A 57,671-nucleotide genomic window follows, 5' to 3' on the forward strand; every position below is an offset into this window, starting at 1 on the left:
AGAAGAAAGCCGAGCGCGCCCATATGGTCAAGAATCAGACCCAAACCACATCCGCCTCCGAGTAGAGAGTCTCCTCGTCATTAGCCGAGTTTTCACAGGCTACCGCCGTCAGAAGCACATAAAAGACGACCTTCCCACCGGCAAGAGGTGGAAGGTCGCCTTTTATCCAAACGTGTCTTTACTTCAGAATAATCACGTCAAGGGTACGGGGGCCGTGGACGCCCTCTACACGAATGAGCTCAATATCTGAGGTAGCTGACGGGCCAGAAATCATGGTGACAGGCTGGTCAAAGTTAGTGCGTTTGATAGCCTCAGGAATCAGCTCCACCACGGTATCAATGGGCACCACGCAAATGTGGTGATCGGGTACCAGGGTGATTGCGCGGCGACCCTCATCAGGGTTAGAGGTCAAGAAGATGGTGCCGGTTTCAGCGCAGGAAACCGTCGATGAGGTGACCACAGCGTCCACCGCGTCCAACTCACGAACGCCCAAAGCACCCGATTTCTTCGCGTTTCCTGAATCGACCAAGCGCGTGCGCGCAGCGGTATCTTTAGGCAACCATTCGCTTTTTAGACCGGTAGGCACCACGTAACGCGATGACTTGCCCAGCAGCTCGCTAACACGCTCAGCGATGGTCTCTTCGGTCTCCTGATAAACGTTCGCTTTGTAATCAACCAAACGGTCAATCAGCATCTCAAGAACTTCTTCTTCACTCTTATCGCTCACCTTGCGGTAGTTACGCACCGGCTCAGCAGGCTGAGGGTGATCTCCCAAAGAAGTGCGAATACGCTTGAGAATCTCAGCTTTTGCATCAGACATTACATAGCCTCCTGGGTCACTGCTGCGGGAACATCAACGCCAGCAGCCTCCGCTGCTGCGTGTGCTTCTGCTGCTTTGTCCTTGTTCTTTTCAAGCAGCGCTGCAATATCAACGCGTTCACCCGAGACTCGCTTAGACTCTGACGGGCGTTCCTTCTTGTACCAGTTACGGAAAGACTGCTTAGGCGGCTCAGGAATATCACGATAGTCAGTCCAACCACCCACCAGGCCGGGCAACCACGAAATCTTGTGGTCTTTGCCGGTTACAATCTTTGACAGGGGCAGCCCCTTCTCAGCCAAAGCCATGACCTTGCCTGAAGAGAAGATGGTCTTAGCGCCCAACATGACGGCGTCCATCTGGGTGGGTGCGCCCTTCTTTGCTTTCTTGGCATCAATATCCTTGCCGCGCAGGTGAACCAGTACCTCGGGAATATTGATTTTCACGGGGCAAGCGTCGTAGCAAGCACCGCACAGTGAGGATGCGTAGGGTAGGGTGCCGTTGTACTCGTTCTCGATACCGCCGAGCTGGGGTGAGAGAATCGCACCGATGGGGCCGGGGTAGGTTGAGCCGTATGCGTGACCGCCAGCGCGTTCGTATACGGGGCAGACGTTCATGCATGCCGAGCAGCGGATGCAGTGCAGAGCCTGGCGTCCGACCTCATCAGCCAGGGCAGCGGTACGACCGTTATCCATGAGGATAACGTGCAGGTTCTGCGGGCCGTCACCGGGGGTTACGCCCGTCCAGGTTGAGGTGTAGGGGTTCATGCGCTCACCGGTGGATGAACGCGGCAGCAGCTGCAAGAACACCTCGTAGTCTTCAACGGTGGGCAGAATCTTCTCGATGCCCATGAAGGTAATGAGGGTTTCGGGCAGGGTCAGGCACATACGGCCGTTGCCTTCAGATTCCACGATGGTCATGGTGCCGGTGTCTGCGATACCGAAGTTCACACCGGAGACAGCAACCTTGGTGGAGAGGAACTTCTCGCGCAGGCGGAAACGTGATGCTTCGGCAAGCTCTGCGGGGTTGTCTGACAGGTTGGGGTCAACGCCCTCAATCTTGCGACGGAAGATGTCACGAATTTCGGTGCGGTTGCGGTGGATGGCGGGCACCAGAATATGTGAGGGGCGGTCGTTATCGCCCAACTGCACGATTTCTTCGGCGAGGTCGGTTTCAATCGCGTAGACGCCGTTTTCTTCGAGGTACTCGTTGAGACCGGTTTCAGCGGTTGCCATTGACTTGATCTTGATGATCTCATCAACGCCCTCAGCGCGAATGAGCTTGAGCGCGATTTCGTTGGCTTCGTGGGCGTCGCGTGCCCAGTGAACGTGACCGCCACGAGCGGTGAAGTTTTTTTCGAACTCTTCTAGGTACTCGGGCAGGTTAGCCATGACCTTTTGCTTAATCATAGAACCTGCTGTACGCAGGTCTTCCCAGTCAGGCAATTCGCCGGTGACTGCCGCACGCTTGGTACGAATCTTATGGGTGGCGAAGCCGAGGTTGGCACGCAGCTGTTCGTTCTTCAGTTCACGCTTTGCGTACTGCGGGAAGGGTTCAGTTTCAAAGATGTTGCCCACACCGTGACGAACCTGGGGCATACCGAGCTGAGTAACTGACATTACTTCTTACCTCCGGCGATTGAGACGAGCCCCTCTACTTTGAGGGGGTTTTCTTTGGTGGACGCGAGAATTTCAGCAAAATGAATGGTTTGCACGGCTGAACTCTTGCGGGAGAGCGCACCGCCAATGTTCATGAGGCAGGACGCGTCGCCGCCAGTACACAGTGAGGCGCCGGTGTTTTCGATGTTTTCTATCTTGTCTTCGACCATAGCGCCGGAGGTATCTGCGTTCTTGAATGAGAAGGTACCGCCGAAGCCACAGCACTGATCCAGGCCTTCAAGTTCGGTGTATTTGATGCCTTCAACGGTGCGTACCAAGTCAGACTGACGGGTGCCAAGTTTACCCAGGCGCATACCGTGGCAGGAGCTGTGGTAGGTGACGTGCTCGGGAAAGTAGGAGCCTAGTTCCTCAGTAGCGTTAGTAATGCCCAGAACGTCAATGAGCAGTTCTGAGAGCTCAAAGGTACGAGCGGCAAGAGCGTTAGCTCGGCGGGCAAGGTCGTGATCACCCTTGCGTTCAGCAATCATGCCCTGCTGGTGATCCAGTGCAACGACGCAGGAGCCTGAGGGGGCAACAGCCACGTCGAAATCCCACTCTTCGAAGGATTCAACGTGGTTTTTAACAATGGTGTAGGCATCATCGAAGTAGCCTGAGTTGACGTGCATCTGTGAACAGCAGGTCTGACCCTGCGGGTACACAACCTCGTGTCCCAGGCGCTCCAGAATATCCACGGTTGCCCGAGCAACTTTTGGATACATGCCATCGACGATACACGTTGAGAATAGTGCAATACGCATGTTCGCCTCTTTCGTACGTTTCGGGTGAATACTGCCTCTGTGAATGAGCCTTTGCCAACAGCAGGATTTCGACCTCGTCAGCGAGGTCGGCATCATCAATCCTCAGCAGGCTTAAAATGCGACAGAATTGCTTTCTTATATTTTCAATCTAACACTACGCGCCCAGCATTTTACCTATCGAATTAGCGCATATTTTCTTAGGCAAATAACCCCCTGTGATGATGGCGCTCTATTCCCCCAGCGCTCACCACCTGCACCGCCTGCGCACCACCGCAAGACTGCCACCGCGCGTCCGCTCCCTGCGCTATCACAAGGTGTTAAAGTTTTCACGACCTGAAACTTTGTGTTGTGAGATACATCAGGTAAGGTGACTCTATGTTGTTAATGGTCAGACCACAGAGTTAGACCACTCCACCACTAGTCTCTTGAGACCCACGCAATGGCGCATTAGGTTTGCACCTGACCTTCAGCAAACAGGTCTACGCACAAGAGACACGTCACCCAGGAGTACATTTCTACGATGAACACCTTTACCGCCCAAACCGACGCCGTCGGGGGCTCACTGGCGCTCAGCGCGCTCGTGGCAACATTGCCACTTCTCGCATTCTTTATTATGTTGCTGGGTGTCAAGGCTCGTGCCCACACCTCTGCAATCATTTCACTGGCTGTTGCCATCCTCGTAGCAGTTTTCGGTTTCAAGATGCCCCTCGATCTCAGCCTCATGTCAGCCGTTCGCGGTGGCATCTACGGTCTGTTCCCCATCGTGTGGGTTATTCTCATGGCAATCTGGTTCTACCAGGTCACCGTAGTTTCTGGTCGTTTTGAAGACCTGCGCCGTACCTTTGATCGCATCGGTGGCGGCGACCTGCGCATCCAGGCAATTCTGATCGCCTTCTGCTTCGGTGGCCTGCTTGAAGCACTCGCCGGTTTTGGCGCTCCCGTCGCTATTACCGCAACCATGATCCTGGCACTCGGTGTGAAGCCTTTGAAGGCTGCAACCACCGTGCTGATTGCTAACACCGCCCCCGTTGCTTTCGGCGCTGTGGCTATCCCGATTACCACTGCGGGTGAAATTGGTGGACGCGACGCTGTCGACATCGCCGCTATTGTTGGTCATCAGGCTCCCTTCTTGGCTTTCTTTGTTCCCTTCATTCTGCTGTGGATCCTCGACGGTGTACGCGGCCTTAAGGATGCGTGGGTACCGGCTGCTGTTATCGGCTTCTCCTTCGCGGTAGCTCAGTGGTGGGCATCAGTTTACTTCGCTTACCAGCTGACCGACGTTGTGGCTTGTATTGTTTCTCTCGGTGCCGCTGTTGCCTTCTTGCAGGTCTGGAAGCCCAAGGGTATCGCCGGTGTTCGCGAGCGCTACGGTCTGCCCGCTGAGCTGCCCGCAGCTGATCACGAGCTGACCGGTATGCGTATCTGGATGGCTCTGATGCCCTACGCAGTTGTTGTGATTATCTTCGGTGTGGCTAACCTCTATCAGCCCTTGGTGACTTGGCTCAAGACCACTGCCCCCAAGATTCCTATGCCACTGCTCAAGGATCGTTTGCTCAACGATGCAGGCGAACCCATCAAGAGCGTTTACTCTTTCGCGTGGTTGGGCAACCCCGGTACCTACCTGCTGATTGCTGGTTTGATCGTGACCGTGATTTACCTAATCTTCAACGAAAAGGGTCGTTACGCTTTCACTTTCGGTGATGCTATCAAGGAAATTTTCACCACCGCTTACCGTATGCGCTGGACTGCTCTGACTATCGCCTGCGTTTTGGCTCTTGCCTACGTCATGAACTACTCAGGTCAGACCGTGGCTATTGGTGAGTATGTTGCATCGCTGGGCACCATTTACGCCCTGCTGGCACCTGTTCTGGGTTGGGTTGGTACCGCGGTAACCGGTTCTGACACTTCAGCGAACGCTCTGTTCGGCAAGCTGCAGGTAACTGCTGCTGAGAACCTGCAGGCTAACGGCATCGAGGGTGCCTCCCCCGAGCTTATGCTGGCTGCTAACACCACCGGTGGTGTGGTTGGTAAGATGATCTCACCCCAGTCATTGGCTATTGCTGCTACCTCCGTTCAGATGGAGGGCAAGGAGTCAGAGATCTTCAAGTCAGTTCTGCCCTGGTCTTTCATTCTGCTGGCTGCTGTCTGTGTTCTTGTCTTCTTGCAGAGCAACATTCTGCACTGGATGGTTGCACTGTAAACCTGCAGATTCCTGTTTTTAGTGTTCGTGTTCGGCGCTTGTGCGATAATTTTCGTGCAAGCGCCGAAACTTTGTCTCCACGGGTATTTATTGTTCGTTAGTTGTAAAGATGTGGTTCTGTTGCATAGAGAAAAGTCTTTCACCCAGCTCTTAGAGGTTTTTGAACGTAAGTTGCGCTCGGGTGAGCTGGTGGTGGGTGACCGGCTACCGGGCGAACGAACCCTTGCTGAAACGTACGGGGTGTCTCGCGCGTCCGTTCGTGAGGCTTTGAGGGTGCTCGACGCGGTGGGTCTGATTACCACTGGGGTCGGTTCGGGTCCTAAGGCTGGTTCGGTGGTAGTTTCTGAGCCGTCAGAGGCTTTGGGGTGGGCTTTACGCATGCATCTGGCAACCAGCTCTCTTCCTGTTGCCGATGTGATTAGCACCCGTCTGCATTTGGAAGGGCCTGCGATGGTTGAGGCAGCGGCGGCACCCGACAGTTTAGAGCGCGACGCAGCGTTGCAACGGGCTGGGAGTTACCTCGATGAAATGGACGACCCTCAAATCACCGATGAGCGCTTTCACTTTTGTGACACTCGTTTTCACTATGAGTTGGCTGCGGTCGGTAGCAATCTGGTGATGAAAACTATCATCGATTCTCTGCGTATTGCCACCATCAGCTATGTGCAAGAGGCTGTGCCCCATCTCGAAGACTGGCAGGCTGTTAAACGTACCCTACAAGAGCAGCACCGCGGCATTCTGGCAGCCGTTGTAGACCGTCGACCTCAGGACGCGCGCGCCCGCTTAGAGGAGCACATCCTGTGGTTCTCTCGGCAGTCGCTCAGCTTCGCTAGACCTCAGCCATAAAAGACTGCCCACCCCCCCTTTCATATAAAGATTAGGGGCGGGCAGTTCTACCAGCAAGCAGGTGAAGCGGAGCTAGTTTTAGCCTTTGAACTCGCTACCGGTCAGGCGCTCGAAAGCCTCAATGTAACGGGCGCGGGTTTTTTCGATAATTTCGGTGGGTGCTTCGGGTAGTTCTGATACGCCGTCCCAGCCCGAAGCGTCTGACTTCAACCAGTCGCGAATAAACTGCTTGTCAAAGCTCGCCTGGGGTTTGCCCGGCTCCCAGGTAGAAGCGTCCCAGAAACGGGAGGAATCGGGGGTTAAAACCTCATCGCCCAGGGTGATTTCACCGCGGTAAGAATCCAAACCAAATTCAACTTTGGTATCGGCAAGAATGATACCCTGTTCGCGGGCAATCTTCTCGGCAGTGGAGTACACGTAGATGCTTAGCTCGGTCAGGCGATCACCCATCGACTCACCCACCTGCTGGTACATTTCTTCATAGCTGATGGGTTCATCATGTTCGCCCACCTCTGCCTTGCCGGTGGGGGTGAAAAACGGAGTTTCCAGACGCGAACCGTCCAGCAGACCTTCAGGCAATTGGTGACCGTACAATTCACCGGTCTTTTTATACTCTGCCAAACCCGCCCCTGTGAGATAGCCACGCACAATGCACTCAATGGGGAACATATTCAATGAACGGCAAATCATCGCGCGCCCAGCGACCTCTTCGGGCACATCGGTGGACAGCACGTGGTTAGGTACACCGTCGAGCTGGTCAAACCACCACAGCGACATCTGGGTCAAAATCTTGCCCTTATCAGGAATAACCGTGGGCAGAACCTTATCGAAAGCGCTAATGCGATCAGAGGCAACCACCATGACCGAGCCTGCACGCAGCTCCGCATCATCGTTAACAACAGTGCCTGTTGCTTCGAAACGCTCGTCATTGGGTACGTACAAGTCGCGTACTTTGCCAGAGTAATTATGCTTCCACCCGGGAATGCTGAGGGGGGTAGTTGATGAAACCATGGTTTTTCTCCTGCTGATCTGTGGGGGTAAAAACCGGTGACAGCAGCTTGTATATGTGGGAAGCTACCGTCACCGTAGGGAAACCTATGCGCCTTGCACCGGAATCTTAATGCGATTTTCTGCTGCGACAAGAGCGATATCTGAGCGATACTGAGCACCAGTCCAGCTGATCAGCTCAACACCGTCGTAGGCGCGGGAACGCGCGTCCGCCAAATCATCACCGAGGGCAACAACGGCAAGGACGCGCCCGCCCGCAGTTACGATGTCGCCATTCTTTTCTGCGGTGCCGGCATGGGCAACGTGAATACCGTTCAGGGCATTGGCGGCGTCAAGCCCGCTAATAGCATCACCCTTACGCGGGGTATCGGGGTAATTTTCTGCTGCCATGACAACATCCACTGCGGTACGAGGATCCCAGTCAAGAGCGGTATCTTCTGAAAGTTCACCGCGAGCAGCCGCCAGCAGCAGCTGACCCAAACCGGTACGCAGACGTGCCAGCACCGCCTGAGTTTCGGGGTCTCCGAAACGAGCGTTGAACTCAATGACGCGGGTGCCGCGGGAAGTTACTGCCAGACCGCAGTAGAGCACGCCCACGAAGGGGGTGCCTCGGCGTGCCATTTCAGTGATGGTGGGGCGAGCAACGCGCTCAACAACGTCCTCTACGAAGCCTTCGGGCAGCCAAGGCAAGGGGGTGTAAGAACCCATGCCACCGGTATTGGGACCTTCGTCGTTATCGAAGATGCGTTTGAAGTCTTGGGCGGGTGACAGAGGCACCACGTTGGTGCCGTCGGAGAGAACAAAGAGGGAGACTTCAGGACCGTCGAGGTATTCTTCGATAACCACGGTGCCACCTGCGGTGAAGCATGATTCAGCGTGATCAAGGGCTACTTGGCGGTCTTCGGTGACCACAACACCCTTACCCGCAGCAAGACCATCATCTTTGACGACGTAGGGAGCACCGAAGGTGTCTAAGGCATCGGCAGCTTCTTGAGCATTGGTAGCAACCTTAGCCATAGCGGTGGGCACCTGTGCCTGAGCCATGACCTCTTTAGCGAACGCCTTGGAACCTTCGAGAGCAGCTGCAGTCTTAGACGGGCCAAAGACAGCGAACCCAGCCTCACGTAGGGCATCAGACACACCGGCAACCAGAGGAGCTTCAGGACCCACAACCACTAAATCAGCGCTCAGTTCCTGAGCAAGAGCCCTTGCGGCAGCAGGGTCATTTGCGTCAATGGCATGCACGGTAACGTCCTGTGCAATACCCGCATTACCGGGGGCACTGTGTACTTCGGTGACCGTCGCATCTGCCTGTAGCGCTCGAATAATTGCGTGTTCACGCCCACCAGGGCCAAGTACCAAAACCTTCATTCTCTTAGGCTACCGGGTAGCATCACGTTTTGGTAACTTTTCGCCCCGTTAATCGCTGATTTGGCGCGTTTTTTGGCAAAGGTTGAATCTACCAAGCGTTTGCGCTGTCGCTGGCTGCAAGGGTTGGGGGCGGATATCCGTGAGCAAATGCACCACCTCAATATTTGCAGAAACTAAACTATTGCAGTTACTGTACATTTATGCCGCAGAAACCACCCGTCGATAAAAGACGCGCCCGCTCAGCAGCTTCACGCAAAGCAATCTTGGACGCTGCTGAGTCAATCGTGCGTTCCAAGGGTATCGATGCCTTCACCACTAAAACCCTTGTCGCCAAATCAGGGCTATCAGAACGAACCATCTTCAATCACTTTGATAACCTCGATCAAATTCTGGTCACCCGCATCTCTGAATACCTAGCCCCCCTTGCAACCCCCGATACCAACACTCCGTACCCCGTGCTGCCACCCGAAAGCGTCCGCGAACTGCCAGATCTCATTGAAGCCACTTTCGTTGAGGCGTTAGAGACGCCCCGTGTGCAAAAAGCGCTCGACCAGTTTTTCTCCCTCGCCCTTGCCGTGGCAACCCGCAGCGAAGATTTACTGGCAGAGCAGATGCTCAAAACCTTAGCTACGGTGGCTCAGCAGAACATCAATACCACTCACGAGAGGCACCCCCATCTCAGTCTTGAGCAACGTTTTGATGTAGCTCTTTATGTCAATAACCTCACCTATTCCTTGGTAATTGGTTTCAGCAAGGGTGTAGAAGTGCTCGGTCATCAGGGCATTACTAATCCGACGACCTCTCAGCTTTTGCCCTATTTCAAATGGGCAATTGAACAAGTGAGTGCGGGTAAGCCCTCCCTTGCTCCTCAAAATTTTTAGATCATCAACGAAAAGATAAAGACGCATACAATGGCACATTTTTTGTATAAAATTGGCGATTTCGCAGCGCACCGTGCCTGGGCAGTCATCGCTATCTGGGCGCTTATTCTCGCCGGTCTTGGCGGTGCGTACACCGCCTTCAAGGGCGAGATGAGCGACGAAATCTCTATTCCCGGTACTGAGGCACAAAGCGTTCAAGAGCAGCTCCAAGAGGTGTTCAACATGAACGCCAACGCGGCGAACGGTAAGGTCATCGTTCAGACCGAAGACGGCACTGCATTCACTGACGCTCAACGTCAAGCAGTTGCCGATGCGGCTGCCTCAGCGCAGGAAGTTGAGGGCGTTGACTCCGTGCTCAACCCCTTTACCGCCCTCACCCAGATTGAAGAGGGCAAGGCACAGCTTGATGAGGCACGCAATCAGCTCAACGCCGGCTCTACTGAGGTAGAGCAGGGCAGGCAGAAACTCGACGCTGCGCAGGCACGGATTGATGACACCCGCGCCCGTTTTAAGGCGAACCAGGCACCGCAAGAAGCCTGGGACGAGTTCAACGCTAACGCTCAGCGACTTGAAGAAAACCGTAAGCAGCTAGAAGACACTCAGCGTCAACTTGACGAAAGTCAGAACCAGGTAAATGAGGCGCGAAGCCAGCTTGAAGCGTCAGCTGCCCCGCCGGAGGCTTTCGCCGAACTTGATGCACGCCAAGCTGAGATTGATGGCGGACGCGCCCAGCTTGAATCGGGGTGGGAGCAGTTTCGCGCCGGTGAAGCTGAGCTCAATGCGGGCAGAGAACAGTTAGAGAACTTCACTCCCACTGAGCAGATGTGGGCTGAGCTTGAAGCTGGTCAGGCTGAGGTGAAAGCCGGTCGCGAGCAGCTTGAGGCTGGAGCAGCTGAGGCTGAGGCTGGTGCTGCCGAGATTGAACGTAACACTGCCCTGTTAGAGATGAACTCCAATGCAGTGATGGTCAATGACAATAATTCAACGGCTGTGGTGGGGGTGACCTTTGAGCAGGAGGTCGGCTCCGTGTCTGAGCAGACCCTGACCGATGCGCGCGTTCCCTTTGATTCTTTGGATGATGCAAGGTTGAAGGTTACCTATGACCAGAACATGAACTCTGTTGTGCCGCAGATGAACCTCGCCGGTGAAATCATTGGTATCGCTGTTGCGTTCGTTATTTTGGTCTTGATGTTGGGCTCGTTGGTGGCAGCTGGGTTACCGATTCTTATGGCTCTGGTGGGTGTGGGCGTGTCCGTACTGGGCACGATGGCGCTCTCTGGCGTTATTGATATGACCTCAACAACCCCCATGCTGGGCACCATGCTGGGCTTGGCTGTGGGTATTGATTACACCCTCTTTATTCTCAACCGCCACCGCAATAACTTAGCTCAGGGCATGCCCCTGCACCGCTCTATTGCTATGGCTGTGGGCACATCAGGCAGCGCGGTTGTCTTTGCGGGCATTACCGTGATGATTGCCCTCATTGCGCTGAATGTGGTGGGTATTTCCTTCCTCTCTACTATGGGCAATGCTGCCGCTTTCGCGGTCTTCATGGGTGTTGCGGTAGCTATTACTCTGGCACCTGCTGTGCTGTCGCTGGTGGGTTCTCGTATTGTCAGCGGTAAGCGGTGGGCTGAGATTCAGCGTCATAACAACCAGCGCAATAGTTTCAATGACCAGGACGCAGTCGAGGCGAAAGCTGCTGCCTATGCACGCGATGAAAAGGCTACGGGCTGGCTCAAGACGATTCTGCGCGCACCGTGGGTCACTATCGCCGCGTCCGTCGCGCTTTTGGCTCTGATTGCTGCCCCGGTGACTGCCCTGCGTTTGGGTTTACCCGACGCCACCAGCGAAAAGCAGGACTCAGCAGCCTACCGGGCGTACACCACTATGGCAGCTGAATTTGGTGAGGGCGTCAATGGTCCCATCATCGCAGCAGCTGACCTGCCCGAGGGCACCACCGCTGAACAGGCTCAAGAGCTGCAAGTCAGTATCGGTCAGACCCTCGGCGAGCAAGAAAACGTAGACGCTGTTATTCCGGCAATGATTGCTAAAGACAACTCCATGTTGCTCTACCAGATTACCCCGGTGGAGGGTCCCAGCGCCGAGTCCACCGAAAACCTGGTACACAGCCTGCGCGAGCTAAGCGTCCCTACCAATAACGGTGATATTAGCTTCGGTGTGACCGGTCAGGCGGCGATGGCAATCGACATTTCAGAGAACCTCTTCAGTGTTCTGCCCGTCTACGTCGCCATTGTTATGGGACTTTCCCTACTGGTTCTGGTGCTGGTCTTCCGTTCAATTCTGGTTCCGCTCACTGCCAGTGTGGGCTTCCTCTTCTCGCTGCTGGCGGCGCTCGGTGCTACCACCGCCGTCTTCCAGTGGGGCTTCGGCGGCGCGCTCTTTGGTGTACACACCCCCGGCCCGATTCTGAGCTTCCTCCCTATCTTGTTGGTGGGTATCCTCTTTGGGTTGGCGATGGACTACCAAGTGTTCTTAGTATCAGGTATGCGCGAAGCGTACGCCCACGGACGCGATGCAACGGTGGCTGTAACGGTTGGTTACAACCACAACGCTAAGGTAGTGGTGGCAGCAGCGCTGATTATGATTGGCGTCTTTGTGGGCTTCGTCTTCTCGGGTGAAGCGATGATCGCGTCTATCGGTTTCGCGCTGGCAGCCGGTGTTCTCTTCGACGCATTCGTTGTTCGCATGACGTTGATTCCCGCCCTCATGTATCTGCTGGACGAGAAGGCATGGTGGTTCCCGGAATGGCTCGATAAGCTACTGCCCGATCTCGACGTTGAGGGCACCAAGCTCGAAGAGCAGATGACGGCAGCTCCTCATGACGCCGCCCGGAGCGCAGCGAAGCCGAGTTTAGACAAACAGGGCGCAAACAAGCAGAGCGCCGATGAGAAGACAACTCGGGTTTCAGTGCAGGGTGACGCCGTACAGGCACCGCGCACCGGTGAAGAACCTGCGGGGCATCAGCTATCGCGTGGCGAGTCAGCGATGCCAGCTCCTACCCTGATACCACCGCCTGCTTCATCTGATCTGCCCTCGGTGGCGGCAGCGTCAACGGCTCTGCCTGCGTCCTCTACTGATTTGGCGGCATCGGTCAACCTCATTGGTTTTGAGCAGACACCGCCGACGCAGGGCGAGGATGCGCCTGCCTCTGAGGCTAAGCCGGTGGGTTTGCTCGATGCGGCGGAACTCATGAAGTACGCAACCTACGAGACAACCGATACGCCAGCTTCATGCGAGGACGGCTCAGGTTCTCAACGGGCATAGCGTTACACATATCGGTGGGTGTCGTCGGTTCAGGTGGTATTTGTACCACCGCGTGAATCGGCGGCACCCACGTCTTATACCCAAAAGATGGAATACTTGAAGCATGCAGACTTTTACCCTTGAAAATGCGGCGGAACTTGCGGTTATTGAGCGCAGCGGTTTTGTTGAATCTCGCCATGCCGGTGCGGTAGTGGTACTTGATAGAGATGGCGCGGTGCTCTTTTCAGCAGGAGATATTGACTCCCCAATTTTTGCCCGTTCAGCGCTTAAACCTTTTCAAACGATTGCTTCGATGAATGCCGGTGCTGAGTTGCAGGGGGCGCAGATTGCTCTGGCTTCTGGGTCGCACACCGGGTCTTTTGAGCATATGAAGGTTGCCCAGGGCATTCTTGAAGAGGCTGGTTTAAGTGCCGATGCTCTGCAGAATCCCGCTGCGTGGCCTCAGCATGAGCAGAGTTTTCATGCGCTGGTGCAGGCTGGTCACGGCAAGCAAAAGTTAGCGTTCAACTGTTCGGGTAAGCACGCAGCTTTCTTGTGGGGATGCGTAAAATCTGGGTGGTCTGTTGAGGATTATCTGTCGGTTGACCATCCGCTTCAGCAGCTGGTTGCTGAAACCATTGAGCATTTTGTGGGTGAGCCGATTGCTTGTACCGGGATTGACGGATGCGGGGCGCCCACGGCGGCAATTTCACTAACAGGGTTGGCACGCGGTTACTCAGTTTTGGGTGCGAGCGTTGAAAACATTAAGGCGGACGCGCGGGTTGCTACCGTTGCTACCGCGATGGTTGATTACCCGGAGTTCGTACAGGGTGAGGGTCAGCCGGTAACGGCGCTCAGTGAACAGCTTGATGCGGTGGTCAAAAATGGTGCTGAGGGTGTTTTGGCGTTGGGTTTGCGTTCCGGTGTTGCGGTAGCAGTCAAGGTTCTTGATGGGTCGTCGCGGGTAGCTGCCCTGGCTGCGGTCCGCGCTTTGGTGAAGGCTGGGGAGCTTGATGGGGCTCGCGCTGAGGAGATTTTGGGGCTTGTCATGCGCCCGATTACCGGTGGTGGTCAGCCCGTGGGATTGATTCGTGGCGGGGAGGCTTTTACCGGTGGTGAGTCTAGCTAATGGCTATTAAGCGCAAGGTTTCTACCGACGAGGGTATTGCCGCGGTTCATGCGGTGCGTTCTGCTTTGAAACAGGATGACGCGCGGGAGCAGTTTGCTGCGCTGTCGCGTTCTGTGCGGGCTACTGCTGTGCGGTTTTTGTTGGAGGAGTTAGCCACTCTTGCTCCGGGTAATTCGGTGGAGGTGCGCGTGCCGCCCTACGGGGTGACACAGTGTATTGCTGGGCCGCGGCATACCCGCGGTACTCCCCCGAATGTCGTTGAGACGGACGCTTTCACCTGGTGCTGTCTGGCGCTGGGGTTTGAGTCGTGGCAGGACGCGAGCGCCTCCGTCTTAGCCTCAGGTCTGCGTAGCGATATCAGCGAGTATTTGCCGGTTCTGTAGTTTTCTTTTATTGAAACTATATTTTTTGGCAGATTTCCCTGCGGTGCTCTACAGCAACTGCGTGTATAACTAACACGCAGTTATCAATGCTGTAGACACTTCTGTAGTTTTCTGTAGGAACCCGCCACAGACGTTGTGTGTTCCCTGAATTTTCTTCACGCCGGGTAGGCGTGGTGTGTCGGCAAGTAGTTCTATAGTCGCTTGAATACGCGGCAAAGCTGACTTATCTAGTTTTTTGAGCTGTCGATGCACCGAGCCTGCGATGATTGCCCGATAGCTCAGGTTCTAAAGGCCTAAATCTTTCTTGACGTCTTCCCAGGGAATAAGTTCCTCGTCTCCTTGAGCAATACGTTCTTGTGTTTCTTGTGCTGCGCGCAGATCGGCTAGCTCTTCTGCGGTCTCTAGCAGGTGCTCAAGCATTGCTTCATCGCTGTTTGCTGTAACCCGCTTTCCGTGCCGGGTAAGGTAGAGCGGTTCACATTCTATGCGCGCGGTGTCTACAGCCTCACCCAGACTAGAACGCGCTTCGCTGATAGTCATTTCACTCATGCAACCATCATGTTTTACAAATTGTTGTTTTTGTACAAAACAAGCGATTTTAATGCCAGATACTCTGATTACTTCAAGATGTTATTCTTATACGCATGAGCATTTCGCCCGAAAATACCCCTTCCACTGTGCAGAATCAGCAGGACGCGTCTGCCTCCGCAGAACCGAACCGCGCGTCCTCGGCTACCGCCCCACGCCCGTCTGAACAGGCGGTTACCTACCGTGTGGCACCGTCAATGACGGGGTTCACTGCAGCTGGTCTGGTGCTGGGTTTGTTGGTAGCGCTCCTCAGCACTCTTCTGGGTCCGGGTTCTATGCAGTACACACTCGGCGCTGTTTTTGGTGTTTTGGCTGTGCTCTTTGGCTCTTTGGGCGCGGCGTGCGGCGCATTGGTTGCGCTGTTTCTTGATAAGAAATCGGTGAAGCGCGCACAAACCTACCGCGCTATTCCCGAAGACTAAAGTTTTACCCCCGGTGTGTTTTCACGCCGGGGTTTTGTTTTGGCTTTCCCGCCAACCATGCCACCCACAAGGTACTGGATGACGGGGTAAAGCCGGTACCACCCGGTACTATAAAAATAGTGCTGTGCATCGCAAATGTGCGAGGTGCAGCACTGAAAGTTTCGCAATCAACCACCAGCGGAAAGAGGGCTCCAAATTGGCTCGTCCCGACGGCACACTAACCCTTGATTTAGACCCCATCGACCACGGCCCTAAAGATGAATGCGGCGTTTTCGGTGTGTGGGCTCCCGGCGAGGATGTCGCCAAACTGACCTATTACGGTCTGTACGCTCTGCAGCACCGCGGGCAGGAATCAGCTGGTATCGCTACCAGCAATGGCAAGAACCTCGCGGTCTATAAAGATATGGGTCTTGTCTCGCAGGTGTTTGATGAAGCTACGCTGACGACTCTCACCGGTCATATGGCTATTGGTCACTGCCGTTATTCAACCACTGGTGCGTCACACTGGGCGAATGCTCAGCCGACTTTGGGTGCGACCCCGCACGGTACGCTGGCGCTGGCGCACAACGGTAATATCACTAACTCAGCGCAGCTCTATGAGCGTGTGCTGGCAAAAAACTCCGGCGCTAAACCCCAGCGCGGTGAAATCGCCCAGGGTAACACCACCGATACCGCTTTGGTAACTGCCCTGCTAGAGGATCACCCCTTCGATTCCCTTGAAGAAGCAGCCCTCGATCTGCTTCCCACTCTCAGGGGCGCTTTCTGCCTAACTTTTATGGATGAAAACACCCTCTACGCAGCGCGTGACCCTCAGGGTATTCGACCGCTGGTGCTTGGCCGTCTCGAACGCGGCTGGGTGGTCGCCTCAGAGACCGCCGCCCTCGATATTGTGGGTGCTTCTTTCGTGCGTGAAGTTGAGCCCGGCGAGTTCTTGACCATCGATGAAGACGGTTTGCGTACCCAGCGCTTTGCAGATGCTAAGCCCGCAGGTTGCGTTTTCGAGTACGTTTACCTGGCGCGTCCTGATACCACCATTAGCGGACGCAGCGTCTACGAATCGCGCGTTGAGATGGGTCGCCAGTTAGCGCGTGAGCACGGCGTTGATGCCGATTTGGTCATGCCCACCCCCGAATCTGGTACTCCCGCCGCTATTGGTTACGCCGAAGAATCCGGCATTCCCTTTGGTAACGGTGTGGTGAAGAATGCTTACGTGGGTAGAACCTTTATTCAGCCCTCTCAAACCATCCGCCAGTTGGGTATTCGGCTCAAATTGAACCCGCTCAAATCAGTGATTGCTGGTAAGCGCTTGGTGGTTATTGACGATTCCATCGTGCGTGGCAATACCCAGCGCGCTATGGTACGTATGCTGCGCGAAGCGGGTGCGAAAGAGGTACACGTTCGTATTTCATCACCACCCGTTAAGTGGCCCTGCTTCTACGGCATCGACTTTGCCTCCCGCTCAGAGCTGATCGCTAACGGTCTTGTAATTGACGAGATTCGTGAGTCTCTCGGTGCTGATTCGCTGGGTTACATTTCTGAAGACGGCATGATTGCAGCCACCAACCAGCCCCGCGCTAACCTGTGTACGGCTTGTTTCACCGGTGACTACCCGGTAGAGATTCCCAGCCACGAACGCGGCAAGAATGTCTTTGATGCTGATAAGACCGGCGGTCCGTTCTCTGGCGCTGTCGCTGAAGTGACTGTTAAACGCCCTGTACCGCACAAACCCGAAAACGCTCAGGCTGTTTCTATTGACACACGTCCGGGCACTGAGGCACTTGAGCACAAGGTGGCAGAAGCAGACGCAGCCCAGCGTGGCTCCTGCGATCCAGGCCCCGATTCTGACCTTGAGTCGCTGGTTCTGCCCGAAGACAAACGCTAAGACCCCACCCACTTCTTGCAAAGGATTAAATTGATGACTGAAAAAGTAACCTACGCCGGTGCTGGCGTTGACGTAGAAGCCGGCGACCGCGCTGTTGAGCTGATGAAGGACGCGGTGAAGGCAACCCACAGTGCCGGTGTTATAGGCGGTGTTGGCGGTTTCGCGGGTCTTTTTGACCTCTCTGTACTCAAAGAGTACAAGAAGCCTTACCTGGCAACTTCAACCGACGGTGTGGGCACCAAGGTAGCGATCGCGCAGAAACTCGATATTCACCACACTATCGGTCAAGACCTGGTGGGTATGGTGGTTGATGACATCGTGGTTACCGGTGCGCGCCCGCTGTTTATGACTGATTACATCGCTACCGGCAAAGTAGTTCCCGAACGCATTGCTGATATTGTGCGCGGCGTGGCTGAGGGCTGTTCACTGGCTGGCACCGCCCTGGTGGGTGGTGAAACAGCTGAGCACCCCGGTCTGCTGGCTGAAGATGAGTACGATGTTGCTGGCGCGGCTACCGGCATTGTTGAAGCTGACGAGCTACTGGGCCCAGACCGTGTGCGTGAGGGCGATGTTCTAATTGCTATGGCGTCCTCAGGTATTCACTCCAACGGTTACTCCCTGGTGCGTAAGGTGCTTGAGGTGGCTGGCTGGGGTTATGAGCGCCACGTTGAAGATTTCGGACGCACCATTGGTGAAGAGCTCTTGGTGCCCACCCGCATCTATACCGCTGACTGCCTTGATTTGATAGAGGCATTCCCCGTCAATGGTGAAGACGGCACCACCGGTAGCGGCATTCGCGGTTTCTCACACGTCACCGGTGGCGGTCTGGCAGCTAACCTGGCGCGCGTCCTACCCGTTGGCACCATTGGTCTGGTTGACCGTTCTACTTGGGAAATTCCGGCTATTTTCAAGCTGATCGGTGATTTGGGGGCTGTTCCTCAGGCTGATCTTGAGCGCACCCTCAACCTGGGTGTTGGCATGATTGCTGTGGTTGATCCTTCAGTTGCTGATGCGGCTGTTGAGCGTCTGAACAAGCGCGGTCTGCCCTCATGGATCTTGGGCACCGTCGAGGCAGATAACGGCGAGCACAAGAGCAATGCCGACTATGTACAGGGCGCTAAGGGCGTGGACGGCGGTGCAGCAGTGCTGCTCAATAGCTACGCTAGCTAAGCAGCTAGCCCTCTAAAGGTCTAATATAGAGGGCCCGTTTCTTCATCTGCAGAGGATGAGGAGGCGGGCTCTTTGTGTGTTTAAGGAGGCTTATTCGGAAGAGAGGATAGGTAAAATTTTAGGAACCCTTGACAGAAAAACGTGTCGGGCATTACATTAATAAGCAACCTACCGGTAGGGTTCTTAGCCGCTTTATAAACTAAGGAGTTTATGATGTCTTCTCGAACCCGTATGAGTGCTCTCATAGCTCTACTAAGTATTACTTTTATGCCTATGCAGTCAGTTGCGCTGCCCAATAATATACAAGAACAGCCTATAAGCAAAGTAGAAGATTTTAGCTTTGTTCATGATGACGATAGCCCTCCAGTTGGTGGTCAATATTTTGGAGATGACCCAAGTGGCACCACACCCAACGCATCCTGGAGATCCAGCTACGCAGTCAGCACAGAAACAGTACAATTCTTCTACACAGGAAGGTGCCGCTAACTTATACCAAGGAGAGCGAATCATTGAGGTTTGCATGTGGTATACACGAAACAGCGCTACTGTTGCTGGAAAGTCTTGCTCTAATGCACGCAGCAACGGTTCAGCATGGAGTGCAGGCTCTGAAACAATACTGCGGACTCACGATTCGCTGGGCTGGAACGACCTTCCAACAATCTTTAGGTACAGCATTCGAACTGTTCCCAGTAACCTCGTCTAAATAGCAGGCTTATCCAGAGGGGTATTCAAAGGACAGACAGCAGCGGAAGGATGTTGCAGCGACGAGTCATAGACTGCTTGAGTAGAGCGTTAGCAAACCTGAAAGTTAGCTCGTCCTGATAAAAAATCTTGCACAATACTCACGCCGTTTTCCCTCTTGCTGGAGCAAGGAGAGTGGTTCGTCGTTGTTACCTCCGGAACTGTTCAAAGAAATTTTGATAGTCCTCTCCATCCGTACGATATGGGAGATATTTTCCGTATCTCCCATCTTTGGTTTCAGTACAAGAATAATGAGCACCTAGTAAGCCCATAAAACACACGCTGAGAGGATTCTTCCTCGTCATACCTTAGGTGGAATCATGAACGGTAGATCTCTCCCTTTTCTTTTTACCTCGCTCCTAGCTTTTATTTGCCTCATGGTTCTTGGTCTCTACCTCTTTGTAGGTCAAACACCGCAGGCAGCCTCTGCACGAGCTTATACAAATACTCAAACCATTAAGCTCTACCAAAATACTCTCAGCACCCTTAATCAAGCAACCCTCAAAGAAATAGCAGATACGCTCAACACTTCCCTAGTAGCTTCTACAGACGCAAACTTTAGCGTTATATCTATCTACTCCCAGCAGGGCTTTCTGAATGAAGAATTTCCGCAGAACCAAAACCACGTCTTAGTTAGTGAAGGAATCAACACCGAGATCATAGAAACCTGTGGGCTTCCCACCTCAGAAATAAACAGTAGCCTAGTTTCCCCTTATCAAAACACACGTATTGTCTACCCCTGGGGATCCTGCCTGGAAGGCGCCTATTCCTACTTATTGCTTGCCTCCTCGCATCCGCTAGAAGAAGAACGCATTCTTGCTACCTTTAAATCCCGAGGAATCACTGCTTTTGAAATCCCTGCAGGAGCTCTTCCCTCAGCTACCAGCGACACAACATACGCACCGGCATTACTCTGGTCTTCTATTCCCTTTCTAGCCCTGGCGCTCATGACGTATGTCATCGTCTATCAGCAAAAGGAAAAAATACTGGTTTCCGCTCTTCTAGGAATGTCGCGTTCCCGCACGCTGAGAAGCCAACTCTCCAGTCTTTTAGCTCTACAGATTCAGCTCCTGCTGCCTGCGATTCTCATTAGCCTAGCTACCTACTTCCTCACCGGAGGTAACTCTTTCGTTACCTGGCAGCACCTCGCCATTATTTCTTTTTCCTGTTTGGCAGTCATTTACTGCTATCAGCTTCTTCTTTACTCTGCCTACATTTACTACGCTATCAGGAGGTGCGCATCTCATGTTCTATATTAAAAGACTCCTTGCAGATGTCCGGGCAACCGGAATCTTCACCTCTTTGCTAGCTCTTGCATCCTTTATACTTGTGTGCATCTCTACTCTCGCACTCAACATTATGCCCCCGGCACCTTCCATTGAGCTCCAGAAGAGTCCGCAAGAAACCAGCTATTTTAAGGCACTTCCTGCCCCTGCTTCTAGCCACGAGACATCAGCAAACTCCTACCTACAAGAACTGCTGACCAAGAACCCCAAAATGCGTTTCATAGCAAATCTCAGCGCAATTACTGCTCCTGACTATAGTGACGCGACTTTTTCTGAAGAACACCATCTAACCAGCGGATACATCATTTTTTCAGCAGCCCAGCAGTTGGAGCTGGGGGACGCCATCGTCCCCATCCCAGGCTCTGATGCGGGGTACAACCTTTATGGCACCATCCCAGAACTAACGGGCACAACCTTTAGGGGAAGCCCTCTGACCCTTCACGATGAAAGCGCTAGCACTTATTCCTGGATCGATGGAAAGCAGCAAGAAATCCGTGCTGATCAGAGCGGTTTTCTACTGGCACACCCGAGCCACCTGGAAGATTTTGAAAATGATTTTCTTTCCAATCCTGCTATTGGTTTAGAGGAAATTGAAAGGGGACTCATCTGCGTCTGCGCCGTGCAAGAAGCTGAAGAAAAATTAGCGGCTTTCCCCCTAACCATTAGGGGCGCAAACATCAGCTACACACTGCAAGCGGTAAACCAGCAACAGGTATTTCCTCAGTCCATTCAACAGGGCATGATGAGTGAAAGACTATTCACAGCGCTACCCCACCTTGTCCTACTATCCTTCTTTGTCTTAGCTACACAAACACTGCTATGGCTGATAAGCCTCAGGGTGAATACTTTTCAGGTGGAAGAAATATATGCGCATACACCATTTTTTCGTGTACTGCGCATAGAGATTCTAGTTTTTATTTCTTTCTCCCTCCCTCTGGTATGCGGGTATTTAGCAACAGAAATACTTTATTCACTCTTCATGAATGAAAGCAGCAACTTTTCTCTGACCTTGTTGCTTTGTTTATTCTTTTGCCTCCTAGTGCATCTAGCTACCGCATTTTTCTACATCAGTTATCGTAAAAAGAGCACCTAAGGACTAATACACATGGAACATCCATCCATCTTGGCACAGGGCATCTCGAAAAGTTTTACAGAAAGCGAATCCTCCCAAACTGTGCTTTCCGAAGTTAGCCTGACTTTCTACCCTCACAGGGTCTATGCGGTGTGCGGGCCCTCAGGGTCAGGAAAATCCACCCTGCTCTCCGTTATCTCTGCCCAGGAGAAACCAGATAGTGGTAGCGTAGAAATACTCGGACAGCCTCTCAACTATTCAGATGCCAAAGCCGCCACTTCGTTTCGCTGCCACCACATCGGTTTTATTTTCCAAGATTTTCGCCTCCTTGAAGCTGAAAGTGTGTACGCAAATGTTGAGCTTCCCCTACTAGCTAGCACAGAAAAACTCACTAGGGCAGAAAGAAAACAGCGGGTGGAGCAGGCACTTGAAAGCGCCCGTTTCAGTTTGAAGTCCTCCCGCAAGGTCAAGATGCTCTCAGGCGGTGAAAAGCAGCGCGTAACGATTGCCCGAGCCTTAGTCAACGACCCTGAAATTATCATTGCTGATGAACCAACATCAGCACTTGATGCTCAGCTGAGACAAGAGATCATGAAGCTTTTCCGCACCCTCGCAGAAGCAGGTAAAACCGTTGTGCTAGCAACCCATGACGAAGAAGTGATGCATCTTTGCGATGAAGTGATTAGGCTGCATTGAGACTTCTCAAAAAGCAGACAGTGTAAGGACGCAGCAGCATAGGTGAGTTGTAAGCGTGAATCGCCTGAGTAAATCGACAGCTAAGAAGGCGCAGTTAACGCCCCCGCACAGGTAAGTGCGGAGGCGTTAACGTGAAAAAGTTAAGAGGTAGAACCCTACTTAATGAGCTAGGGCACTACTTCTTATCAGAGTAGTCGGCACTGTACTTATCGACGTACTCTGAGTAATCGTCATCCTCATCGTTGTACTTATCAGCGTACGATGAGTAGTCATCATTTTTGGCGGTACTGAGCTCGCGTTCAAGAGCTGAGTAGTCGGTATCGGGAACGAAGTATTTCATTTCCCGTGCCTGCCGCGTTGCTTTAGCCTTTTGACGGCCGCGCCCCATGGCGTGACCCCCTCTGCATCGATCGTGTTCCGGTACGCGTGTGTTCACGACGCAACGAAAATCGGGTTTACGTCTTTCGTCTGTTAAGGGTACATGGTTTTTGCTGTATATGCTCGTTGCGTTACGCCAAAAAGCCCAACTGCCAGCATTTTCACGGTCAAAAGCCCTCTGCCCTGCGTTTATGAGGTTCAGAGCATACAAGATTCAGGGCGGAGCGGGTATTTATAGAACCCAGTCGATGAGTTCTTCGAGAGCGTCACGGGCGGACGCGCGCCAGAGGTAGGTTGCTTTACGGTCAGCTCGGGTGGGGCCAGCGTTGATGATGCCCACAGGTTTTCCGGCCCGCAGAGTGTCAAGTACCAGTTTGTAACCGCTCATGACCGCAACCGATGAGCCAACAATGAGAAGAGATGAAGATTGCTCCAGTAGCTGCTTCGCCTGCTCCTTGCGGGGTGTCGGAACGCTCTCCCCAAAGTAGACCACGTTGGGTTTGAGTTTCTCAGAACCGCAGCTCAAGCATCCCACCATCTGAAAATCAGCGATAAAAGAATCTGAAAGATCAACGTCGCCATCGGGATTGACCTGCAATTCAGCATCGTCCAAACGTTCGAGATAACCGGGGTTAGCGTTTTCTAAGCGCTGGTCTAAAGCGGTGCGGGGTTCAACAAAACCGCAATCTAAACATTCAATCTTTGAAAGATCACCGTGCAAAGGTAAAACCTGCCGAGCACCCGCTGCTGAATGTAGCCCATCAACATTTTGAGTAATAATCGCTAATACTTTTCCGGCTTCTTCTAATTCAGCTAATACGTAATGAACTATATTCGGCTGAGCGTTTTTCATTTGCCGCCAGCCCACATACGAACGAGCCCAGTAGCGGTGGCGGGCACCGGCGTCATACTTGAACTCTTGGTAGGTCATGGGGCGGTGGCGACGCAACGAGCCGTTAGGACCGCGGTAGTCGGGTATTCCCGAGTCGGTCGAAACCCCGGCGCCAGTAAGTACCAGCACTCCCCCAATATCTAGCATCTGAGCGATACCGGCGGCGGCAGCTCCAGTATCAGAATGGACGCCAGAGTCCTCCACAACCCTTGAGATAGAGCGCAAGGCTGCAGCGTGCGTGGTAGCAATATCAGCGCGTCGTAAAGACTCAGCGTTGGCATATTCAGCAGAATACGAAACGGAGGTTTGCATATTTTCCATTATGCCCGGCGAGGACGACTCACAATGCTACACCCGCTACAAGAGACCACCAGCATCCCCGATTCAGCGGTTGTTGCCCGTCAGCTCAGACCTAAAAGAAGCCTCTGATGATTTTTCAGGTGTTATCTCGCATAGCGCAGAAAAACCGGCGTTCCACACCTTTTTGTGAGGTCTGGAAGGCCGGTTTTTATTTTTAGCGTTGTTCACTTAGTCAGGTTTTAGCGGCTAGCGGTGACAGTGAGCCCGTCCATCGAAACGTCGGGGTTCACGTCCACCTGCACGGTATCTCCGTCGCGAACCTCACCGGCGAGGATTCCCTTCGCCAGACGGTCACCAATTTCGCGTTGCACCAGGCGACGCAGCGGACGCGCACCGTAGCTAGGATCGTACCCGGCAAGCCCCAGCCACTCAAGAGCAGCATCGGTAACGTCCAGGCTCAAGCGACGATCAACCAGGCGCTTACCCATAGCATCAATTTGTAGGCTAACAATCTTACCCAAATCCTCTGCGCTGAGCGGCTCAAACATGATGATGTCATCTAAGCGGTTGAGGAACTCCGGCTTGAAAGAGGCATTGACCACTCCCATTACCGCGGAGGTACGCGCGTCCTCATCGAGGTTCTGGTCAATCAAGAACTGCGAGCCCATGTTTGAGGTCAGAATCAAAATCACGTTGCGGAAATCGACGGTGCGCCCCTGGCCGTCGGTCAGACGTCCATCATCAAGTACCTGCAAGAGAATGTCGAAGACCTCCGGGTGAGCTTTTTCGACCTCGTCGAGCAAAACCACCGAGTAGGGACGACGGCGCACAGCCTCGGTCAGCTGACCACCTTCTTCGTAACCCACGTACCCGGGAGGGGCACCGACCAAGCGGGCTACCGCGTGCTTCTCGGCATACTCGCTCATGTCGATACGCACCAGCGCGCGCTCATCATCAAACTGGAACTCAGCCAGTGCCTTAGCCAGCTCAGTCTTACCGACACCGGTGGGGCCCAAGAACATGAAGGAACCAATCGGGCGGTCAGGGTCTGAGATACCCGCGCGTGAACGGCGAACCGCGTCCGCAACGGCTGTGACTGCCTTGCGCTGACCAATCAGGCGCTTGCCCAATTCTTCTTCCATGCGTAGCAGCTTCTCAGATTCGCCCTGCAGCATACGCCCGGCGGGAATACCCGTCCAGGCTGAGATGACCTCGGCAATATCGTCTGCGGTCACCTCTTCAGAAACCATAGTCTCGGTTGAGGACGCTGCGGCTTCCTCCTGGTGTGCCTCGGCAAGCTGAGCTTCAAGCGCGGGAATTTCACCGTAGAGGATGCGGGAGGCATCTGCTAGGTTGCCTTCGCGCTGGGCGACCTCAGCTTTAGAGCGCAGCTCATCAATCTGAGATTTAAGTTCACCTACCTTATTGAGTCCAGCTTTCTCGGCTTCCCAGCGGGAGTTCAGCGCGTCCAGCTGCTCTTTTTTATCTGCCATATCGGCACGCAGGGCCTCCAAACGCTCTACCGATGCGGGGTCGGTTTCGTCAGCAAGTGCCAGCTCTTCCATGGTGAGACGGTCAACGGCGCGACGCAGCTGGTCGATTTCCTCGGGTGCCGAGTCAATTTCCATACGCAGACGCGATGCTGCCTCATCGATCAGGTCAATCGCTTTATCCGGCAGCTGACGCGAGGGAATGTAGCGGTTAGACAGGTTCGCAGCTGCCACCAGGGCTGAGTCTGCGATGGATACCTTGTGGTGAGCTTCGTAGCGTTCTTTGAGTCCGCGCAGAATACCGATGGTGTCATCGACCGACGGCTCCCCCACGTAAACCTGCTGAAAGCGACGTTCGAGGGCAGCGTCTTTCTCGATGTTTTCGCGGTACTCGTCCAAGGTGGTGGCACCGATCAGGCGCAGTTCACCACGAGCAAGCATGGGTTTGAGCATATTGCCCGCGTCCATGGAACCTTCGGTAGCACCGGCACCTACCACGGTGTGGATCTCGTCGATGAAGGTCACAATCTGACCTTCAGACTTTTTGATCTCTTCGAGAACAGCCTTGAGTCGTTCCTCAAACTCACCGCGGTATTTAGCGCCAGCAACCATTGCACCGAGGTCAAGGCTAATAAGGGTTTTACCGCGCAGAGATTCAGGCACATCGCCCGAAACCATGCGCTGGGCAAGACCTTCTACCACGGCGGTTTTACCGACGCCGGGTTCACCAATGAGAACGGGATTGTTCTTGGTGCGGCGTGAGAGTACCTGAATGACGCGGCGAATTTCGCTATCGCGCCCAATCACGGGGTCGAGTTTACCCTCGCGTGCTACTGCGGTGAGATCGGTGCCGTACTTTTCGAGGGCTTGAAAGGTGCCCTCGGGGTCTGGGGTATTCACGGTGCGACCTCCTCTTACACTCGGAATAGTTGATTCAAGCACCTGGGCAGACGCACCGTTGTCGGTGAGCGCGCGGGCGGCGTCATCGTTATCGCTGGCGATGCCCAGGAGCAGAAGTTCAGTTGAAACGTATTCGTCGCCGAGTTGCTCAGCTTTGGTCTGCGCTGTTTGTAGGGCGCTCAGGGTAGCCCGCGAGAACTGGGCTTGGGCGGTTGACGAGCCCTGGGCGCTCGGTAGTTTCTTGATAGCGGTGGATGCTGCCACTGAGATAGCATCCACATCTGCGCCGGCTGCTTTGAGCACGGCGACTGCAACGCCTTCGCGCTGGTCCATGAGTGCTTTGAGCAGGTGTGCCGGTTCAATACTGGGGTTGCCCGCTGTTTGGGCGTTCATATTCGCTGCCGAAATGGCTTCTTGCGATTTGGTGGTGAATTTGGTGTTCATTGTTCCTCTAGTGATCGTTGGTGAGGAGCGCTGGTTTTGGGCTGGCAAGCCGACTACCTGCGTCCGTTTCTTTTAGATAAATTGAGTGTACTACGCTCAACTTTATTTTGTAAAGCGTGTTCCCGCTTTCTACGTTCTACGTTCTACGTTCTACGGCAAGCGTCGGCACTCCGCTACAAAGCTCAGGCATACCCGGGGACACCACCGCGCCAAAGGTGACCACCAAAAGTAAAAGGTGACCGCGAAAAGTAATGGTGACCATGACATGTGCGGTCAGCATTACTTTTCGCGGTCACCTCATTCTTAAAAACCACCACGGACGCGCGCTTTTTGCTGCCTGATAGCTGCGACTATTGCGCGCTTTGATTTCTCTGGCTCCTTGTACACATCACCCCAGTTCAAGCGCACCACTCTCCAGCCCGCATTTTGCAGCTCAACTTCACGGCGACGCTCTCGCAACAACGCATCCTCAGCCGAACCAAACCGTGAATACTTGATGGCACCGTCAAACTCAAAAGCAAGCATCAAATCAGGAATAGCAAAATCCATACGGTAGAGGCTGCCATTCACGATCACCTCATACTGCTCATAAATTCCTGGAATCTTCAGCATGATAAGAATCCACCGGAGAAGCGTCTCACCAGCAGATTCAGATTTTTCGCTTACCAGAGACGCTAATCGCTGTACCTTGCGTGGACGATACCCTCCACCCAGCGCCAAAAATTCGACCAGCTCTTCATAAGCAACCAGTTTGTTCCGCACCGCTGAATCTGCAATCACAAGAGCTTGTTCTACGGGCAAGAGTTGAGCACAGAATTTTATAGTCTCCAGAGGCGCAGAAATAGCCAACCCCTCTGACGTCATACGGTGGGGGAAACTTTCCAAATCACTGACGAGGTGCTTTTTCACGTCCTTGGCGCGTCCGCGGCTGTTGGTTTCCGTCAGTATATGCACTTCATTCTTGGGGTCAATGACATCAAGACCGTAGAGCAAAGCCGCCGAGACATGCGAGAAAATCGCGGACGAGTTACGTTTGTAATAGGCATAGATATGGGCAAGAGGTGTTTCCCAAGGAGTCAGTCGGTTCAGAAGTGAACCGTTGATGTAGGCTCCTTCTCTGAGCCGAATCAGTTGGCCGTTTACTAGCGCTTTGTTGATAGAGGCGGGGTGTTCCCCGCGCTGTAGGAGGTCTTTGCGGGTGGCAATGTTATCTAATATTTCTTCGTGGTTCATGCGCTTATCATGCACAATTTTCGCTGGGCTAGCTGGTTGTTACGTTTTATGTTGTGGATATCTTTTCAATGTAATTCTATGGATAGCCCACACAGAGGTGACCACCAAAAGTAAAAGGTGACCGCGAAAAGTAATGGTGACCATGACATGTGCGGTCAGCATTACTTTTCGCGGTCACCTCCGATTTTTCGTGGTCACACCGCGCGAAGGCAGGCACACGGCGGCAGCAAAGAGACTCTCCCACCAGCTCTACCCGCGCGCATCGTGTCGGCACGCACCAGCGTCTCTACGCCCTAGTCAAGAAAGTCATAGGTGTAGGACGCGCGTTCCCGCTCCTCTTCTTGCTCCGGGTCAATGCCGGCGAGGGTGCGGTGGGTTTTCTTAGATTCATTCAAAGCTAGAAAATAGGTAGCCAGTGCGAAGCAGAGGGTAAGGATTCCAGCCGTATTGCCGAACCCGGCTGAAAGACCCACAAACCACTCCCCGAATACCTGCGACGCCGCCGACACCACGCGTCCGCCCATACGATCTGGCACTAAGAAACCAAATACCAGGGCAAGAACAAAAGAAATCACGTACACCAGGGCAATAGTAAAAGTGGTCGACCGAGTAACATGCAAAGCAGCTTCACGACGCATCATCACAGCACCCATACCCATCGCCACTAACAGCATGGGCCCAAAACTAACAGCGAAAACAGGTACAAGGTCGCCTCCAGCGCCAAACAGTGAGCGCCCGGCGACTATCCAGAGGGTCGCAATCACCGCCAGCGGGTAGGCAAGGCGGGGCAGGTAACGGGTAAAAGCAGAGGATGCGCGTTGAGTATTCACGTAATTTATTCTACGAACCTTGTGGAGCAGTTGTTATAGGGTGAAGGTATGACTACTTCGCAGAAACCAGCAGCAATTCTTTTCGATCATGATGGCACTCTTGTTGATACTGAGCCCCTGTGGGCGAGGGCTAAGGAGGATGTCGCGCACGCGCACGGTAAGCAGTGGAGCGAGCAGGACACCTTGGACGCGCTGGGTAAGCCCATGCAGGTTACCTACGACATCATGAAGGCTAATGGTGTTGCGCTGAGTGATGAGCAGATTTACGACGGTTTGGTGAGCAGTATTCTGGGGCAGCTGGATGATACACAGATTGAGTTTCTGCCCGGTGTTGAGAAGCTGTTGCAGGATGTGCATGAAGCGGGTATCCCGGCGGCGATTGTTACTAACGCTACCCGCCACATCGCGGAGCGTACTGCCGCGATGGCACCGGAGGGTCTATTCAGAACCATTGTGACTAACGATGATGTCACCAATCCTAAGCCCGATCCTGAGCCTTATCTTTTAGCGGCTCAGCGGTTGGGTGTTGAGCCGAGTGAGTGTATTGCGCTCGAAGACTCCCCGAGTGGTGTTGCCAGTGCCAAAGCAGCTGGGATGAAAGTGATTGTTTTGCCCGGTATGCAGCCTGTTAAGGAAGGTGAGGGTAACTTACACGTTAGCCACGGGGAGCTTACTTTTAAGGCTCTCCTTATTCTGAATAATTCATAATAAGCTAGATTTTTGGCTGAAAACCGCCTACACTTAAAGCACGGAAACAACCATTTTCACTTCCGTCGAAACCACCGGACAGGGAGTGAAAAGCTAGAGTCAGGAGATTCTTATGTCAAACAAAAACGCAGCTTTCACCGTTCCCGGTCTCGTTGAAGAAACCGGTCACCAGATTGCAGACGCTCTGCAGCTTCGCCTGCACGCGATGAACGATTTGCATCTCACCCTCAAGCATGCTCACTGGAATGTCGTTGGTCCTAACTTCATTGCCGTCCACGAAATGCTTGACCCCCAGGTTGATTTGGTTCGCGGCTACGCAGACGAAATCGCTGAGCGCATGGCAACTATGGGCGTTTCACCCAACGGTCTGCCCGGTGCCCTCGTTGAACAGCGCACCTGGAACGAGTACGACGTCAACCGCGGCGACTCTCTAGATCACCTGCGCGCACTCAACGACGTTTACACCGGTATCATTGAGGACAACCGCGCAGTCATCGCAAAGGTCGGCGACCTTGACCCCATCACCGAAGACCTGCTGATTGGTCAGACCGCTGAACTTGAGAAGTTCCAGTGGTTTATCCGCTCACACATCGAAGACGGTAACGGCAACCTCAGCTAAGTTTTCTAACGCCCCTCAAGGGGTTTGAACTCAGGGGACGCACCCGCAGTCAGTGGGTGCGTCCCCTGAGTTTAAGATTGCCTTGATGGCATCGAACGCGAGAATTACCCCACGTTGAGGCTGTTTTGTGCTCCTCATTCTTTTATTTTGGAGCCAGCTTGTATTAGAGTGTTTTGGAGCGAAGGGGAGTAGCTCCCATCGGTAGCGTTATCTTGCCTAGCAGGTAGCGTAGCCTAAGCGGTTTATCGACATACTGGTTCGCACAAGCACCCGGTAAATCACCCGTTATGCATCAAGTATGCGGGCGAGCGAGACCTTCGGCGAGAAAGTATTTTCTTTAGCCGAGGTCTCTTTTTATTTTTAAGCTGAGATCGACGGCGCGAGTTTTTCAAGGAGCTTGCCATGACCGATGGTTCGCATATTCGCCAGCCTGTAGCTAACCCCAGCAAGGCGCAGATTCGCAGATGGAGACGTTACCTTGCCGAGGAAATCTCCGAGGCGCGTATTTACGCTACCTTAGCAGAGCGGGCTGAGGGAAAAGAGGCTGAAATCTTACGCGAAGTAGCCCAGGCCGAATTTCGTCACCAGGACCATTGGCGTACCCTGCTGGGCGTACATGCTAGCCCGGAGCCTCGCCCAGCAGTTTCCGCCCGCTTCTTAGAGCTGCTGGCGAGGAAGTTTGGTTCGGTCTTTGTGTTGGCTCTAGCCCAACGCGCTGAAGGGCGTTCCCCCTATGCTAACGATTCTGATGCGACCGAAGCCATGGCCGCTGATGAAGCCATCCATGAAGAGATTATCCGTGCCCTTTCTATTCAGGGGCGAGAAAAGCTCTCCGGCAACTTCCGCGCAGCGGTTTTTGGTGCGAATGATGGCTTGGTTTCTAATGCAGCTCTTATTATGGGTGTGGGGGCCAGCGGTGTCGACAGCTCCTTAATTCTCTTATCGGGTATTGCAGGTCTGTTGGCTGGGGCTTTCTCAATGGCTGCTGGGGAGTTTGTTTCGGTGCGCTCCCAACGTGAGCTTCTCGATGCTTCTCGCCCCACTCAGGTGACTCTCGATGTTGCTCGGCACCTTGATATCGAGCAAAACGAGCTGAAACTTATTTATAAGGCACGCGGTATGAGCGAGGAAGCTGCCGAGCACCGAGCTATGGAACGGTTGGGGCACTTTACATGCGACTGTGACCCCTCATTTTCGTTTCGGCCGGGCACCGAAAATAAGCATGAAATCAACTCCCATAGCGTACTTGGGAGCGATGTGGGGACAGCCGCCTCCAGCTTCTCTTTCTTCGCCACTGGCGCCTTTATTCCGATTCTCCCCTATCTACTGGGTTTCTCCGGTATGTTAGCCGCGGTAGTCTCGATGGTGCTAGTTGGCATTGCTCTGTTGATTACTGGCGGAATAGTTGGTCTACTCGCTGGGGCTTCTCCGCTCAAGAGAGGCGGTCGTCAGCTAGCCATCGGTTACGGTGCAGCTCTAATGACTTTCTTTTTGGGCTTCATCTTTAATACCGCCATCCTATAAATCCCAACCGTCGGCTTTGCTATGGCCAAGGAAACCTTTATGCGGTGTGCTCGAGGCACATTCTCTGTACACAAGGCACACCGCATAAGCTGATTTCTCTAATATTTCCTTGGTTTTACCTGAGACGGCGGTAACGTACGAGGAGGAAACCAGCAAGACTCAGCAAGAGACCGATAATCAGAATTAGCATGACGCCGTTGGGCCCAGTGTGAGCCAGCAAAGTGCTGTGCGAGGGAGCCTTCGAAGAGATAAAAGCGTGAGCTGAGGACGCCGATGAGTCAGCTGTGGCACCTCGAACCCCAGCATTCTCCTCCCCCTGGGTTTTGGATGTAGGCTGCGGATCCGCAACTGGAACAGTTGAACTCACAACAGCTGGGGGAGCAACTTTCACCCCAGCAGATTCGGTAGGCTGAGCTGGTGCGGGTTTGATTACTGACGGACTCGATGTTCCAGGCAGAGGCACCTCCATAGAAGTACCTTCTGGGTCTTCTGATGCCGTAGCGCTGGTAACCTCTGAACCCACTTCAAAGGTGTAGATACCGGTATTGGAAGTAATCGCAGGACCTCCCCCGACAGGTGTACCCTGAGCACGAACTTTGACCGTATATACCCCAGGCTCGGTGAAAAGCCAATTAGTATGCACATGGCTGGGTAGGTTTTGGTGAATCACAGAGCCACTCATCATCTCGTAGCCCCCGTGGGTAAATGGTGATGTTAGACCGCTAAAGAGAGATGTTTGGAAGAGAAGAATACGCCCAGGGCCGGTGACCTCGAGGAATTTAAAATCGATCGCTGAGTACTCAGGAGCGACTGCCGAGGTATCCCAGCCCATGAAGGGCAGGGTTCGCTGCGAGGTGCCGTTTTCACTAATAAAGTATCCCTTCGAAGCTAGCTGCTGGGCTCGTGAGGCAGGGAGTTCGGTAAGAGCCGACTTATCGATCTTCACCTTCACACTTTCGGGGGTACGGTAGCTAATTCCGCTTCCGGTATCGTCCTTAACTGCTAGTTCGAGCATGCTCCCGCGGGCAGTAACATTGAAAAGATCGATGTGACCGTTACTAATAACACGAGGCTCGGTAACAAGGGTGTGAGGCTGAGGTTGTGCGGAGTCATCCATCGTATTTGGTGGGTCGCTAGGACTTGAGGATTCCGTTGGATGAGGAGTAGGCGGGCTAGGCACTGGGTCTTCACTAGGGGAAGACGAGGGGAGGTCCTGACGTGCGTCCTGCGCGTTCTTCTCTACCTTAAATATTTCAGTAAAAGGCTCGGAGCGTAGCTCTTGCCCGTCTTGAGTGACGCCCACAGCATGGCCGGTGAGTGTATAGGTTCCTGCACGCTCAAAATACCAGTGAGCGTGGGTATGCCCCAGAATCGGTAGGCTAGTGCCGGGTTCGATGTAGTACTTGCCATCGGCAAGGACGGGGAGGATAGCGTACTCGTCATCTTCAGACAGCGGGTCGTTCCCAAACAGAGCGACAGGGCTTGGACCTGTGACAGAGGTAAACTCGATGCGGATCGATTCAAACCCATTATCCGCGAATCCGGGAGCACTCCAGCCCGGCTCGAAATATCCATTGGCATTGAAGCTGGCAGTGTAGTATCCTTCGGCGCTGCTGCGGCTTAGGTTTTTGAAATTATAGTCGGTTCCGTAGGTGGAGTTATCGATGAGAAAGAACACTGAGTTGGGGTCATAGAGGTCGTTGCGGATTCCATTGGCAACCTTAACCACTGGAGTTCCCGAGTCAGTAACTACGTAAAAACTGTCAGTATGACCTTTGCTAATTTCGGTTCGGGGTTCAGAGGCCTGAGTCAAAGGCAGGTAAAGGGTTGCCAACAGTAATGTCAGCAAGGCCACCAGACTCCTGCGTAGTGAGCGCATGCTTATTCCTTTGTCACGGTAGATAGTTAGATAAACGAGATGCTTATCAGCATTATTTAAATGATAATCATTATCATTAATAGTTTCGCATACACCCCCCGTAAAGCAAACCAGTAAAATCACCCGAGTTTCTTCGACTTCAAATTCGCCCCCCCTACAAACAAACAATCCCAGACCATCCATCGCACGAACATCAAGCAAATTTTAGCTTCACCTCACTTTCGAGGAAGACAGAAGGCGGTGCCACAATTCACATCTTGAGCACCGGTCAAACTTTCAATCCAACAGCGCAAACATGCTAGAGTAGCTTAGAATTAGAATTTTTGAGATCTTAATAAATCTAACTGCATCTCTAAAATTAAAATCTAAAAGCCGACGCGACTCCATGAAATTCAAAAATCTTCGCGCGGTTATCATCGTTCAAAGGAAAATAATGAACAAGATTTCACGTCGATCCCTAGCCAAGGGTGCCGCTTGGGCAGCTCCCGTAATCATCTCAGCTACAGCCGTTCCTGCCTACGCTGCTAGTCAGCTCTGCACAAACGCTTCTACCACCAGCATCACTTGGACCAACTTCGTTCGTAGCACGCCTGCATCCTCACAGGGCAGCACCAGCCACTCAGGTAGCGTTGTAACCAACGATGGTCAGGCGGTTCTCACCATTAACCATGTCTCTTCAACTGGTCCCTCACTCTCCGGCGCTCAAAATCTGATGACCAAGAAGAGTCAAAGCATTCCTTTTCCCACGTACTCCGGATTGTCAGACTACCTCTTCGTCCAATCGCTAGCGAAAGGTTCCGGGGGCTACACTGGAGGCAGCCAGAAATCCACCATGACCATGAGCTTCTCAACCCCAGTCACCGGCTTCTCTTTTGTCATCGGTGACATTGACCAGGGCGGTAGCTGGCAGGACGTTTATACCGTCAAGTCCTCCCTGATGGGAGAAGCAACTTCTGCCCCTATGGTTACTGGCGATGCTGATATTTCCACGAATGGCGACACCACCTCATTCAGCGCCAAGAAGACTAACGTAGATTTAAAGCCTACTTCTACAGCGGGTACTGTTACCCTAACATTCCCCGAACCTATCGACACCATTACCCTCACATGGGCTAACGGTGGCAACCGTACTGGTGGTCAGAACTTCGTTATCGGTGGCAAAACCACCTTAAGTGTCTGTTCAACCCCAACTTCAACCTCAGCGACATCCTAATCTAACCTGTAAGGCATAGACAGGTGGGGGCTGACCAGTGAACTGGTCAGCCCCCACCTTGTTGACTATTTCATCTATCCTATTTTTAACACATAAGTATCAGCTGAGATAAAACCAAGACTCCTGGGGGCATATGACCCCAGGAGTCTAGCGGCTTAAGACCAAACTAATTTACTTTGTAGCGAAGATTTCGCGCATCAGCTGGGCGGTCTCTGAGGGGGTCTTACCGACCCTCACACCAGCAGCCTCAAGAGCCTCTTTCTTCGCCTGAGCAGTACCTGATGAACCCGAGACAATAGCGCCTGCATGCCCCATAGTCTTACCCTCAGGAGCAGTAAAGCCTGCGACGTAGCCAACAACAGGCTTAGTCACGTTCGCCTTAATAAAATCAGCAGCACGTTCCTCAGCGTCGCCACCAATCTCACCAATCATCACAATCGCTTCGGTCTCGGGGTCAGCCTCAAAAGCCTCCAGAGCGTCAATGTGAGTGGTACCGATGACGGGATCACCGCCAATACCAATGGCGGTAGTGAATCCGATATCGCGCAGTTCAAACATCATCTGGTAAGTCAGAGTACCCGACTTTGAAACCAGACCGATCTTGCCCTTACCTGTGATGTCACCGGGGGTGATGCCTACGTTGGCTTCACCGGGGGTGATGATACCGGGGCAGTTAGGGCCAATAATGCGGGTAATCTGCTTGCCATCAGCATCAACCTTTGACTTAGCGTGTGCCCAGAACTCAGCTGAATCCTGAACAGGGATACCCTCGGTAATGACAACAACCAGAGGAACTTCAGCGTCGATAGCCTCGATGACTGCGTCCTTGGTGAATGCCGGGGGCACGAAAACAATGGAGACGTCAGCGCCAGTCTTCTCAACTGCCTCAGCAACTGAGCCGAATACGTTGAGTTCAACCTGCTCGCCGTCCTTGTTGGTGTGGGTAACGGTGGTGCCAGCTTTACGGGCGTTCACACCGCCCACGATATTGGTTCCGTAAGCGAGCATACGCGCGGTGTGCTTTGAGCCTTCGCCGCCGGTAATACCCTGAACGATGACCTTTGAGTCTTTGTTCAAAAAGATAGACATAGTTTTAACCTTCTTTAAGATTCTTCTATACTGCGAATTTAGGCGGTATGAGCCAGTTCAGCTGCCTTGTCAGCACCTGAATCCATGGTCTCTGCCTGGTATACCAGCGGATGGTTAGCTTCGTTGAGGATGCGGCGACCTTCTTCAACGTTGTTACCGTCAAGGCGAACAACGAGGGGCTTAGTTGCCTTATCGCCGAGGATTTCAAGGGCCTTTACGATGCCGTTTGCAACAGCGTCACACGCGGTAATGCCGCCGAAGACATTGACGAATACAGACTTGACCTGCTCATCGTTGAGAATGATGTCAAGACCTGCTGCCATGACCTCAGCGGACGCACCGCCACCGATGTCGAGGAAGTTAGCGGGCTTCACGTTGCCATGGTTTTCGCCAGCATAAGCAACAACGTCCAGGGTTGACATGACAAGACCAGCGCCGTTACCGATGATGCCGACTTCACCGTCGAGCTTCACGTAGTTAAGGTCGTTTTCTTTAGCCTTAGCTTCCAGCGGGTTTTCTGCTGACTTATCAACCAGTGACTCGTGGTCTGGCTGGCGGAACTCAGCGTTGTCGTCCAATGAGACCTTGCCGTCAAGAGCAAGAATCTTACCATCGCCAGTCTTTACCAGCGGGTTAACCTCAACGAGGGTCGCGTCTTCCTTGTCGTAGACCTCGCCCAGCTTCACGAGAACAGCAGCAACATCGTCCTGGAGTTCAGCGGGGAAGCCAGCTGCTTCGACGATTTCCTTCGCCTTAGCCTCGTTCAGCCCTTCAGCGGGGTTGACCTCAACCTTAGCAAGCGCTTCGGGGCGCTCGGCAGCGAGGGTTTCGATATCCATACCGCCCTCAACCGAGCACATCGCCAAGTAGGTGCGGTTAGCGCGGTCCAGCAGAATGGAGAAGTAGTACTCTTCAGCAATGTCAGCGCCCTGGGCGATCATGACGCGCTCTACGGTGTGACCCTTAATGTCCATACCGAGAATCTGCTGTGCGTACTCAAAAGCCTCATCAGCGGTCTTAGCGACTTTCACGCCGCCAGCCTTACCGCGTCCGCCTACCTTAACCTGAGCCTTGACAACGGTGACGCCGCCAATCTTCTCAGCAGCAGCTTTAGCTTCTTCAGGGGTGGTAGCCACGATGCCCTGAAGCACGGGAACGCCGTGCTTCTCAAAAAGGTCGCGTGCCTGGTATTCAAACAGGTCCACAGGGGTATCCTTCTTCTTCGAAGTCTCAGCCCGGTAACACTCAAAGCACCGGGCTCTTACCTTGAGAACAATCTGCGCTCACGGCCCTGGCAAGAGAGCTAAAGAACAGAGAGTCCCGCTACTTTCAACTGTAACCGATATGAGCGAAAACACCCTAACGCATCAAGAAACAAGCGAGCAAAAAAATGCATAAATTACTGGCTGTTTACGCCCGGTGTTCGCTAATGGCATCAAGAATATTGATGACGAACGGGGCAGTATCAGAAGCTCGGGGAATCATCAGGTACTCCTCCTCAGCGATCTTCCACAGCATCAACTCTGCGTCCTCAACCATCACACGGAACGCCATACCCGGCGCGAAATACTTGGGCTTATTTTCAAAGAGCACGTTATCCGCCAAAATACGAGCAGCATCGGGGCCGCTGAGGTTAATCACCGCGCGGTTCACCGACACATTGAGCACCAGCCCATCATCGTGCGCCAGCGCCGCCTCAAGAGCACGCCCCAGCTTAATCTGATCAACTCGCGTCACAATCAAAAAGACATTCTCACGGTTGAACAAGTTAGCCACAATCTGACGGGTACCGTACAGCACTTCCCTACCCGTCATGTCACCGGTAACTTCGCCCTCCCACCGGGGGAACTTAGCGCCCAAGACCTTCTCCATACGCTGGGCAGCAGCCGAATCCGGGTCAATCTCAATACGGAATAAGGTCAAATCGGTAAGGTCGGTCATCTGAAACCGGGTATCAGTCACCGCATCCATCACCTCGGTAAATTCTTCTGCCGGTGAGGCTACTGCGTCCTCTTGCATTTTCTACTTTCATTACTAAAACTTGTAAGCGCCGGGTGCGCTCACTCTTTATCATAAGGTTACTTTTGAGAAGCGTTGAGTACCCGCTTACAGCTTGGTCAGAGGCGCATAACGCAGCATGAGACGCTTCTCCTCGCCCGCAAAACGCACCTTAGCCACCGTTTTATCGCCAGAGCCCTCAACTGCGATAATGTTGCCCTCACCAAATTTCGCGTGCGAAACCTTATCGCCCACGGCAAGCAGGGGAATCTCTTTTTGAGGTTCCACACGGGAGACATTTTTGGCAGCGGCTTTCAAACCAGCAGCATCGGCTGTTGATGAACGCCCAAACCTCTCACGTTCAACACTCCCGTAAGAGGTCGCACTGCTAAAACGGTCAGAGTAAACGGGGCTACCGTAACCGCTATAGCTACTACCGCCCCACCCCGCGCCAGTGGATGCTCCCCCACGACGTTTCCAGTCAATGAGTTCCTGCGGAATCTCCTCAATGAAGGGAGAAGGCGGGTTATACTGACTCTTACCCCACATCGAACGCATCTCAGCGCGCGTAATGTAAAGACGTTCCATCGCGCGGGTAAGACCCACGTAGGCAAGACGGCGCTCCTCGCTCATCTCGCTATCATCAGTTAGTGCCCGCTGGTGCGGGAAAAGCCCGTGTTCCAAGCCGGTCAAAAAGACCACCGGGAACTCCAAGCCCTTAGCTGTATGCAGGGTCATCAAAGTGATAACACCCTGCGAGCGCGCCTGTTCTACCTCTTGAGCAATCTGGGCGGCGCTGGGTTCGTGACCATCAGCGTTGGCACCGGGCTTATGGGGAATCTGATCGGCATCGGCAACTAGAGCAACGTGCTCCAGAAAGTCAGGTAAGGACGCTCCCTCGTTGTCATTCTGGAAGTCGCGGACGGCATCCACCAGCTCCGAGAGGTTTTCTACGCGGGTCTCGTCCTGAATATCGTTAGATTCTCGCAGTGCCTGTAAGTAGCCAGTTTGTTCCAGCACGGCTTCAAGACAGGTTGCAGCGTCCTCGGTTTCTGCGATTTGCGCTAGGTCATCCATCAGCTGCACGAAAGCAGCAATTTTTTTGGAGCCTGCCGCGCCTAAGTCTTGAATATCGCCGGTGCGGCGGGCTGCCGCCATGAAAGAAATGCGCTCTCGTGACGCGAAGTCAGCAACCACAGACTCAGATTTAGCTCCGATGCCTCGCTTGGGTTCGTTAAGAACACGACGCACGTTGATATCGTCATCGGGGTTCACTAAAGCACGCAAGTAGGCAAGCGCGTCCTTGATTTCTTTGCGCTCGTAGAAGCGAGTGCCACCGACCACGCGGTAGGGCAGGCCAACTTTCATGAGGGCTTCTTCGAGGGTGCGCGATTGGGCATTGGTGCGGTAGAAAACCGCAATATCGCCGGGTGCCACGCCTTTTTCATCGCGTAGACGATCTACTTCTTGGGCGATAAAACGCGCCTCAAGATGCTCAGAGTCGGCAACGTAACCGGTGATTTTGGCGCCATCGCCCGATGCCGTCCACAGCTTCTTGGGGCGACGGTCTGTATTGCGCTCAATCACCGCGTTCGCGGCACTCAAAATGTTCTGAGTGGAGCGGTAGTTCTGCTCCAGCAAAATGGTACGTGCGTTTTTATAGTCGCTCTCAAAATCAGTGATATTTCGAATATCAGCGCCGCGGAAAGCATAAATTGACTGGTCAGAATCACCCACAACCGTCAGCTCAGCAGGGGGCAAAGCATCCGGGTAGGGTCCCTGCTCCTCAGTACGACGGTGGGCACCCACCAGTTCACGGACCAGGGCATACTGAGCGTGGTTGGTGTCCTGGTACTCATCCACCAAAATGTGGCGAAAACGCCTGCGATAATACTCAGCGACCTGCGGAAAAGCACGCAATAGGTACACCGTTTGGGCAATGAGATCATCAAAATCAAGGGAATTAGCTGCGCGCAACCGTGCAGTGTAATCGCTATAAACCTTTGAAATCGCGCTCTCATACGGGTTTGAAGGGCTCACCTGCATAGCGTACTGGTCAGCTGAAATCAGCTCATTCTTCAGACCAGAAATCTTGTTAGCAATAGCTCGCGGCGCGAACTTCTTAGGATCAAGATTGTGCTGCTTAGCAATCAGCGTCAGCAGACGCAAAGAATCCGCCGAATCGTAAATCGAGAAAGTAGTCTTGAGCCCCAGCGTCTTCGCTTCGCGGCGCAAAACGCGCACGCAGAAGGAGTGGAAGGTTGAAATCCACATGTGCTGCGCTCTGGGCCCAATCAGCTGCGCAATACGCTCGCGCATCTCCATGGCTGCCTTGTTAGTGAATGTGATTGCCAGAATCTGCCCCTGGTGGGCGCGTCCGGTCGCCAACAAATAAGCAATGCGGTGAGTCAATACACGGGTTTTGCCCGATCCAGCGCCCGCCACAATCAACAGGGGAGCATCTGCGTGAACCACTGCCTCATGCTGCTGCTCGTTCAACCCTTCCGTCAAACGCACTGCCATCGGAGAGCTTACCTCATACCTTGCAGGTGCAGCAGGCGCAAAACTGCTCCCACCCACCTGATAACTCGGAGGCATAAAATCATCATCTGCAGGCACAGCATCATAGTAGGGATCGAAAGGAGGTTCCTCCACTACCGGGGCGTCAGGACGCGACTGTTCATCAAGGGGCGTATTCTGCACCTTGGAGCGGGAAGTGGGCATAAAGTCATCATCAAACAAGTGATCCATGGTGCTTTAAGTGTAAACCGAAGATATATTCGATGCCGCCTCACCTCCACCTTGGGACAAACTTTCAGCAGACGGCATAATGGATGCTATGGGTCTTTCAAAAAGTCAGAAAAAGCGTCTCTACGGTGATAAAGCTCAGCTCGAAGCAACCACACCACCTACCCGCACCACAGCTAAGATGTCAGCAGCTGATTCTCGATACCGGCAGGGTGAACTCTACGCCGACCCTACCAAGTCCTCCTCAAACATGTACCTGGTGGTAGGTTTCATCGTCTCCTTCTCACTAATCGCCTACAACTATTTATGGGTACTCCCCCAGTTCTCACACTTCGCAGGCAACACTGTGCCAGAACTACTCTTCAGTTTTGGACGTGACGAGATAGAAGCATTCGCTGGCAGCACAGACCCCGATTACATCGCACAGTACGCCACCTACCACCTCTCGGCCGCCCTAATCGTGCCTTTTGTATGCTTATTGACCTGGACTGGCATGATCTTCGCTTCTCACCTTTCACTGCGCGAACGTTCCCTACACCTGACCCTGCCGGTACTCTTCGCAATTATCTACGGCACCGGCAACCTAGCGCTCAACGCTGCCCTCGCCAACCCCGCAGGCTCCGTGGTGGGCATCGCATCCGCACTCATCAGCGCCCGCTGGGCACTCTTCATCCTGCTCCTCGCCCAACTCGTCTACCTCTGCCTGCGACTAGTACGCGGCAAAGTAGACGCCTTCACCCGCGGAGAGCTACCAGAACAACAATAAGAAATACGTTTAGACTCTGCACGCAATGCCAAACTAAAAAACCCACCCGCTACAACAACGGGTGGGTTCTATGACAAAGTGCCCTTGACTGGATTCGAACCAGCGACACCCGCTTTAGGAGAGCGGTGCTCTATCCCCTGAGCTACAAAGGCATATTTATATATTGTATCCCCCACAACTAACGCTCAGGGGATTACTCGCTTACGCTCGCCCCTACACCCCAATTTTTATCTCCTCGCACGCTCGGAAAATTGACGTGCAGTTGAGCTACAAACACAAAGCTACTCCATTATATGCGGTACCCCGGACACACCCAAACTACACTTAACCCATGATTCTCATTGATCCGCCTGTTTGGCCCGCGCACGGCACTGTATTTTCGCATCTAGTGTCTGATGTGAGTCTTGATGAGTTGCACGATTTCGCGAAACGGCAGCATCTCTCATTGCGGGCTTTTGATATGGACCATTACGATATTCCCGCTGAACTGTACGACACCCTAATTACTGCTGGCGCTCGTAAGGTTACAGGTACTGAGCTGACCCGTGCGCTCATCCGCTCGGGGTTACGGGTGCCATTCAAAGAACGTCCTCACAAGATTCGTGGGACACTGCTCAAGATGTGGACGCAACGACTGCCCGAGTCTGTCGATATGGGTGAATACCTCCTTGATGCGTGGCAGGCTCCCGAACGTGCCTATCACAATAGCGCCCACCTGCTTGAGATGCTTACCCACCTTGAGGTGCTTCTTGATGAGGTTCCTCTTGAAATTTTTTTGGCGGCGTGGTTCCACAACATCATCTATACGGCAACTCCCGGTGCTGATAAACAGGCTTCAGCCGAAGCAGCCCGCGATATGCTGGCTCCTTTGGTTAAAAACAAGGTCCTCAGTGTTACTCAGTGGGATGTTTGTGCTCAACTGATTGAGATAACTGCAACCCACCGATTGGATGAGATAGAGAGTCTCACCTATAAGCAAGTAGGTGCTTTTCTTGATGCAGATATGGCGATTCTTGCCGCCGCTCGCCCTCGCTACCGCAGGTACTGTGCGGGGATTCGCGCTAAATATAGCGCCTACAGTGATACCGAGTTCAGAGCTGAACGCCGTGCTTTCCTGCAAGAGGCGTTAGAGCGACCATGCCTCTTTAGCACCGAAAAGGCGCGCAACCTCTGGGAAGAATCTGCGCGCCTGAACATACAAGAAGAACTAGAAAGCCTCTAAACTATTTACTTTTGCCGGTACTCTTGCTCTGCGAGCGTTTTTTGTAGAGCACTCGCGCAACAATTAGCCCGATGACGACGCCAATGCCACCGATAACTGACACCCACATTGCAGCGTGCCCCAGCGGAATTGACATGAGCAAACCGATGATGATGCCGGGGATCGCGCCGCCGAGCATACCGATTGCCATGTACTTAAATTCTTCATCTGAACTTGAGGTGGGAGATTCAAATTGCGTAGCCATAACCTCTAGTCTAACGGTGTAAAAATTTTTGGGCATAAAAAATGCGGCCCGTAGCTGGTCGTTCTATGGGGCCGCATCCACCGATTATGATTTCGATGAGCAATTCCAACGCGGTTGAGGCGCAGAATAAATTTTATGAAGACAATATCAATGCTGGTTATTGACCAGTCAGCACTGAAGGAAACACATGAGTGCTCAGTCTATGGTTTAGAGACCTGCGTAGGTGTAGTAGCCGTCAACGGGCATGAAGCCGCCACCGTCTACTGAAGTTTCAAGAGTGCCCTGTGAGGGGTTGAGAGCTGAGATCATTTTGCCGTTGCCAACGTAGATGCCTACGTGTGCGTAGCCGTTGGTGAAGACGATGTCACCGGGCTGAGGGGTTGAGGTGGGAACCAGCTCGGTTGCCATGGTGTAGGTGTAAGCGGTCAGGTTGATGCCAGCCTGTGCGTATACCCATGAAACGAAACCTGAGCAGTCCCAAGTCTTGAAGGTTTTACCGCCCCATACGTATGAGCCGCCGAGACCGTTCTGAGCTGCCGCAAGGACTGTTGCACGTGTGCCTTCAACGTTTGCGATTTCAGCTGCGGGAGCTTCAACGGGTGCCTCGTAAGTGTATGTGTAACCCGAAATAACTTCCTGGTTGTTGTATGAGGTGTAGTTGGTGATTGAGGGAGCTGAGAAAGCGGTTGCTGCCTCTACGGGTGCTGCAATTGCGAATGCGTTTGCGGGAACGATTGAACCTGCAACTGCTGCGGTTGCCATTGCGATGATTGACGCGTTGCGTACAGTTTTTGAAGCCATTGTAGTTTTCCTCCAGTGCCGAACGAGGTGAGCTGTCGGGTTCGAGTAGGAAGTCACTCGGTCATCGGTGAAGATGACTTAACCCCTAGGTTCTCAACCTAAAGTTGGAACCAAAATTTGGTTCCCCCGCTTCTGCCGAGCAGTGATAAAAGTAAACTCCGATATGTGTGAACTGTGGCAGAACTAGGCGTTCAGTTCTCGGAGGTGCTATCCGACCAGTGATGAGCACGAGATAAGACATTACACAGCTTCTGAGCAATTGTCACGTTTTGGTCACGAAAATATATAGTTTTGATAGATTTCCGCTTGCAAGGTAAGGGGCGAGCCACCCAAAGAGATCTACCTAAAGCCGCATAAAAGTCGTTTCACTAGGCTTTTTACAATCGTCCTAAATTTTTTCCCCGCCCATCAGTACGGTTAAGAAAGCTTCGTCACGTAACCAAAAATCGTTACTTCAACACCCCGCAAACCTCACTAGAGGCCCCTTAAGGGCAGTCAAAGGTCACAAAAACCTTCAAAGGTAACGATTTGATAACGCCACTTACTAAGGGCAAAACAAAGGACGCGTGCCCCTGAGTACCAGGAACACACGTCCGCACCGAGTCCCGCCCGTGGCACTGTCCTTAGGAACGTTTTACAACGATTGCATCTGCTATTTCGTGGCTGAGCGTCAGAGCATCATCATGACCTACCGCTTTAACGCGGATGCCTTGACCCGTTGAAACCACAGAAACCTTAGCGCCGTAGACAATGCCGGCGTCAGTCAGCTTGCCCAAAAGATCGATATCGGTCTGCACAAACTCGGGCAAACGCGACACCACGAAAAGGTCAGATTCAGAGGAGTCTTTAGCTGCAATCGCCATAGATACCGTGCGAGAGTCGTTAACCTCGCTAACATCACCCAGCTCTTCCAAACCGGGAATCGCGTTACCGTAAGGTGAGAATTTTGGGTTATCTAGTAGCTCCAGCAGACGGCGTTCCACGCGTTCGCTCATGACGTGCTCCCAGCGGCAGGCTTCATCATGGATGTATTCCAGATCAAGACCAATCACATCAGCCAGCAGACGCTCAGCCAGACGGTGTTTACGCATCACCTCAACCGCTTTGCGGCGTCCTTCATCCGTCAGCTGCAAAGAACGGTTTTCGGCAACTTCAACCAATCCGTGACGTTCCATGCGAGCAACAGTCTGCGACACGGTAGGTCCAGAGTGCTCAAGACGCTCGGCAATACGAGCGCGCATGGGTGTAATGCCTTCTTCTTCAAGCTCAAGAATTGTGCGTAGATACATCTCGGTTGTATCAATTAAGTCCGCCACGCGCTCACCTTTTCCCGGTTCCTCACCGACCAGAACTGTAGGCCGGTTATCTTCTGTGATGAATAAATATCCTGTTATATCTCTAGTGTGCCATTATTTAGTGCTACCTAAACCCTGTTTTCGCGGGCAGAACAAAAAATGCTCCTCTTTTATGGCTCCTTTGGCCCGTGGGCTGTCTCAAATATCGAAAAATTCTTCGGGTTCGCTTCATAAGTCTTTGTTATCGCCACTCGCCCTGCACAATAGAAGTACATGTGGTCTTTGCCGTCCCCTCACGACGTTCCCAGTGCGTAGGCCACCAACGAAATGGAGTAAAAGTGACTGAGTTCCCAACTATTCCCGCTGATCTGCTGCCGGCAGATGGACGCTTCGGCGCGGGCCCTTCGAAAGTTCGTGCCGCGCAGGTGCAGGCTGTGGCGGATGCAGGTGCCAAGCTAATGGGGACATCCCATCGTCAGGCTCCCGTTAAAAATCTGGTGAGCGAGATTCGTGAAGGTTTAAAGACTTTCTACGGAGCACCCAGCGACTACGAAGTAATTTTGGGTAATGGCGGTGCGACATCCTTCTGGGATTCAGCGACGTTCGGTCTCGTAGAGTCCAAGGCTCAGCATCTTTCCTTCGGTGAGTTCGGTTCTAAATTCGCTTCAGCCACCAAGAATGCCCCTTTTTTGGAGGAATCTTCAATCATTACCGCTGAGCCCGGCACCCGCCCGGTAGCCCACGCTGAAGAGAGTGTGGATGTCTATGCCTGGCCCCACAACGAAACCTCAACCGGTGTTTTCGCTCCGGTGGCACGTCCTGGAGGTATTGACGACAAGGCGCTGATTCTTATTGATGCAACCAGTGCCGCAGGCGGCTTAGACGTTGATATTCGTGAATCAGATGTTTACTACTTCTCACCCCAGAAAAACTTCGCGTCAGACGGTGGTCTGTGGCTGGGTCTATTCTCCCCCGCCGCACTAGAGCGTGTTGAAAAGATTGGTGCATCGGATCGTTGGGTTCCCGATTCACTGTCACTGCCGACAGCCGTTGATAATTCTCTGAAAAATCAGACCTACAACACCCCTGCCCTGGCAACGCTGGTGATGCTCAACGAGCAAATTAAGTGGCTCAACGATAACGGCGGTCTGAGCTTCGCGACAGCCCGCACCGCTGACTCTGCTTCACGCGTGTACTCCTGGGCTGAACGCTCACCGTTTGCAACCCCCTTCGTGACTAACCCCGACGAGCGTTCCAACGTTATTACCACCATCGATTTCACCAAGGACGTCGATGCCGCCGCTATCGCCAAGACACTTCGCACTAACGGTCTTGTAGACACCGAGCCCTACCGCAAGCTGGGCCGCAACCAGCTACGCATCGCAACCTTCAGCGCCATCGACCCAGATGATGTATCAGCACTGCTGAACTGCATCGACTACGTGGTAGAAAACCTCTAAAAGCACACATCGCTAGCTTCTCCGACAGAGATACAAAAAAAGGGGGCGCGTCCGTAAAGAAAAAGTTTTTCTTCACGGATGCGCCCCTTGTAGATTCAACCACTCGCGCAAGCCGCTACGAACCCCAGCATTACGGTGTGAATTTAAAGCTCTTCATCAGCGTTTTCAAAAGAGTCTGTGAGTACATCTTCGACGTCCTCAGCATCCGTTACATCATCTGTTGCATCTTCGACCTCTGCATAGAAGTCGTCCTCGTGTTCCTGCGAGTCTTCAGGTAAAACGCGCTCAGACCACGGCAACCACTGGGGTGCCAGCAAAGCATCATCACCCGGCAACAAACCCACCTCACAGACCGTTACCTGCTTAGAACGCGGCACACGCGAAAGGGTCGCAAACCAGAACCAACCACGGTAACCGGGCATCGTACACTCAAACAGGTGGGTGCTCAAACGCTCCTCTTCACCGCGCATGTGGTACACCGATCCAATAGTGTTCTCGACCGTAATCTCAAGAATGCCACGCAAAGCCACATCCTTGGCATGAGCGATGATGTCATCGATTTTGGTGGTGCGACGGCGGTACACTTGCTCGCCCAAACTGGGTTGCTCATCGGCACCCTCCACCCGATCAAAGGGCGAGAGAGCTTCGGTGGTGGTCTGTGCATTTTCTGACATAGTTCTATTAAAGCCTGAAAACCGCACAAAGGTTTAACTTTTCTCTCTCAGAGTGAGAAGTAAAGCACGAAAAGTTCAAAATGCCGGTAAGCACCTTGCTAGGGTTATTACATGATGCACCACAAAGATTTACCCTACGCAAAGACCATTAGACTGCTCGGCAGTGTAGGGGCTGTATGCGCTATCATCGCCACGCTCAGCGGCCTTGCCATGCTGCTACTCACGTGGTCTACAGGCAACCCCTCGGAACTGCTCACGATGATTACACTCGTTCTTTTACCAGTTGCCTTCGTGCTGCTAATGGTTGCGATGGTTCTTCTGGTCTTGCAACGCAAAACCGTTTAGCGTGACAAGTCTTTACCCACCCAGCATGCGGTAAACCACCAGATTCCCTCAGACTTTATTCCAGCTAATTCACAGCTAAAAGGGAGAGTATAGGTAACGTGAAAAAGCAAACTGAAGCAAAACTCCTTGTTGTTGATGATGAACCAAACATTCTAGAACTTCTAGCGACCTCCCTGCGCTTTGCGGGGTTTGAGGTTGTTACTGCCTCCAACGGCCGTGAAGCCCTAGAGAAAGCTCAAACCGAGTCACCCGATTTAGCGGTGCTCGATGTCATGATGCCCGATATGGACGGCTTTACCGTCACCCGCAAACTCCGCGCGTCCGGACGTTTATTCCCTGTTCTTTTTCTCACCGCTAAAGATGACACCGAAGCCAAAGTAACCGGCTTGACGGTGGGCGGCGACGACTACGTGACTAAACCCTTTAGCTTAGACGAGGTAGTGGCACGTATTCGCGCTGTTTTGCGCCGCACTCAGCTTCACGAAGAGGAAGATTCCCGACTGCGCGTTGATGATCTGGTACTCGATGATGACGCCCACGAGGTCTTCCGTGGCGAGCGCGAGATTGACCTCTCCCCCACCGAGTTCAAACTGCTGCGCTATTTGATGCTCAACCCCAACCGGGTACTTTCAAAAGCGCAGATTCTGGATCATGTGTGGGAGTACGACTTCAACGGCGATGCCTCGATTGTGGAGTCTTACATTTCGTACCTGCGTCGCAAAATTGATAACGACCCCGAGGCAACGCCCCTCATTCACACGAAGCGCGGGGTCGGCTACCTGCTACGCACCGCTAAAAACTAGAAATTACAGCGCTGATGAAGAACCGCATCCTTCGTTCCCGGCTGGGTTCGCTCTCTTTGCGAACCCAGTTGGTTGTTTTAAGCTCGCTACTGATTGCTCTGGCTATCAGTGTGACAGCACTGGTGGCTATTAATGCTATGCGCAGTCAGCTGGCGAGTCAGCTTGATGATGAGATTCTTTCGAACTCTCGGGTGATTACAGGTAATCTCTTGCCTACCGAGGAGCGCACGATTGATACGACTCCGCGGCTTGCTTATACCGCGTATTTGCTGAACGCTGAGGGCAACGTGGTACACCAGTTTTCCACGGCTAACAGAGCAGATTCAGCCCCTGAGATTGGCCGCTGGAACAGGGAAGCGGTACTGAGATACACAGAGACGGGCTTTACTGTGCCCTCGATATCGGGGCATACCCAGTGGCGTATTATGCCGCTTTCTACTGACTCTGAAGAATACTCGGTGCTCATCGCCAGCCCGCTCACTCAGTCAAATGCCACGCTGGCTTTGGTGGGTACGCTTACTATCGCTTTTGGTATGGCGACGCTGTTTGCCGCTATTGCTATGAACTGGGTGTTGGTTACCCGCGCCTTCGAGCCCCTGGCCCGCGTAGAGCAGACAGCCGCCAAAATCGCGTCCGGCGATCTCTCACAGCGCATTACAAACTACAACCCCTACACGGAGTTGGGGCACCTCTCGACTTCTCTGAACCAGATGCTGGCGCATATTGAAGAGGCCTTTGATACGCGTAAGCACTCCGAAGAGAAGATGCGCCGGTTTGTGGGGGACGCCTCCCACGAGTTGCGCACTCCCCTGGTCAGTATTCGCGGGTATTCTGAGCTGTACCGTCACGGGGCTCTGCAAAACCCTGAAGACGTCGGCAAGGCCATGGCGCGTATTGAATCTGAGTCAAAGCGTATGGGGCAGCTGGTGGAAGATTTGCTGACGCTGGCACGCATCGATGAGCGCCGCGTCAACGAGAACACCGTAGTTGATTTGCTCAAGCTGGCCCAGGATGCCGCGGCGGACGCTTTTGCGACAGCACCGGAACGTGATGTTGAAGTGGTGGGCGTTCACGATCCTGACGAGGAGGCAGTGAGTGCCCCAGTCATGGGTGATGAATCCCGTCTGCGTCAGGTGGTTGCCAACCTCATGACCAACGCTATTCGCTACACTCCCGAGGGGACGCCCCTTGAAATCGCTGTGGGCGCCGAAAAGGACGCGCGCGGCAACCTTCTCTCAGTGCTCAAGGTGCGCGATCACGGACCGGGAATCCACGGTGAAGACCGAGAAAAAGTCTTTCAGCGCTTCTATCGGGCAGATACATCTAGGACGCGCGAGACCGGCGGAACGGGGCTGGGATTGGCTATTGTTGCCGCCATTATTGCCCAGCATGACGGATCTATCAGTATTGAAGATACAGCCGGCGGCGGCGCTACCTTCGTCATGAAGATACCGGCACATATCCCCTAAGTATCCACAGCCAAAATTGTGGACACACACCAACTGTGGACACACGAATCTGTGGGTAACCCCTTTTTAGCCTCAAAAGAGGCAGGGTTATCCACAGATTTTTCTTTTCAGTGGCGCGCGGTATTCACCTGCCTCTAGCGTAGAGACCAAGACGAAGCCGTAAGGTTCTTGCCCCCTCAATTCTTGAGCGGGCTGAGGGTGCAAGAGCCAGCGGCAGCGTCCTCACAAGGGGATCTCGCACGAACCCGCACTTTTTATAAACCACTATTTAGGAGTAACCACCATGGCACAGTTTGTTGTCGATTCAGATGTCATTGCAGCTAAAAGTGCTCAGGCACGTAGTTACGTTGAGTCCATTACCACCGAGGTGAACGGTATGACTGCCTCACTACAGGATTTGCAGAATTCGTGGACGGGTGCCGCATCGGTTAATTTTCAGGGCGTGCTGACCAACTGGCGAGCTACCCAGCGCCAGGTTGAAGAGGCTATCGCACAAATCAACGAAGCACTGAATAAGGCGGGTATCAACTACGCCGATACCGAATCAGCAAACGCGGCGATGTTCATCGGCTAACTAAGCACCCTCAATCGGTTTCATCAAGATCCCCGAGCTTTTGGCATGCTACGCGCGCTAAGGCTCGGGGGGGGGGGGCGATGTGGGGAGTGTGAAATGCGAAAAAGAAAGTTGCTGACCAACACAGCGCGCGCTGCACCAAAAGCACAGCGAAAGACAGTCTTTCAGACCGTGTAGCAGCAGTTTAGGCGGCGCTCTCCTGCCGGTGGCGCAGAACCCATGCACCGATTTCGTTGCGGTAGTTCTCGCGCGTCCAAAGGCTGGTGCGAATGACGTGCCCGCGCTTGGTAAAAACCCGGCTGGTAACCAGGGCGGTGTTTTCATTGAGAATAGTAGAACTCACCGTCTCGGGCTCCCCCTCCACCACAAAGGCGCGGTGGCGGTGGGCAATAACGTCCTGACGCGAAACAATAGCCCCGCGCGGGGTAATCCACACAAAATCGTCGGCTAAGAAAGAGTCAAGTTTACGCTCATCACTGAAATTCTCTTCACGTAGCAGTAGCTCTTCTTGGTGGCTGGCGAGACGCTCCGGTCCCATCTGCGCGACCTCGGCGCTGTGCTCTTCTTCAGCCTGAAGATCAGCAATATCAAGAGCATCACCGTTGAGGTAGGCAGTGGGGTGAGCTCGGCGTGACTCCTGCTCGCTCTTAGAACGCGGTTCAACGGTCTGAATTTTGCCGGTAAAGATACTCACCACATCAGCCCTAGAAAAACCAGGACCAGTCTTAGGTTCTTTACCTTTACTGAAAGCGGTCGCGGCAGCGTTGGCACGCGTGTCCGCCGCCTCGTTCAAAGGATGCCCCGAGTGCCCCTTAACCCATTCAAAGGTGAAGGTTCGCCCCTGCATCGCCTTATCCAACGCCTTCAGCAAATCCTGATTGAGAACGGGCTTACCGTCCGACTTCTTCCAGCCCTTTTTCTTCCAGCCGGGCATCCATTTGGTGAGGGAATCAATCACGTACTTACTATCACAAATCACCGTCAGAGGGCGCTGAGGGACGTGTGCCGTTGCCTCAAATAGGTCGAGCACCGCTTTGAGCTCGCCCATATTGTTGGTGCCGTGCTTCCAGCCGCCAGCAGCCCAGGTTTTCTCGTCAATATACCAAGCCCACCCGGCAGGACCGGGGTTGCCGAGGGCCGACCCGTCAGCAGCAGCGATGATTGGTGTGTGAGTTCCCATATGCCTAACATTAGCGAATAAGTACTCGTTTTATGTATTCGAGAACGTCGCCCCTTCATATACTGGCGCGGGTAGAATGACTCGTATGAGTGTGAACCCAACCGCAGCGCTACCGCCCGTGAAGCTTTTTCTGCTTCCCCCCTCTATTTTGCGCTCCGGTTACGGGGTGAGCTGGCTAGCCTACGTGGGTATGGCAGAGCAACGCCGAGCCGCTGAATTCACCCACCCCGGTGATGCGATGACCTACGCTGCCCAGCAGACCCTCATGCGATGTATGGCAGCTTCTGTTCTCGGGGTAAAACCAACCGCTGCAGCCGAGATACCGGTGGACCGCACCTGCCGACTGTGTGCCAGTTATGCCGAACACGGTAAACCCCGCATTAACGGGGTGAACCTGAACATGAGCAGAACAACCGGCATGACGGTAGGTGGCTTTACCCCCGCTACAGATATCCTGCTGGGCATTGACCTTGAGCGATTGCGTGGCTCTTTGCATAACAGCCTCGATAGGGTGGCACTTGCCGACCCCGAAAAAGATTTACTGGCAACAGCGCCCGAGAACCACCAAGCCTTACTGCGCACCCTGCTGTGGAGCGCCAAAGAATCTGTTCTCAAAGCCACCGGGCATGGGCTCTCCGTAGACCCGCGTGCCGTCGTCATCACCCCACATCACACCCAGCAGGGGCAGGACGCGCTACCCTATACCCGCGCGTCCGCCCGCTTCACTACGCCTGCAGGTGAACGATACGACTTTGAGGTGCAATGGTTTGTGCAGGGTGAGTACTACATATCGGTTGCTACCTCAGCCCCGGTGACGGTGAGCTTGCACCCGGTCACCACACCCAAAATGGTGCGAGAAATTCTAGGAACCAGCTGAATCCCGCGAAAGTCTCTTAGAGGCTTGTGACACCCAGCGCCTGGGCAAAGGTGCCCAATTTGGTCGCGGTTTCTTCGTGCTCTTTTACAGGCTCGGACGCCTTGATAATGCCTGCACCGGCAAAGAGCGTAGCGCTGTGCTCGCCTACCAAAGCGCAGCGAAGTACCAGCGCCCACGATCCGTTGCCGTTAGCGTCCATGTACCCCACCAAACCACCGAAAAAGCCGCGGTCAAAGTCTTCGAGCTCAGCAATGGTTTCCAGTGCTTCTTCTCTAGGAGTACCGCAGATTGCGGGGGTCGGATGGATAGCGCGAGCGCCCTGCAAAGAACTGATGCCGGGGGCAAGATTACCCTGAATACGGGTGCCCAGGTGCCATAGCTGCGGGGTAGTGACGAGCGTGGGGGTTGCCGGAATTTCGAGGGTCTCCACTAGGGGGGTGAGGCGCCTGCGAATATCATCAACAACGGTGGCGTGCTCAGCGCGATCTTTGGCAGAGCGCATGAGTTCTTCACCGGTTTGCATGTCTTCGATGCTACCTGGTGTCTGACGTGGCGCTGAGCCTGCCAGGGGGAAAGTTTCGAAGTCGCCGTCATGGGTGCTGAAAACGAGTTCGGGGGACGCGCCCATGAGGTACTGTTTGGTACCCGGTATCGCCACAGAGAAGGTGTAGGCACGCGGCTGGAGGGCGCGAAGGTTATCCAGTACATCGGGTGCGTGAAGGTGAGCGTCAAATTCTGCGGTGAGGGTGCGCGCCAGTACCACCTTATCGAGTTCGCCTTTACCCATGCATTCTACCGCCGTAGCCACGGCGGCACGGTAGCCGGGATTATCCTGCCCTGAAACTGATGCCAGTGAGGGCATGGGTTTCTCAGTGGTAACAGGCAGGGTGCCGCGTTCAAAACTTTCGGGAACCCACAGTCGAGCCGGTTGGGCGGGGTCGAAGGGCACCAGCCCCATCACTACCGAATCGCGGGCTGTTGCAACCTCAAGACAGTTCTCTTCAGTCACGGGAGTCAGGGTTCCGGTGCTATAGATAGATTCCTGCCCCGTGCTCATGTAAAAACTCGGCATACTGCCGGTAGTATCACGCACCGAAGGCACCCTCTAGGCTTAGCATCTAACAATAAAGAAAAAGGAAGCACCAGTATTCAATGCCCCCTCTTTATTTTAGCCGATGTTGATGCAGGTGCCACCGTACATGTTGGTGGACTATTCAATCAGGGCAACATTTTTGCCCTGCGGTGCGAGAGTCCGAGCAAGGGGTTTGCCTGCCTTGCCCAAAACCGATAACGACAACATCAAAATGGAGAGTAGCCGCAAAAATCCTTGATGTTACTACAATTTAGCTGGTTGCTTCAGAAAATATTTTTACGAGTAGTTTACCGGGTACGGTCACAGCCGCGGGCAAACCGCCTCTCGTTAGTGCTGGGGAAACGTTCCGCCGACAGCTCAACGTGTTTAATATCGCCGAGGTCAACCACATGAGTAAAGTCTGCTTCTCGTGTGCCTCTTCGCTCGCCTTTTCTCAGTTCACCGTGCCTGTAGAAGCAACAGCTGCCTCGCTTGTGAACGTGTCAGGGGCATCAGTGCCACCGGTCACTACACTTTTCACAGAAGGTATCCGCTCAGCCCATGCTTGCCAGCATCAGACCACAGGTCTACTCGAAAGGCACTACCTTCTACGTTTGAGCAGCATCATCATTTCATAGTGGCTGGTCTGCGGGAACATATCAAGCACCTTCGCCTCCACGGGCTGGTAAGAGGGCATAAAGGTGAGGTCTTTAGCCAGAGATTTTGCGTTACACGATGAATAAATCACCGTATCAATTCCCGATTCTTCAACCCAGTGACTCAGTTCTTGCCCCACGCCCCTACGCGGTGGGTTCATAATCAAAAGCTCAGGTGTACGCTCAGACTCCACAGCAAAAGCAGTGGCGTCCCCGGCAACAAAGTGCAGGTTCTTAAGGTTCTGTTCAGCCACGGTGCGCTGGGCAGAAAGAATAGCTTCCTCGCTAATCTCTATACCCTCAACCTGCGCCGACGGAGCCGCTGCTGCCGCATGTAGAGCGAACCCGCCCACACCGCAGTACAAATCCCACACGCTTTTCGGTTGCACATCGGCAACCCACGCGCGTCCTTGGTGATACATTGCCTCAGCAATACCCGTGTTCGTTTGAAAGAAAGACTGCGGACGCAGGTGCAAAGTCATCTCATTCACCTGCATAGGTAGGGTGGTGCGCTGGGTCAGCACAATCTCCTCATCGCCCTCAACCAAAGCAACGTGCTCACGCAAAAGATTAATAGAAACCACTGCTAGAGACGGAATCTCCTCGTGTAAACGCGCCAATTCTCGGCGGATAGGTACCAGGAGCTTTTTAGAGCGCAGAACAAAACGCAGCATAACCTCACCGCTCGCACTGGCGGTTACCAAAATATTCTTCAGCTCACCTTTGCGCCCCGGAATATCGTAGGGAGTGAGTCCGGCACGAATAATGAGCTCACGCAACACCGGCATAATTCGTGTAATTTCAAAAGTATAAAGACCGCAGCCAGACAGGTCAGTGCCACACCCGGTGCGAGCATCCACAATACCTAAGGTCGGGTCAGTAACTGTTCCAGCAACCACAATCTTCGCTTTATTACGAAACGCTGACTCATCGCTCACAGCGCTCGGCAACCAAACAAGACCCTCACAATGAGAAAAAAGCTCACACGCAGCGTTCTCTTTGGCAAGCAACTGGGTAGCGTAAGGCACCCCCATCTGGTTACAGGAGGAGCACACACCGGCATCAAAATAATCACACTGCATCACGGCACAAGTCTAACGGTAAAGCAGCCCCAGCGTTTGAGCACAAAGCACCCGCACAGCAAGAAAGCCCCACCGCGAACGCGATGAAGCTTTCTCTATGAAGCGATAAAAACTATTTACTTCTTGTTGATTGCAAAGTGCAGTGCCCACTTCATAGAAGTAGCAATCTTTGTCTGACCAGCTTCTGAAATGTAGCCGGTTACGGGATCAACTTCAGCTTCAATACCGTGCTGGGTGACCCAACCGCGGGTAGCCACAAAACGCGCACCAGCATCGACCGAAACTGCTTCAAGACGCTCGCTCAAAGCGTTCAGACGCTGATCGTCACTAGCTGAGGGAACATCGTTCACCAGGACGCGAGCGTGGGGGTAAACCTTCTTCAACTCAGCGATGGTAGCACGCAAATCTACCTCAAGAACTGCCGGATCAACATCAGCGTCAGCCGCTGAAGCCTGGATGTTAACAACCCAGGGAGTACCGATACCCAGTGCAACACCGTTATCAACAACCATGTTCTTGATGGACTGACCGCCCGCACCAACTGCTGAAATACCAGCACCGGCTGCGGTGTACTCGTTGGCTGAGTAGCCAGCTGCCTGCAAACCCTTCGCAACGTAGCCGCTATTCCTGCTAGGAATAAGGTTGCTATCACCCAGAACTACTGATTCGTTCCAGTCAATAGCGTCGTCAGCGTACTGCCACCAGCTACGGTCCATTACCTTGCCCGCACCGGGGTGGTAAGCCAAGATGGTGCCGTACCTATCGTCCGCACCCTCGCGGTAAAAACGGGTCAGCGCGCCCTTAGACATATAACGCCAGTTGTGCTGAGCGATTTCAGTGTTCATGGGGTAGCCATAACGCACTACCTGCTGCTCGAACGTCGCGCCACCGTTAGCGCCAGTCCAGAAAGCATACACTTCATTGCTCAATGCGGTCTGGTATTCGTAAGTGGTGCCGTCTGCCTGCACTGCGTAGTTAACAACGTAGCCGCGCTGGTACTGCTGGGCAGTTGCCTTTGAGTCAAGCACAATTACTTCGCCAACAGGCTGACCGTACCAGTGACGCGCAGCTTCTGCATTCATCTTGAGACGAGCTTCTTCAGAAATAGCAACCTGAGCAGGTGCTTCCTGAGCCTCAGCTGCCTGAGCCGGAACAATACCCGATGCCATCAGCGCAACAGCGCTCAAGGAGAGAGTAAAAGTCTTTTTCACAGAATTTCCCCTAGATTCGCGAAAGTGAAAGATTGTGCGCGGCGTGTGAACGTTCCCCTACCCGCACACAGTGAATACGTCTCCCAGTCTAAATGAGATAGAGGTTTAATCAGTGTCTGTGTAGGGTATCTTACGCACAGTCTTTGTCCCCACTTATACCCACTTAGCACTACCACATAACTTTCCGAGGCCCCCATGACAGACAAGGACGCGCCCACCGCATCCGCACCAGCGCCGCAAGGCACCCCAGGAATATTTTTTGCCCACAGCCCGCGCAGAAGCGGGCAAAACGCCCCCTCGCTGCGGAGCTTAAAAGCAAGGACGCCGCGTCCTCACTCTCCTCATCAACCTAAAAGTTGCATTGAGAGTGGGGATGCGACGTCCTGAGTCATAAGCCGGTAACTTACATCATGCCGCCCATGCCCGGATCCATGCCAGCTGCGGGGTTCGCACCAGCAGGCTCAGGCTTGTCAGCGACAACAGCTTCGGTAGTCAAGAACAGACCTGCGATGGAAGCTGCGTTCTGCAGAGCTGAACGGGTTACCTTAACGGGGTCGTTAATGCCGGCAGCCATCAAGTCTTCGTACTCGCCGGTTGCAGCGTTGAGACCGGTACCTACGGGCAGACCACGTACCTTATCAACAACAACGCCGGGTTCCAGACCTGCGTTAGCAGCAATCTGCTTCAAGGGAGCGTCGATAGCGACCTTCACGATGTTCGCGCCAGTTGCCTCATCGCCCTCAAGCTGCAACTTCTCAAATGCCTTCACGCCAGCCTGAATCAAAGCCACGCCACCGCCGGGAACAATACCCTCTTCAACAGCAGCCTTCGCGTTGCGAACGGCGTCCTCAATACGGTGCTTGCGTTCCTTGAGCTCAACCTCAGTCGCTGCGCCAGCCTTAAGAACTGCCACACCGCCTGCCAGCTTCGCCAAACGCTCCTGCAACTTCTCGCGGTCGTAGTCAGAATCCGAGTTCGCAATTTCACCGCGAATCTGAGCAACACGACCCTCGATAGAAGCCTGATCGCCAGCGCCCTCGATGATGGTGGTCTCGTCCTTGGTCACAACAACCTTGCGAGCTGAACCCAGCAGGTCAATGGTTGCCTGATCCAGTGAAAGACCAACCTCTTCGGTAATAACCTGACCACCGGTCAGAATAGCGATATCAGCCATCTGAGCCTTGCGGCGGTCGCCGAAACCGGGAGCCTTCACAGCAACAGACTTGATAGAACCGCGCATCTTGTTCAGAACCAGAAGCGCAAGAGCTTCGCCCTCAACATCTTCAGCAACAATCAACAGGGGCTTACCAGCCTGCATGACCTTCTCAAGAACGGGAACAAGATCCTTTACGTTGGAGATCTTGGAGTTCACGATCAAGATGTAAGGATCTTCAAGAACAGCTTCCTGACGATCGGGGTCGGTCACGAAGTAGCCTGAGAGGAAGCCCTTATCAAAGCGCATGCCCTCGGTCAGTTCAAGGTCAAGACCAAAGGTGTTTGACTCTTCAACGGTGATAACA

Annotated in this window: 50 protein-coding genes, 1 tRNA gene and 1 riboswitch (2 of these 52 cut by a window edge); of the genes, 25 read left to right on the forward strand and 26 right to left on the reverse strand. The window is 53.5% G+C overall.

The window, feature by feature from the left end:
- A protein-coding gene (locus tag JTP09_RS08230; RefSeq protein ID WP_204877966.1) for a hypothetical protein crosses the window boundary here: on the forward strand, window positions 1-65 show its 3' portion. It extends 121 nt beyond the left edge of the window; only the last 65 of its 186 coding nucleotides appear in the window; its start codon lies off the left edge, out of view; it ends in the stop codon at window positions 63-65.
- A 113-nt stretch (window positions 66-178) separates the two neighbouring features.
- On the opposite strand, the gene JTP09_RS08235 is transcribed toward JTP09_RS08230, so the two are convergent.
- From JTP09_RS08235 to JTP09_RS08245, 3 genes are read right to left on the reverse strand one after another with little or no spacing between them, the layout of a single operon-like run.
- Complete coding sequence (locus JTP09_RS08235; RefSeq protein WP_204877967.1) at window positions 179-820, reverse strand: LUD domain-containing protein; 642 nt, start codon at window positions 818-820, stop codon at window positions 179-181.
- A complete protein-coding gene (locus JTP09_RS08240; RefSeq protein WP_204877968.1) occupies window positions 820-2,436 on the reverse strand; it encodes a lactate utilization protein B in 1,617 nt (538 codons plus the stop codon). The genes JTP09_RS08235 and JTP09_RS08240 overlap by 1 nt, the downstream gene beginning before the upstream one ends.
- Window positions 2,436-3,233 carry a (Fe-S)-binding protein gene (locus JTP09_RS08245; RefSeq protein WP_204877969.1) on the reverse strand — a complete coding sequence of 266 codons (798 nt, stop codon included), beginning with the start codon at window positions 3,231-3,233 and terminating at the stop codon, window positions 2,436-2,438. Before JTP09_RS08245 ends, JTP09_RS08240 begins: the two co-directional genes overlap by 1 nt.
- Window positions 3,234-3,753: 520 nt before the next feature.
- Between JTP09_RS08245 and JTP09_RS08250 the strand changes: the two genes are divergently transcribed.
- Both JTP09_RS08250 and JTP09_RS08255 read left to right on the forward strand, forming a co-directional pair.
- The gene (locus tag JTP09_RS08250) at window positions 3,754-5,433 is read left to right on the forward strand and encodes an L-lactate permease (protein ID WP_204877970.1); all 1,680 of its coding nucleotides are present in this window, start codon (window positions 3,754-3,756) and stop codon (window positions 5,431-5,433) included.
- A 120-nt stretch (window positions 5,434-5,553) separates the two neighbouring features.
- Entirely contained in the window at window positions 5,554-6,279 is a 726-nt protein-coding gene (locus tag JTP09_RS08255) for a FadR/GntR family transcriptional regulator (RefSeq protein WP_239479084.1), read from the forward strand.
- 78 nt (window positions 6,280-6,357) lie between these two features.
- Here the strand turns inward: JTP09_RS08255 and JTP09_RS08260 are convergent, their stop codons facing one another.
- The gene (locus tag JTP09_RS08260) at window positions 6,358-7,290 is read right to left on the reverse strand and encodes a phosphoribosylaminoimidazolesuccinocarboxamide synthase (RefSeq protein ID WP_204877972.1); all 933 of its coding nucleotides are present in this window, start codon (window positions 7,288-7,290) and stop codon (window positions 6,358-6,360) included.
- Window positions 7,291-7,374: 84 nt separating this feature from the next.
- Window positions 7,375-8,658 (reverse strand): phosphoribosylamine--glycine ligase, encoded by a 1,284-nt coding sequence (gene purD / locus JTP09_RS08265; RefSeq protein WP_204877973.1) that lies wholly within the window; start codon window positions 8,656-8,658, stop codon window positions 7,375-7,377.
- Between the two features lie 200 nt (window positions 8,659-8,858).
- Here purD and JTP09_RS08270 point away from each other — a divergent pair, with 200 nt between their 5' ends.
- The 4 genes from JTP09_RS08270 to JTP09_RS08285 all read left to right on the forward strand — a co-directional run bounded on the left by JTP09_RS08270 (window position 8,859) and on the right by JTP09_RS08285 (window position 14,318).
- Window positions 8,859-9,539: a TetR/AcrR family transcriptional regulator gene (locus tag JTP09_RS08270; RefSeq protein ID WP_204877974.1), complete on the forward strand. Its 681-nt coding sequence runs from the start codon at window positions 8,859-8,861 to the stop codon at window positions 9,537-9,539.
- 30 nt (window positions 9,540-9,569) lie between these two features.
- Entirely contained in the window at window positions 9,570-12,827 is a 3,258-nt protein-coding gene (locus tag JTP09_RS08275; protein WP_239479085.1) for an MMPL family transporter, read from the forward strand.
- Window positions 12,828-12,930: 103 nt separating this feature from the next.
- Complete coding sequence (locus JTP09_RS08280) at window positions 12,931-13,935, forward strand: asparaginase (RefSeq protein WP_204877975.1); 1,005 nt, start codon at window positions 12,931-12,933, stop codon at window positions 13,933-13,935.
- Entirely contained in the window at window positions 13,935-14,318 is a 384-nt protein-coding gene (locus JTP09_RS08285) for a sterol carrier family protein (protein WP_204877976.1), read from the forward strand. The genes JTP09_RS08280 and JTP09_RS08285 overlap by 1 nt, the downstream gene beginning before the upstream one ends.
- Window positions 14,319-14,603: 285 nt before the next feature.
- Here JTP09_RS08285 and JTP09_RS08290 read toward each other — a convergent pair whose 3' ends face one another.
- Entirely contained in the window at window positions 14,604-14,867 is a 264-nt protein-coding gene (locus tag JTP09_RS08290; protein ID WP_204877977.1) for a type II toxin-antitoxin system Phd/YefM family antitoxin, read from the reverse strand.
- A gap of 95 nt (window positions 14,868-14,962) precedes the next feature.
- Between JTP09_RS08290 and JTP09_RS08295 the strand changes: the two genes are divergently transcribed.
- The 6 genes from JTP09_RS08295 (at window position 14,963) to JTP09_RS08320 (ending at window position 22,175) form a co-directional block, all read left to right on the forward strand.
- The gene (locus JTP09_RS08295) at window positions 14,963-15,328 is read left to right on the forward strand and encodes a hypothetical protein (protein WP_204877978.1); all 366 of its coding nucleotides are present in this window, start codon (window positions 14,963-14,965) and stop codon (window positions 15,326-15,328) included.
- A 196-nt stretch (window positions 15,329-15,524) separates the two neighbouring features.
- Complete coding sequence (gene purF, locus JTP09_RS08300; protein ID WP_204877979.1) at window positions 15,525-17,210, forward strand: amidophosphoribosyltransferase; 1,686 nt, start codon at window positions 15,525-15,527, stop codon at window positions 17,208-17,210.
- A 33-nt stretch (window positions 17,211-17,243) separates the two neighbouring features.
- Entirely contained in the window at window positions 17,244-18,380 is a 1,137-nt protein-coding gene (purM, locus tag JTP09_RS08305) for a phosphoribosylformylglycinamidine cyclo-ligase (RefSeq protein WP_204877980.1), read from the forward strand.
- Window positions 18,381-19,441: 1,061 nt separating this feature from the next.
- The gene (locus JTP09_RS08310; protein WP_204877981.1) at window positions 19,442-20,380 is read left to right on the forward strand and encodes a hypothetical protein; all 939 of its coding nucleotides are present in this window, start codon (window positions 19,442-19,444) and stop codon (window positions 20,378-20,380) included.
- The gene (locus tag JTP09_RS08315; protein WP_204877982.1) at window positions 20,367-21,500 is read left to right on the forward strand and encodes a hypothetical protein; all 1,134 of its coding nucleotides are present in this window, start codon (window positions 20,367-20,369) and stop codon (window positions 21,498-21,500) included. The genes JTP09_RS08310 and JTP09_RS08315 overlap by 14 nt, the downstream gene beginning before the upstream one ends.
- A 12-nt stretch (window positions 21,501-21,512) precedes the next feature.
- Entirely contained in the window at window positions 21,513-22,175 is a 663-nt protein-coding gene (locus tag JTP09_RS08320) for an ABC transporter ATP-binding protein (RefSeq protein ID WP_204877983.1), read from the forward strand.
- 175 nt (window positions 22,176-22,350) lie between these two features.
- Here the strand turns inward: JTP09_RS08320 and JTP09_RS08325 are convergent, their stop codons facing one another.
- From JTP09_RS08325 to JTP09_RS08345, 5 genes are all read right to left on the reverse strand, one after another.
- Window positions 22,351-22,563, reverse strand: a complete 213-nt coding sequence (locus tag JTP09_RS08325) for a DUF3073 domain-containing protein (RefSeq protein ID WP_204877984.1) — start codon at window positions 22,561-22,563, stop codon at window positions 22,351-22,353.
- A 222-nt stretch (window positions 22,564-22,785) separates the two neighbouring features.
- Window positions 22,786-23,757: a Sir2 family NAD-dependent protein deacetylase gene (locus JTP09_RS08330; protein ID WP_204877985.1), complete on the reverse strand. Its 972-nt coding sequence runs from the start codon at window positions 23,755-23,757 to the stop codon at window positions 22,786-22,788.
- Between the two features lie 227 nt (window positions 23,758-23,984).
- Window positions 23,985-26,579 (reverse strand): ATP-dependent chaperone ClpB, encoded by a 2,595-nt coding sequence (gene clpB / locus JTP09_RS08335; RefSeq protein ID WP_204877986.1) that lies wholly within the window; start codon window positions 26,577-26,579, stop codon window positions 23,985-23,987.
- Between the two features lie 303 nt (window positions 26,580-26,882).
- On the reverse strand, window positions 26,883-27,812 hold the full coding sequence (locus JTP09_RS08340; RefSeq protein ID WP_204877987.1) for a hypothetical protein: 930 nt from the start codon (window positions 27,810-27,812) through the stop codon (window positions 26,883-26,885).
- Window positions 27,813-28,105: 293 nt separating this feature from the next.
- The gene (locus JTP09_RS08345) at window positions 28,106-28,642 is read right to left on the reverse strand and encodes a hypothetical protein (protein WP_204877988.1); all 537 of its coding nucleotides are present in this window, start codon (window positions 28,640-28,642) and stop codon (window positions 28,106-28,108) included.
- A gap of 48 nt (window positions 28,643-28,690) precedes the next feature.
- On the opposite strand from JTP09_RS08345, the gene JTP09_RS08350 reads away from it, so the two are divergent.
- From JTP09_RS08350 to JTP09_RS08360, 3 genes are all read left to right on the forward strand, one after another.
- Window positions 28,691-29,350: an HAD family phosphatase gene (locus JTP09_RS08350; protein WP_204877989.1), complete on the forward strand. Its 660-nt coding sequence runs from the start codon at window positions 28,691-28,693 to the stop codon at window positions 29,348-29,350.
- Between the two features lie 112 nt (window positions 29,351-29,462).
- Window positions 29,463-29,969, forward strand: a complete 507-nt coding sequence (locus JTP09_RS08355; RefSeq protein ID WP_204877990.1) for a Dps family protein — start codon at window positions 29,463-29,465, stop codon at window positions 29,967-29,969.
- A 402-nt stretch (window positions 29,970-30,371) separates the two neighbouring features.
- The gene (locus JTP09_RS08360) at window positions 30,372-31,493 is read left to right on the forward strand and encodes a VIT1/CCC1 family protein (protein ID WP_204877991.1); all 1,122 of its coding nucleotides are present in this window, start codon (window positions 30,372-30,374) and stop codon (window positions 31,491-31,493) included.
- A 115-nt stretch (window positions 31,494-31,608) separates the two neighbouring features.
- Here the strand turns inward: JTP09_RS08360 and JTP09_RS08365 are convergent, their stop codons facing one another.
- Window positions 31,609-33,372, reverse strand: coding sequence for a choice-of-anchor M domain-containing protein (locus JTP09_RS08365; RefSeq protein ID WP_204877992.1), 1,764 nt, complete (start codon window positions 33,370-33,372; stop codon window positions 31,609-31,611).
- A gap of 433 nt (window positions 33,373-33,805) precedes the next feature.
- On the opposite strand from JTP09_RS08365, the gene JTP09_RS08370 reads away from it, so the two are divergent.
- On the forward strand, window positions 33,806-34,585 hold the full coding sequence (locus tag JTP09_RS08370; RefSeq protein ID WP_204877993.1) for a hypothetical protein: 780 nt from the start codon (window positions 33,806-33,808) through the stop codon (window positions 34,583-34,585).
- Between the two features lie 171 nt (window positions 34,586-34,756).
- Here JTP09_RS08370 and sucD read toward each other — a convergent pair whose 3' ends face one another.
- From sucD to JTP09_RS08390, 4 genes are all read right to left on the reverse strand, one after another.
- On the reverse strand, window positions 34,757-35,674 hold the full coding sequence (gene sucD, locus JTP09_RS08375) for a succinate--CoA ligase subunit alpha (protein WP_204877994.1): 918 nt from the start codon (window positions 35,672-35,674) through the stop codon (window positions 34,757-34,759).
- 38 nt (window positions 35,675-35,712) lie between these two features.
- Window positions 35,713-36,879: an ADP-forming succinate--CoA ligase subunit beta gene (gene sucC, locus JTP09_RS08380; protein WP_204877995.1), complete on the reverse strand. Its 1,167-nt coding sequence runs from the start codon at window positions 36,877-36,879 to the stop codon at window positions 35,713-35,715.
- Window positions 36,880-37,084: 205 nt separating this feature from the next.
- Window positions 37,085-37,693, reverse strand: a complete 609-nt coding sequence (locus JTP09_RS08385; protein ID WP_204877996.1) for a hypothetical protein — start codon at window positions 37,691-37,693, stop codon at window positions 37,085-37,087.
- Between the two features lie 87 nt (window positions 37,694-37,780).
- Window positions 37,781-40,270 carry a UvrD-helicase domain-containing protein gene (locus tag JTP09_RS08390; RefSeq protein WP_370592547.1) on the reverse strand — a complete coding sequence of 830 codons (2,490 nt, stop codon included), beginning with the start codon at window positions 40,268-40,270 and terminating at the stop codon, window positions 37,781-37,783.
- Window positions 40,271-40,511: 241 nt separating this feature from the next.
- Between JTP09_RS08390 and JTP09_RS08395 the strand changes: the two genes are divergently transcribed.
- The gene (locus JTP09_RS08395; RefSeq protein WP_204877997.1) at window positions 40,512-41,186 is read left to right on the forward strand and encodes a hypothetical protein; all 675 of its coding nucleotides are present in this window, start codon (window positions 40,512-40,514) and stop codon (window positions 41,184-41,186) included.
- A gap of 79 nt (window positions 41,187-41,265) precedes the next feature.
- On the opposite strand, the gene JTP09_RS08400 is transcribed toward JTP09_RS08395, so the two are convergent.
- A tRNA-Arg gene (locus tag JTP09_RS08400) sits at window positions 41,266-41,338 on the reverse strand.
- A 179-nt stretch (window positions 41,339-41,517) separates the two neighbouring features.
- Between JTP09_RS08400 and JTP09_RS08405 the strand changes: the two genes are divergently transcribed.
- On the forward strand, window positions 41,518-42,408 hold the full coding sequence (locus JTP09_RS08405) for a DUF4031 domain-containing protein (protein ID WP_204877998.1): 891 nt from the start codon (window positions 41,518-41,520) through the stop codon (window positions 42,406-42,408).
- A gap of 1 nt (window position 42,409) precedes the next feature.
- Here the strand turns inward: JTP09_RS08405 and JTP09_RS08410 are convergent, their stop codons facing one another.
- From JTP09_RS08410 to JTP09_RS08420, 3 genes are all read right to left on the reverse strand, one after another.
- The gene (locus JTP09_RS08410) at window positions 42,410-42,652 is read right to left on the reverse strand and encodes a hypothetical protein (protein WP_204877999.1); all 243 of its coding nucleotides are present in this window, start codon (window positions 42,650-42,652) and stop codon (window positions 42,410-42,412) included.
- A gap of 207 nt (window positions 42,653-42,859) precedes the next feature.
- Window positions 42,860-43,453: a C40 family peptidase gene (locus tag JTP09_RS08415; RefSeq protein WP_204878000.1), complete on the reverse strand. Its 594-nt coding sequence runs from the start codon at window positions 43,451-43,453 to the stop codon at window positions 42,860-42,862.
- A gap of 2 nt (window positions 43,454-43,455) precedes the next feature.
- A riboswitch (cyclic di-AMP (ydaO/yuaA leader) is annotated at window positions 43,456-43,626 on the reverse strand.
- 450 nt (window positions 43,627-44,076) lie between these two features.
- Complete coding sequence (locus JTP09_RS08420) at window positions 44,077-44,769, reverse strand: metal-dependent transcriptional regulator (RefSeq protein WP_204878001.1); 693 nt, start codon at window positions 44,767-44,769, stop codon at window positions 44,077-44,079.
- Window positions 44,770-45,086: 317 nt separating this feature from the next.
- Here JTP09_RS08420 and serC point away from each other — a divergent pair, with 317 nt between their 5' ends.
- A complete protein-coding gene (serC, locus tag JTP09_RS08425) occupies window positions 45,087-46,208 on the forward strand; it encodes a phosphoserine transaminase (RefSeq protein WP_204878002.1) in 1,122 nt (373 codons plus the stop codon).
- A gap of 143 nt (window positions 46,209-46,351) precedes the next feature.
- On the opposite strand, the gene JTP09_RS08430 is transcribed toward serC, so the two are convergent.
- Window positions 46,352-46,882 (reverse strand): DUF3027 domain-containing protein, encoded by a 531-nt coding sequence (locus JTP09_RS08430; RefSeq protein WP_204878003.1) that lies wholly within the window; start codon window positions 46,880-46,882, stop codon window positions 46,352-46,354.
- A gap of 111 nt (window positions 46,883-46,993) precedes the next feature.
- Between JTP09_RS08430 and JTP09_RS08435 the strand changes: the two genes are divergently transcribed.
- The 4 genes from JTP09_RS08435 to JTP09_RS08450 all read left to right on the forward strand — a co-directional run bounded on the left by JTP09_RS08435 (window position 46,994) and on the right by JTP09_RS08450 (window position 50,073).
- A complete protein-coding gene (locus tag JTP09_RS08435) occupies window positions 46,994-47,227 on the forward strand; it encodes a hypothetical protein (RefSeq protein WP_204878004.1) in 234 nt (77 codons plus the stop codon).
- Window positions 47,228-47,325: 98 nt separating this feature from the next.
- The gene (locus JTP09_RS08440) at window positions 47,326-48,030 is read left to right on the forward strand and encodes a response regulator transcription factor (protein ID WP_370592542.1); all 705 of its coding nucleotides are present in this window, start codon (window positions 47,326-47,328) and stop codon (window positions 48,028-48,030) included.
- A 14-nt stretch (window positions 48,031-48,044) separates the two neighbouring features.
- On the forward strand, window positions 48,045-49,499 hold the full coding sequence (locus JTP09_RS08445; RefSeq protein WP_204878005.1) for a cell wall metabolism sensor histidine kinase WalK: 1,455 nt from the start codon (window positions 48,045-48,047) through the stop codon (window positions 49,497-49,499).
- A gap of 283 nt (window positions 49,500-49,782) precedes the next feature.
- Complete coding sequence (locus tag JTP09_RS08450) at window positions 49,783-50,073, forward strand: WXG100 family type VII secretion target (RefSeq protein WP_204878006.1); 291 nt, start codon at window positions 49,783-49,785, stop codon at window positions 50,071-50,073.
- A gap of 184 nt (window positions 50,074-50,257) precedes the next feature.
- On the opposite strand, the gene JTP09_RS08455 is transcribed toward JTP09_RS08450, so the two are convergent.
- Entirely contained in the window at window positions 50,258-51,253 is a 996-nt protein-coding gene (locus tag JTP09_RS08455; protein WP_204878007.1) for an RNase H family protein, read from the reverse strand.
- Window positions 51,254-51,338: 85 nt separating this feature from the next.
- On the opposite strand from JTP09_RS08455, the gene JTP09_RS08460 reads away from it, so the two are divergent.
- Window positions 51,339-52,130, forward strand: coding sequence for a 4'-phosphopantetheinyl transferase superfamily protein (locus JTP09_RS08460; RefSeq protein ID WP_204878008.1), 792 nt, complete (start codon window positions 51,339-51,341; stop codon window positions 52,128-52,130).
- A gap of 16 nt (window positions 52,131-52,146) precedes the next feature.
- On the opposite strand, the gene JTP09_RS08465 is transcribed toward JTP09_RS08460, so the two are convergent.
- The 4 genes from JTP09_RS08465 to groL form a co-directional block, all read right to left on the reverse strand.
- On the reverse strand, window positions 52,147-53,223 hold the full coding sequence (locus tag JTP09_RS08465) for an isochorismate synthase MenF (protein ID WP_240333978.1): 1,077 nt from the start codon (window positions 53,221-53,223) through the stop codon (window positions 52,147-52,149).
- Between the two features lie 580 nt (window positions 53,224-53,803).
- Window positions 53,804-54,940, reverse strand: a complete 1,137-nt coding sequence (gene rlmC / locus JTP09_RS08470) for a 23S rRNA (uracil(747)-C(5))-methyltransferase RlmC (RefSeq protein ID WP_204878009.1) — start codon at window positions 54,938-54,940, stop codon at window positions 53,804-53,806.
- Between the two features lie 116 nt (window positions 54,941-55,056).
- Window positions 55,057-56,151, reverse strand: coding sequence for an SGNH/GDSL hydrolase family protein (locus JTP09_RS08475; RefSeq protein ID WP_204878010.1), 1,095 nt, complete (start codon window positions 56,149-56,151; stop codon window positions 55,057-55,059).
- Between the two features lie 403 nt (window positions 56,152-56,554).
- Window positions 56,555-57,671: the 3' portion of a chaperonin GroEL gene (gene groL / locus JTP09_RS08480; RefSeq protein WP_204878011.1), read on the reverse strand. Its footprint extends 512 nt past the window's final position; only the last 1,117 of its 1,629 coding nucleotides appear in the window; its start codon lies beyond the right edge, outside the window; its stop codon occupies window positions 56,555-56,557.

Source organism: Rothia sp. ZJ1223 (genome assembly GCF_016900985.1).
Lineage (GTDB): Bacteria > Actinomycetota > Actinomycetes > Actinomycetales > Micrococcaceae > Rothia.

Coding starts and splice junctions, on each gene's coding strand:
- JTP09_RS08360 (WP_204877991.1), top strand. CDS start 30,372: ATGACCGATGGTTCGCATATTCGCCAGCCTGTAGCTAACCCCAGCAAG.
- JTP09_RS08385 (WP_204877996.1), bottom strand. CDS start 37,693: ATGCAAGAGGACGCAGTAGCCTCACCGGCAGAAGAATTTACCGAGGTG.
- JTP09_RS08285 (WP_204877976.1), top strand. CDS start 13,935: ATGGCTATTAAGCGCAAGGTTTCTACCGACGAGGGTATTGCCGCGGTT.
- JTP09_RS08445 (WP_204878005.1), top strand. CDS start 48,045: ATGAAGAACCGCATCCTTCGTTCCCGGCTGGGTTCGCTCTCTTTGCGA.
- JTP09_RS08275 (WP_239479085.1), top strand. CDS start 9,570: ATGGCACATTTTTTGTATAAAATTGGCGATTTCGCAGCGCACCGTGCC.
- JTP09_RS08430 (WP_204878003.1), bottom strand. CDS start 46,882: ATGTCAGAAAATGCACAGACCACCACCGAAGCTCTCTCGCCCTTTGAT.
- JTP09_RS08260 (WP_204877972.1), bottom strand. CDS start 7,290: ATGGTTTCATCAACTACCCCCCTCAGCATTCCCGGGTGGAAGCATAAT.
- JTP09_RS08310 (WP_204877981.1), top strand. CDS start 19,442: ATGAACGGTAGATCTCTCCCTTTTCTTTTTACCTCGCTCCTAGCTTTT.
- purD (WP_204877973.1), bottom strand. CDS start 8,658: ATGAAGGTTTTGGTACTTGGCCCTGGTGGGCGTGAACACGCAATTATT.
- JTP09_RS08280 (WP_204877975.1), top strand. CDS start 12,931: ATGCAGACTTTTACCCTTGAAAATGCGGCGGAACTTGCGGTTATTGAG.
- clpB (WP_204877986.1), bottom strand. CDS start 26,579: ATGAACACCAAATTCACCACCAAATCGCAAGAAGCCATTTCGGCAGCG.
- JTP09_RS08450 (WP_204878006.1), top strand. CDS start 49,783: ATGGCACAGTTTGTTGTCGATTCAGATGTCATTGCAGCTAAAAGTGCT.
- JTP09_RS08320 (WP_204877983.1), top strand. CDS start 21,513: ATGGAACATCCATCCATCTTGGCACAGGGCATCTCGAAAAGTTTTACA.
- JTP09_RS08350 (WP_204877989.1), top strand. CDS start 28,691: ATGACTACTTCGCAGAAACCAGCAGCAATTCTTTTCGATCATGATGGC.
- JTP09_RS08250 (WP_204877970.1), top strand. CDS start 3,754: ATGAACACCTTTACCGCCCAAACCGACGCCGTCGGGGGCTCACTGGCG.
- JTP09_RS08395 (WP_204877997.1), top strand. CDS start 40,512: ATGGGTCTTTCAAAAAGTCAGAAAAAGCGTCTCTACGGTGATAAAGCT.
- JTP09_RS08240 (WP_204877968.1), bottom strand. CDS start 2,436: ATGTCAGTTACTCAGCTCGGTATGCCCCAGGTTCGTCACGGTGTGGGC.
- JTP09_RS08290 (WP_204877977.1), bottom strand. CDS start 14,867: ATGAGTGAAATGACTATCAGCGAAGCGCGTTCTAGTCTGGGTGAGGCT.
- JTP09_RS08370 (WP_204877993.1), top strand. CDS start 33,806: ATGAACAAGATTTCACGTCGATCCCTAGCCAAGGGTGCCGCTTGGGCA.
- sucD (WP_204877994.1), bottom strand. CDS start 35,674: ATGTCTATCTTTTTGAACAAAGACTCAAAGGTCATCGTTCAGGGTATT.
- JTP09_RS08340 (WP_204877987.1), bottom strand. CDS start 27,812: ATGAACCACGAAGAAATATTAGATAACATTGCCACCCGCAAAGACCTC.
- JTP09_RS08325 (WP_204877984.1), bottom strand. CDS start 22,563: ATGGGGCGCGGCCGTCAAAAGGCTAAAGCAACGCGGCAGGCACGGGAA.
- JTP09_RS08410 (WP_204877999.1), bottom strand. CDS start 42,652: ATGGCTACGCAATTTGAATCTCCCACCTCAAGTTCAGATGAAGAATTT.
- JTP09_RS08330 (WP_204877985.1), bottom strand. CDS start 23,757: ATGCAAACCTCCGTTTCGTATTCTGCTGAATATGCCAACGCTGAGTCT.
- rlmC (WP_204878009.1), bottom strand. CDS start 54,940: ATGCAGTGTGATTATTTTGATGCCGGTGTGTGCTCCTCCTGTAACCAG.
- JTP09_RS08270 (WP_204877974.1), top strand. CDS start 8,859: ATGCCGCAGAAACCACCCGTCGATAAAAGACGCGCCCGCTCAGCAGCT.
- JTP09_RS08355 (WP_204877990.1), top strand. CDS start 29,463: ATGTCAAACAAAAACGCAGCTTTCACCGTTCCCGGTCTCGTTGAAGAA.
- JTP09_RS08460 (WP_204878008.1), top strand. CDS start 51,339: ATGAGTGTGAACCCAACCGCAGCGCTACCGCCCGTGAAGCTTTTTCTG.
- JTP09_RS08455 (WP_204878007.1), bottom strand. CDS start 51,253: ATGGGAACTCACACACCAATCATCGCTGCTGCTGACGGGTCGGCCCTC.
- JTP09_RS08365 (WP_204877992.1), bottom strand. CDS start 33,372: ATGCGCTCACTACGCAGGAGTCTGGTGGCCTTGCTGACATTACTGTTG.
- JTP09_RS08435 (WP_204878004.1), top strand. CDS start 46,994: ATGATGCACCACAAAGATTTACCCTACGCAAAGACCATTAGACTGCTC.
- JTP09_RS08295 (WP_204877978.1), top strand. CDS start 14,963: ATGAGCATTTCGCCCGAAAATACCCCTTCCACTGTGCAGAATCAGCAG.
- JTP09_RS08405 (WP_204877998.1), top strand. CDS start 41,518: ATGATTCTCATTGATCCGCCTGTTTGGCCCGCGCACGGCACTGTATTT.
- purM (WP_204877980.1), top strand. CDS start 17,244: ATGACTGAAAAAGTAACCTACGCCGGTGCTGGCGTTGACGTAGAAGCC.
- JTP09_RS08390 (WP_370592547.1), bottom strand. CDS start 40,270: ATGCCTCCGAGTTATCAGGTGGGTGGGAGCAGTTTTGCGCCTGCTGCA.
- JTP09_RS08245 (WP_204877969.1), bottom strand. CDS start 3,233: ATGCGTATTGCACTATTCTCAACGTGTATCGTCGATGGCATGTATCCA.
- JTP09_RS08415 (WP_204878000.1), bottom strand. CDS start 43,453: ATGGCTTCAAAAACTGTACGCAACGCGTCAATCATCGCAATGGCAACC.
- JTP09_RS08235 (WP_204877967.1), bottom strand. CDS start 820: ATGTCTGATGCAAAAGCTGAGATTCTCAAGCGTATTCGCACTTCTTTG.
- JTP09_RS08315 (WP_204877982.1), top strand. CDS start 20,367: ATGTTCTATATTAAAAGACTCCTTGCAGATGTCCGGGCAACCGGAATC.